The organism is Actinocrispum sp. NPDC049592 (assembly GCF_040675465.1).
Taxonomy (GTDB): domain Bacteria; phylum Actinomycetota; class Actinomycetes; order Mycobacteriales; family Pseudonocardiaceae; genus Kibdelosporangium.
On record NZ_JBFAPA010000006.1, the window covers coordinates 195,996 to 250,993 of the forward strand.

General features: G+C 68.5%; 60 protein-coding genes and 1 pseudogene (1 of these 61 only partly in view). 29 read left to right on the forward strand and 32 right to left on the reverse strand.

Annotated elements, in window-relative coordinates; genetic code table 11:
• The 5 genes from AB0J95_RS17730 to AB0J95_RS17750 form a co-directional block, all read right to left on the reverse strand.
• A partial coding sequence (locus AB0J95_RS17730; protein ID WP_364758270.1) for a DsbA family protein occupies nt 1-593 on the reverse strand: 593 nt, incomplete at its 3' end.
• Nucleotides 594-618: 25 nt separating this feature from the next.
• A complete protein-coding gene (locus AB0J95_RS17735) occupies nt 619-1,422 on the reverse strand; it encodes an alpha/beta hydrolase (RefSeq protein ID WP_364758272.1) in 804 nt (267 codons plus the stop codon).
• Complete coding sequence (locus tag AB0J95_RS17740; protein WP_364758274.1) at nt 1,419-2,129, reverse strand: nitroreductase; 711 nt, start codon at nt 2,127-2,129, stop codon at nt 1,419-1,421. The genes AB0J95_RS17735 and AB0J95_RS17740 overlap by 4 nt, the downstream gene beginning before the upstream one ends.
• Nucleotides 2,107-2,646, reverse strand: a complete 540-nt coding sequence (locus AB0J95_RS17745; RefSeq protein WP_364758276.1) for a DUF4863 family protein — start codon at nt 2,644-2,646, stop codon at nt 2,107-2,109. Before AB0J95_RS17745 ends, AB0J95_RS17740 begins: the two co-directional genes overlap by 23 nt.
• 56 nt (nt 2,647-2,702) lie before the next feature.
• The gene (locus AB0J95_RS17750) at nt 2,703-3,509 is read right to left on the reverse strand and encodes an arylamine N-acetyltransferase (protein ID WP_364758278.1); all 807 of its coding nucleotides are present in this window, start codon (nt 3,507-3,509) and stop codon (nt 2,703-2,705) included.
• An 86-nt stretch (nt 3,510-3,595) separates the two neighbouring features.
• Between AB0J95_RS17750 and AB0J95_RS17755 the strand changes: the two genes are divergently transcribed.
• The 3 genes from AB0J95_RS17755 (at nt 3,596) to AB0J95_RS17765 (ending at nt 5,750) form a co-directional block, all read left to right on the forward strand.
• Entirely contained in the window at nt 3,596-4,294 is a 699-nt protein-coding gene (locus tag AB0J95_RS17755) for a TetR/AcrR family transcriptional regulator (RefSeq protein ID WP_364758280.1), read from the forward strand.
• A 223-nt stretch (nt 4,295-4,517) separates the two neighbouring features.
• Nucleotides 4,518-5,282: an NPP1 family protein gene (locus tag AB0J95_RS17760; protein WP_364758281.1), complete on the forward strand. Its 765-nt coding sequence runs from the start codon at nt 4,518-4,520 to the stop codon at nt 5,280-5,282.
• 75 nt (nt 5,283-5,357) lie between these two features.
• Nucleotides 5,358-5,750, forward strand: coding sequence for a hypothetical protein (locus tag AB0J95_RS17765; RefSeq protein WP_364758283.1), 393 nt, complete (start codon nt 5,358-5,360; stop codon nt 5,748-5,750).
• On the opposite strand, the gene AB0J95_RS17770 is transcribed toward AB0J95_RS17765, so the two are convergent.
• A complete protein-coding gene (locus AB0J95_RS17770) occupies nt 5,719-6,087 on the reverse strand; it encodes a hypothetical protein (protein ID WP_364758285.1) in 369 nt (122 codons plus the stop codon). The two genes, AB0J95_RS17765 and AB0J95_RS17770, sit on opposite strands and share 32 nt — an antisense overlap.
• Before the next feature lie 275 nt (nt 6,088-6,362).
• Between AB0J95_RS17770 and AB0J95_RS17775 the strand changes: the two genes are divergently transcribed.
• The 4 genes from AB0J95_RS17775 to AB0J95_RS17790 all read left to right on the forward strand — a co-directional run bounded on the left by AB0J95_RS17775 (nt 6,363) and on the right by AB0J95_RS17790 (nt 8,683).
• Nucleotides 6,363-7,166, forward strand: a complete 804-nt coding sequence (locus tag AB0J95_RS17775; RefSeq protein WP_364758287.1) for a hypothetical protein — start codon at nt 6,363-6,365, stop codon at nt 7,164-7,166.
• Nucleotides 7,167-7,242: 76 nt separating this feature from the next.
• Entirely contained in the window at nt 7,243-7,647 is a 405-nt protein-coding gene (locus tag AB0J95_RS17780; RefSeq protein ID WP_364758289.1) for a DUF1801 domain-containing protein, read from the forward strand.
• A gap of 41 nt (nt 7,648-7,688) precedes the next feature.
• The gene (msrA, locus tag AB0J95_RS17785) at nt 7,689-8,195 is read left to right on the forward strand and encodes a peptide-methionine (S)-S-oxide reductase MsrA (RefSeq protein ID WP_364758291.1); all 507 of its coding nucleotides are present in this window, start codon (nt 7,689-7,691) and stop codon (nt 8,193-8,195) included.
• Nucleotides 8,192-8,683: a molybdenum cofactor biosysynthesis protein gene (locus AB0J95_RS17790; RefSeq protein WP_364758293.1), complete on the forward strand. Its 492-nt coding sequence runs from the start codon at nt 8,192-8,194 to the stop codon at nt 8,681-8,683. The genes msrA and AB0J95_RS17790 overlap by 4 nt, the downstream gene beginning before the upstream one ends.
• Here AB0J95_RS17790 and AB0J95_RS17795 read toward each other — a convergent pair.
• From AB0J95_RS17795 to AB0J95_RS17805, 3 genes are read right to left on the reverse strand one after another with little or no spacing between them, the layout of a single operon-like run.
• The gene (locus tag AB0J95_RS17795; RefSeq protein WP_364758294.1) at nt 8,652-9,263 is read right to left on the reverse strand and encodes a response regulator transcription factor; all 612 of its coding nucleotides are present in this window, start codon (nt 9,261-9,263) and stop codon (nt 8,652-8,654) included. The genes AB0J95_RS17790 and AB0J95_RS17795 overlap by 32 nt on opposite strands.
• A complete protein-coding gene (locus AB0J95_RS17800; RefSeq protein WP_364758296.1) occupies nt 9,260-10,039 on the reverse strand; it encodes an alpha/beta fold hydrolase in 780 nt (259 codons plus the stop codon). Before AB0J95_RS17800 ends, AB0J95_RS17795 begins: the two co-directional genes overlap by 4 nt.
• 15 nt (nt 10,040-10,054) lie before the next feature.
• Nucleotides 10,055-10,888, reverse strand: coding sequence for a hypothetical protein (locus AB0J95_RS17805; protein ID WP_364758841.1), 834 nt, complete (start codon nt 10,886-10,888; stop codon nt 10,055-10,057).
• Nucleotides 10,889-11,024: 136 nt separating this feature from the next.
• Between AB0J95_RS17805 and AB0J95_RS17810 the strand changes: the two genes are divergently transcribed.
• Complete coding sequence (locus AB0J95_RS17810) at nt 11,025-11,246, forward strand: hypothetical protein (protein ID WP_364758844.1); 222 nt, start codon at nt 11,025-11,027, stop codon at nt 11,244-11,246.
• Nucleotides 11,247-11,762: 516 nt separating this feature from the next.
• On the opposite strand, the pseudogene AB0J95_RS17815 reads toward AB0J95_RS17810, so the two are convergent.
• Together AB0J95_RS17815 and AB0J95_RS17820 are read right to left on the reverse strand one after the other, a co-directional pair.
• A pseudogene (locus AB0J95_RS17815) lies at nt 11,763-11,981 on the reverse strand (BTAD domain-containing putative transcriptional regulator); the annotation flags it as partial.
• A 278-nt stretch (nt 11,982-12,259) separates the two neighbouring features.
• Entirely contained in the window at nt 12,260-12,916 is a 657-nt protein-coding gene (locus AB0J95_RS17820; RefSeq protein ID WP_364758298.1) for a sulfotransferase family protein, read from the reverse strand.
• A 370-nt stretch (nt 12,917-13,286) separates the two neighbouring features.
• On the opposite strand from AB0J95_RS17820, the gene AB0J95_RS17825 reads away from it, so the two are divergent.
• From AB0J95_RS17825 to AB0J95_RS17835, 3 genes are all read left to right on the forward strand, one after another.
• Nucleotides 13,287-13,679 carry a hypothetical protein gene (locus AB0J95_RS17825; RefSeq protein WP_364758300.1) on the forward strand — a complete coding sequence of 131 codons (393 nt, stop codon included), beginning with the start codon at nt 13,287-13,289 and terminating at the stop codon, nt 13,677-13,679.
• A 219-nt stretch (nt 13,680-13,898) separates the two neighbouring features.
• The gene (locus AB0J95_RS17830; protein WP_364758302.1) at nt 13,899-15,074 is read left to right on the forward strand and encodes a glycoside hydrolase family 18 protein; all 1,176 of its coding nucleotides are present in this window, start codon (nt 13,899-13,901) and stop codon (nt 15,072-15,074) included.
• A 176-nt stretch (nt 15,075-15,250) separates the two neighbouring features.
• Nucleotides 15,251-16,756, forward strand: coding sequence for a right-handed parallel beta-helix repeat-containing protein (locus AB0J95_RS17835; protein WP_364758304.1), 1,506 nt, complete (start codon nt 15,251-15,253; stop codon nt 16,754-16,756).
• Between the two features lie 5 nt (nt 16,757-16,761).
• Here the strand turns inward: AB0J95_RS17835 and AB0J95_RS17840 are convergent, their stop codons facing one another.
• Nucleotides 16,762-17,343, reverse strand: coding sequence for a hypothetical protein (locus AB0J95_RS17840; RefSeq protein WP_364758306.1), 582 nt, complete (start codon nt 17,341-17,343; stop codon nt 16,762-16,764).
• A gap of 193 nt (nt 17,344-17,536) precedes the next feature.
• On the opposite strand from AB0J95_RS17840, the gene AB0J95_RS17845 reads away from it, so the two are divergent.
• Both AB0J95_RS17845 and AB0J95_RS17850 read left to right on the forward strand, forming a co-directional pair.
• Nucleotides 17,537-18,271, forward strand: a complete 735-nt coding sequence (locus AB0J95_RS17845; protein WP_364758308.1) for a hypothetical protein — start codon at nt 17,537-17,539, stop codon at nt 18,269-18,271.
• A gap of 28 nt (nt 18,272-18,299) precedes the next feature.
• Nucleotides 18,300-18,575: a DUF2277 domain-containing protein gene (locus tag AB0J95_RS17850; protein ID WP_364758310.1), complete on the forward strand. Its 276-nt coding sequence runs from the start codon at nt 18,300-18,302 to the stop codon at nt 18,573-18,575.
• A gap of 60 nt (nt 18,576-18,635) precedes the next feature.
• Here the strand turns inward: AB0J95_RS17850 and AB0J95_RS17855 are convergent, their stop codons facing one another.
• A complete protein-coding gene (locus AB0J95_RS17855) occupies nt 18,636-19,829 on the reverse strand; it encodes an esterase-like activity of phytase family protein (protein ID WP_364758312.1) in 1,194 nt (397 codons plus the stop codon).
• 57 nt (nt 19,830-19,886) lie between these two features.
• The gene (locus AB0J95_RS17860; RefSeq protein ID WP_364758314.1) at nt 19,887-20,912 is read right to left on the reverse strand and encodes an AI-2E family transporter; all 1,026 of its coding nucleotides are present in this window, start codon (nt 20,910-20,912) and stop codon (nt 19,887-19,889) included.
• Nucleotides 20,913-20,968: 56 nt separating this feature from the next.
• On the opposite strand from AB0J95_RS17860, the gene AB0J95_RS17865 reads away from it, so the two are divergent.
• On the forward strand, nt 20,969-21,292 hold the full coding sequence (locus AB0J95_RS17865) for a hypothetical protein (protein ID WP_364758316.1): 324 nt from the start codon (nt 20,969-20,971) through the stop codon (nt 21,290-21,292).
• Here the strand turns inward: AB0J95_RS17865 and AB0J95_RS17870 are convergent.
• Genes AB0J95_RS17870 through AB0J95_RS17880 form a run of 3 tightly spaced genes read right to left on the reverse strand, consistent with a single transcriptional unit; the run spans nt 21,282 to nt 22,884 of the window.
• Nucleotides 21,282-22,241 carry an NAD(P)-dependent alcohol dehydrogenase gene (locus AB0J95_RS17870; protein WP_364758318.1) on the reverse strand — a complete coding sequence of 320 codons (960 nt, stop codon included), beginning with the start codon at nt 22,239-22,241 and terminating at the stop codon, nt 21,282-21,284. The genes AB0J95_RS17865 and AB0J95_RS17870 overlap by 11 nt on opposite strands.
• Entirely contained in the window at nt 22,241-22,462 is a 222-nt protein-coding gene (locus AB0J95_RS17875; RefSeq protein WP_364758320.1) for a helix-turn-helix transcriptional regulator, read from the reverse strand. Before AB0J95_RS17875 ends, AB0J95_RS17870 begins: the two co-directional genes overlap by 1 nt.
• Nucleotides 22,456-22,884 (reverse strand): hypothetical protein, encoded by a 429-nt coding sequence (locus AB0J95_RS17880; protein ID WP_364758322.1) that lies wholly within the window; start codon nt 22,882-22,884, stop codon nt 22,456-22,458. Before AB0J95_RS17880 ends, AB0J95_RS17875 begins: the two co-directional genes overlap by 7 nt.
• A gap of 212 nt (nt 22,885-23,096) precedes the next feature.
• Between AB0J95_RS17880 and AB0J95_RS17885 the strand changes: the two genes are divergently transcribed.
• Nucleotides 23,097-23,336, forward strand: a complete 240-nt coding sequence (locus tag AB0J95_RS17885; protein ID WP_364758324.1) for a DUF6289 family protein — start codon at nt 23,097-23,099, stop codon at nt 23,334-23,336.
• Between the two features lie 10 nt (nt 23,337-23,346).
• On the opposite strand, the gene AB0J95_RS17890 is transcribed toward AB0J95_RS17885, so the two are convergent.
• A complete protein-coding gene (locus tag AB0J95_RS17890) occupies nt 23,347-23,589 on the reverse strand; it encodes a hypothetical protein (RefSeq protein ID WP_364758326.1) in 243 nt (80 codons plus the stop codon).
• 292 nt (nt 23,590-23,881) lie between these two features.
• On the opposite strand from AB0J95_RS17890, the gene AB0J95_RS17895 reads away from it, so the two are divergent.
• Together AB0J95_RS17895 and AB0J95_RS17900 are read left to right on the forward strand one after the other, a co-directional pair.
• Complete coding sequence (locus AB0J95_RS17895) at nt 23,882-25,009, forward strand: hypothetical protein (protein WP_364758328.1); 1,128 nt, start codon at nt 23,882-23,884, stop codon at nt 25,007-25,009.
• A gap of 181 nt (nt 25,010-25,190) precedes the next feature.
• Nucleotides 25,191-27,512, forward strand: a complete 2,322-nt coding sequence (locus AB0J95_RS17900; RefSeq protein WP_364758329.1) for a M14 family zinc carboxypeptidase — start codon at nt 25,191-25,193, stop codon at nt 27,510-27,512.
• Here the strand turns inward: AB0J95_RS17900 and AB0J95_RS17905 are convergent.
• From AB0J95_RS17905 to AB0J95_RS17925, 5 genes are read right to left on the reverse strand one after another with little or no spacing between them, the layout of a single operon-like run.
• Nucleotides 27,488-27,778, reverse strand: a complete 291-nt coding sequence (locus AB0J95_RS17905) for a DUF6191 domain-containing protein (protein ID WP_364758331.1) — start codon at nt 27,776-27,778, stop codon at nt 27,488-27,490. The genes AB0J95_RS17900 and AB0J95_RS17905 overlap by 25 nt on opposite strands.
• Nucleotides 27,775-28,533, reverse strand: coding sequence for a PIG-L family deacetylase (locus AB0J95_RS17910; RefSeq protein WP_364758333.1), 759 nt, complete (start codon nt 28,531-28,533; stop codon nt 27,775-27,777). Before AB0J95_RS17910 ends, AB0J95_RS17905 begins: the two co-directional genes overlap by 4 nt.
• A gap of 13 nt (nt 28,534-28,546) precedes the next feature.
• Nucleotides 28,547-29,278 carry a hypothetical protein gene (locus AB0J95_RS17915; RefSeq protein WP_364758335.1) on the reverse strand — a complete coding sequence of 244 codons (732 nt, stop codon included), beginning with the start codon at nt 29,276-29,278 and terminating at the stop codon, nt 28,547-28,549.
• On the reverse strand, nt 29,275-30,735 hold the full coding sequence (locus AB0J95_RS17920) for an ATP-binding protein (protein ID WP_364758337.1): 1,461 nt from the start codon (nt 30,733-30,735) through the stop codon (nt 29,275-29,277). Before AB0J95_RS17920 ends, AB0J95_RS17915 begins: the two co-directional genes overlap by 4 nt.
• Nucleotide 30,736: 1 nt before the next feature.
• Nucleotides 30,737-32,425, reverse strand: coding sequence for an FAD-dependent oxidoreductase (locus AB0J95_RS17925; protein WP_364758339.1), 1,689 nt, complete (start codon nt 32,423-32,425; stop codon nt 30,737-30,739).
• Between the two features lie 76 nt (nt 32,426-32,501).
• On the opposite strand from AB0J95_RS17925, the gene AB0J95_RS17930 reads away from it, so the two are divergent.
• Complete coding sequence (locus AB0J95_RS17930) at nt 32,502-32,768, forward strand: UBP-type zinc finger domain-containing protein (RefSeq protein WP_364758341.1); 267 nt, start codon at nt 32,502-32,504, stop codon at nt 32,766-32,768.
• The gene (locus AB0J95_RS17935; RefSeq protein ID WP_364758342.1) at nt 32,769-33,713 is read left to right on the forward strand and encodes a nucleoside hydrolase; all 945 of its coding nucleotides are present in this window, start codon (nt 32,769-32,771) and stop codon (nt 33,711-33,713) included.
• Here AB0J95_RS17935 and AB0J95_RS17940 read toward each other — a convergent pair.
• On the reverse strand, nt 33,706-34,299 hold the full coding sequence (locus AB0J95_RS17940; protein ID WP_364758344.1) for a hypothetical protein: 594 nt from the start codon (nt 34,297-34,299) through the stop codon (nt 33,706-33,708). The two genes, AB0J95_RS17935 and AB0J95_RS17940, sit on opposite strands and share 8 nt — an antisense overlap.
• Nucleotides 34,300-34,391: 92 nt before the next feature.
• Between AB0J95_RS17940 and AB0J95_RS17945 the strand changes: the two genes are divergently transcribed.
• Nucleotides 34,392-36,542, forward strand: coding sequence for an FUSC family protein (locus AB0J95_RS17945; RefSeq protein ID WP_364758346.1), 2,151 nt, complete (start codon nt 34,392-34,394; stop codon nt 36,540-36,542).
• A gap of 155 nt (nt 36,543-36,697) precedes the next feature.
• On the opposite strand, the gene cpt is transcribed toward AB0J95_RS17945, so the two are convergent.
• Nucleotides 36,698-37,219 (reverse strand): chloramphenicol phosphotransferase CPT, encoded by a 522-nt coding sequence (cpt, locus tag AB0J95_RS17950; RefSeq protein ID WP_364758348.1) that lies wholly within the window; start codon nt 37,217-37,219, stop codon nt 36,698-36,700.
• Between the two features lie 162 nt (nt 37,220-37,381).
• On the reverse strand, nt 37,382-37,825 hold the full coding sequence (locus AB0J95_RS17955) for a MarR family transcriptional regulator (RefSeq protein ID WP_364758350.1): 444 nt from the start codon (nt 37,823-37,825) through the stop codon (nt 37,382-37,384).
• Nucleotides 37,826-37,962: 137 nt separating this feature from the next.
• Here AB0J95_RS17955 and AB0J95_RS17960 point away from each other — a divergent pair, with 137 nt between their 5' ends.
• From AB0J95_RS17960 to AB0J95_RS17970, 3 genes are all read left to right on the forward strand, one after another.
• Complete coding sequence (locus AB0J95_RS17960; protein WP_364758352.1) at nt 37,963-38,910, forward strand: alpha/beta hydrolase; 948 nt, start codon at nt 37,963-37,965, stop codon at nt 38,908-38,910.
• A 99-nt stretch (nt 38,911-39,009) separates the two neighbouring features.
• On the forward strand, nt 39,010-40,236 hold the full coding sequence (locus AB0J95_RS17965; protein ID WP_364758354.1) for a DUF1800 domain-containing protein: 1,227 nt from the start codon (nt 39,010-39,012) through the stop codon (nt 40,234-40,236).
• Nucleotides 40,237-40,247: 11 nt separating this feature from the next.
• Nucleotides 40,248-41,501, forward strand: a complete 1,254-nt coding sequence (locus AB0J95_RS17970; RefSeq protein ID WP_364758356.1) for a DUF1501 domain-containing protein — start codon at nt 40,248-40,250, stop codon at nt 41,499-41,501.
• Here AB0J95_RS17970 and AB0J95_RS17975 read toward each other — a convergent pair.
• The 6 genes from AB0J95_RS17975 to AB0J95_RS18000 form a co-directional block, all read right to left on the reverse strand.
• The gene (locus AB0J95_RS17975) at nt 41,491-45,417 is read right to left on the reverse strand and encodes a hypothetical protein (RefSeq protein WP_364758358.1); all 3,927 of its coding nucleotides are present in this window, start codon (nt 45,415-45,417) and stop codon (nt 41,491-41,493) included. The genes AB0J95_RS17970 and AB0J95_RS17975 overlap by 11 nt on opposite strands.
• Nucleotides 45,418-45,468: 51 nt before the next feature.
• Nucleotides 45,469-46,257: an ABC transporter permease gene (locus AB0J95_RS17980; protein ID WP_364758359.1), complete on the reverse strand. Its 789-nt coding sequence runs from the start codon at nt 46,255-46,257 to the stop codon at nt 45,469-45,471.
• A 12-nt stretch (nt 46,258-46,269) separates the two neighbouring features.
• The gene (locus AB0J95_RS17985; RefSeq protein WP_364758361.1) at nt 46,270-47,100 is read right to left on the reverse strand and encodes an ABC transporter permease; all 831 of its coding nucleotides are present in this window, start codon (nt 47,098-47,100) and stop codon (nt 46,270-46,272) included.
• Nucleotides 47,101-47,344: 244 nt separating this feature from the next.
• On the reverse strand, nt 47,345-48,538 hold the full coding sequence (locus AB0J95_RS17990; protein WP_364758363.1) for an ABC transporter substrate-binding protein: 1,194 nt from the start codon (nt 48,536-48,538) through the stop codon (nt 47,345-47,347).
• Nucleotides 48,535-49,620 carry an ABC transporter ATP-binding protein gene (locus tag AB0J95_RS17995; protein ID WP_364758365.1) on the reverse strand — a complete coding sequence of 362 codons (1,086 nt, stop codon included), beginning with the start codon at nt 49,618-49,620 and terminating at the stop codon, nt 48,535-48,537. Before AB0J95_RS17995 ends, AB0J95_RS17990 begins: the two co-directional genes overlap by 4 nt.
• Nucleotides 49,620-51,041 (reverse strand): gamma-aminobutyraldehyde dehydrogenase, encoded by a 1,422-nt coding sequence (locus tag AB0J95_RS18000; RefSeq protein WP_364758367.1) that lies wholly within the window; start codon nt 51,039-51,041, stop codon nt 49,620-49,622. The genes AB0J95_RS17995 and AB0J95_RS18000 overlap by 1 nt, the downstream gene beginning before the upstream one ends.
• Nucleotides 51,042-51,198: 157 nt before the next feature.
• Between AB0J95_RS18000 and AB0J95_RS18005 the strand changes: the two genes are divergently transcribed.
• The 6 genes from AB0J95_RS18005 to AB0J95_RS18030 form a co-directional block, all read left to right on the forward strand.
• Nucleotides 51,199-51,903: an FCD domain-containing protein gene (locus AB0J95_RS18005; protein WP_364758804.1), complete on the forward strand. Its 705-nt coding sequence runs from the start codon at nt 51,199-51,201 to the stop codon at nt 51,901-51,903.
• 5 nt (nt 51,904-51,908) lie between these two features.
• Nucleotides 51,909-52,619: a cache domain-containing protein gene (locus AB0J95_RS18010; RefSeq protein WP_364758369.1), complete on the forward strand. Its 711-nt coding sequence runs from the start codon at nt 51,909-51,911 to the stop codon at nt 52,617-52,619.
• Between the two features lie 61 nt (nt 52,620-52,680).
• A complete protein-coding gene (locus tag AB0J95_RS18015; protein ID WP_364758370.1) occupies nt 52,681-53,133 on the forward strand; it encodes an ACT domain-containing protein in 453 nt (150 codons plus the stop codon).
• A gap of 19 nt (nt 53,134-53,152) precedes the next feature.
• Entirely contained in the window at nt 53,153-53,545 is a 393-nt protein-coding gene (locus AB0J95_RS18020; protein ID WP_364758372.1) for a hypothetical protein, read from the forward strand.
• Nucleotides 53,546-53,585: 40 nt separating this feature from the next.
• Nucleotides 53,586-53,957, forward strand: coding sequence for a hypothetical protein (locus tag AB0J95_RS18025; RefSeq protein WP_364758374.1), 372 nt, complete (start codon nt 53,586-53,588; stop codon nt 53,955-53,957).
• A protein-coding gene (locus AB0J95_RS18030; RefSeq protein ID WP_364758376.1) for a sensor histidine kinase crosses the window boundary here: on the forward strand, nt 53,957-54,998 show its 5' portion. Its footprint extends 35 nt past the window's final position; 1,042 of the gene's 1,077 nt are visible here — the first part of the coding sequence; it begins with the start codon at nt 53,957-53,959; its stop codon lies off the right edge, out of view. The genes AB0J95_RS18025 and AB0J95_RS18030 overlap by 1 nt, the downstream gene beginning before the upstream one ends.

A 54,998-nucleotide genomic window follows, 5' to 3' on the forward strand; every position in this document is an offset into this window, starting at 1 on the left:
GAGATGCGAGCGGCAGGCGCCGACGCGTAAGCGGTGCTGTCAGGGTCGCTGAAGGTAGAGGTGTGAGCGGCGGGGGTGGAGGCGCGAGCGGTGCTGTGAGGGGTAGAGATGGTAGAGGGAGGGGTGGTGAGGGCGGTGTGGAGGGGGTGGGGGTTGGCGCCTGCGCGGGCGGCGAGGTGGAGGAGGAGGTCGAGGGATTCGATGTCTTGGCGGTTGGCGAAGTACGCGGTGAATACGGAGGTCACGAACTTGTGGGCAGTGGTGGGGTTGGTTTTGGCCAGCCATTCGTAGGCGGCGAGGGCTGGGCGGGAGTTAGGGATGCGGTCCGACCAGTTCAGCGGCAGGCCGGCGGCTTCGGCTTGGTGGGCAAGGAAGTCGTAGGTGGGGCCGGTGCGGGGGCCTGCGGGGATACCGCCGGGGCCGATCTCGGGGTGGATCTGCAGGGCGCGTTCGACCACGCGGATGCCGTGTGCACGCAGGATGCGGTTGCGGTCCTGCGCGATGTAGCAGAACGGGCAGATGACGTCGAACCAGTGCTCGATCGTCACGACACGCGGCCGCGACGTCTTCGCGGCCGTGCCGGTGGTGCGCATTTCCGTTCTCCTCAAGCAAAGTCAGTCAGGTCAGGACGGCTCGCAGCCACGCGGCTGTGGTCGCGAGCATGGTGGGGGCGTTGAAGGCGGGGGCCTCGTGACCCGCGCCGCCTAACAGTTCGAAGCGTGTCTGGGCACCGGCGTGGCTGAGGACCTGGTGCAGCGCGAAACCCTCGGATGGAGGAACGATTCGGTCGCGGTCGCCGTGGGCGATGAGGAATGGCGGGGCCTGCGCGGATACGCGTGCGGGGAGACGCAGATCGCGAGCGCGCTCGGCCAGCTCCGCAGGATCGTTGGTGCCCAACAGATCCGCCTCGAAGTGGAACGGCAGAAGCCGCGCCTCCAGCTCGGTGCGCGCCGCGGACACCGCGAGATCGGTCTGGCCGAACCAGTGCACCACGGCCTGTACCGCGCTGGACTGGTCGAGGTTGCCGCCGACCGTGCCCTCCAGTTCAGTGTCGCCTTCGGACAGCGCGAGCAACGATCCCAGGTACGCGCCCGCGGAGGCGCCCCAGATTCCTAGGCGTCCGGTGGCTAGGCCGAGGCTTTCGCCGTTGGCGCGCAACCACCGCACGGCTCCCTTGAGGTCGTGCAGCGGCTGCGGGAACACGGCTTGAGGCGCAAGGCGGTAGTCGACCGAGACCACGGTCACGCCATGGGCCGCGAGCGGGGCCAGCCGAAGTGGACCGTCATCGGCCTTGCCGCCGTGGCTCCAGCCTCCGCCATGTGCGTACACGACCACCGGTGCGCCGGGCTCGGCCGCCCGGTAGATGTCCAGGCCGAGGTCGGTGCCGTCGACGGTCGCGTACACCAGGTCCCGCTCGATCATCCTGACTCCACGTGATGGGTTGCTTCGGAGTAGAACGTGGCGAACGACGACACCGGCTCACGCGAAGTCTGCAGCGTGCTCAGCCGATGGCTGCCGTCCGCGTGTCCTAACGCGACTCCGCAGACGATCACGTGGTCGTCCGGCACCGAAACATGCCGCCGCAGCACCGGATGGAAGTCGATCAGTGACGCCTGGGCGCAGGTGTGCAGCCCACTCCCCCGCGCCGCCAGCATCAGCGCCTGCAGGAACAAGCCGGCGTCCACCAGCGCGCCCTGCAACGGGCCACGGCTGACGGTCAGGATGATCCCGACCGGGGCGCCGAAGAAGTCGTAGTTGCGCCGATGGTGTCCCGCGCGACCGGCCACGTCGTCCGCGGCGATGCCGAGCGTGTCTCCGTACAAACTGTCGCCGAACCTGCGCCGGCGTGACCGGAACGGCTCCGGCCATTCGTCCGCGCACGGCTGGTACTCGAACTCCGCGGCCCGATGCCCTGTTTCGTACGCACACAACAGGTCCTCGGCCAGTGCCCGTTTGGCCGCACCGGTCAGCACATGCACTTGCCACGGCTGCGAGTTCGAGTTGCTGGCCGAACGCGCGGCCAGGGCGAGCAACTGCTCGACCTGCGAGCGAGGAACCGGCGTCGGCAGGAACGCCCGGCAGCTGCGGCGGGTCAGCAGCGCGTCCTCAATCGTCGTCACGGTGGTCATCGGGATCCTGGTCGTTCGGTGGGGTGATGTCGTAGGAGATCCGGCCTGCGGGCAGGTAGAACAACGCGATCAGGGCACCGCCCTTGACCTCCGGGTAGTGGTGGCTGCCCGGCCCCGGCGCCGTCCAGCCCGGACCGCTCCAGCCGTTCGGCCCCATCAGCCGGGCCTCCGGGTCCAGCGGCACGACGAGGTTCAGCTCGCCGTACGGGTGCTGGTGGTACTGGCCGCGGTACGGTTCGACACTGTCCATATAGACCGCCGTGATGCTGAAGTAGTTCAGCACGTCCCGCGGTTCGGCGATCCGGCTACGCCGGTAGCGCGGCCCGTCCACCTCGATGTTCGCCGCCCAGCCGGCCCGCACGCCGTCGGTGATCATCCGGGCGAGGTCGTCGTACAGCTCGGTACCCGGCCCGTACTTCGTGTTCAACCACGTCTCCAGCTCACCGCCGGCAGTCCGGTTCTTCAGCTCGTCGAGGAACGGGATGCTCCGGTCGATCAGGTCCTGCGCGGTGGTCATGGTCGACACTCCCCTTCCATCGGATACAGCTACCGTACGGCGATGTTACGTTACAGTCAATAGCTGTAACGTAACTCGGTCGAAAAACCGCATTTCCGCACGTCAAGCCCCTGTGAGGGCACCCGGTCGAGGTCGATGCCGAAGTACTCGCGATAGGCCGCGAGGATCTCCTCGGCGCCGTCGAGGCGGCGTTCGGTCCGCTCGTCTCCCACTGTCTCGATGAGACGGTCACGGGCGAGCGTGATCCGCCCGGCCGGGGTGGCCCGCGAACACGTCGGCCCGTGCGTGAAGTGCACGTCCGGCGAGTTTGTCTGGAACCACGCCATCGCCTGGAACTCCTCCAGGTCCCTTGGCCGGTTCTCCAGCCGGTAGGCCACAACCCCGTCGTGCAGCACGTCGACATCACCGTGGGCCGCGTCGCGCAGCGAGAACCGGCCGGCCCGGTCCTCCTGGACCACGTCGGTCGCGAACCGCAGCGGCGCCATGCTGAACCGCCCGAACCCCACGTCGACCAGCCACGGCTCGTCCAGCCGCACCCGCAGAGCGAGATGGTCCAGCGGCGGCCCGAAACCACCCTCCCGGCGCGCCACCCGCGCGGCCCGCAGCTCCACCTCGAAGCCCAGCTCACCGAGTAACCCGGCGAACAATCCGTTGAGCTCGTAACAGAATCCGCCCCGCCGATGCCGCACGATCTTGTCGAACAACGCCCCTGGGTGGAGGTCGATCGGCTGTCCCAACGAGACACTCAGGTTCTCGAACGGAACAGTTTCCAGATGGCGCACCTGCAACTCGCGCAGAGTGCCGATGTCCAGCGAGCGCGGCGGACCGGCGCCGATCCGGCTCAGGTACTCGTCGACGTTCATGGTCGAGCCCCCAGTTTCGTTACAAGGAGTAAACGTAACCACAGCGTAACAGCCACTGCATGTAACGGTTCGTTAGGATGCCCTGCATGGGCCGAGCGCGCGAGACCGGGAACGAGCAACCCGAAGGCCCCAGGCCGGGCGGGCGGCCGAGGGACGCCTCCCTCGACGAGGCGATCATCCTGGCGACCCGGGACCGCCTGGTCAAGGACGGCTACTCGCAGATGACCATCGGCGACATCGCGTCGGACGCGAACGTCAGCCGGCCGACGCTGTACCGGCGCTGGCCGGGCAAGCTGGACCTGGTCGTCGACGCGCTGGACTACGGGTTCCGCCGCCAGCAGGCGCTGTACAAGCTCGATCTGAGCCGGATGCAGCCGCGGGAGGCGCTGGTCGAGGCCGTCCGCCGGCTGGATCCCGCGTACTACAACCCGGATGCCATGGTGCTGATGGGCAACTTCGCCGGTGAGGCGATCCGCACGCCCGCGCTGCTGGAGATCCTGCGCCAGCACGCCGTCGAGCCGCGCGTCGCCCTCGTCGAGAGCGTCCTGACCCAGTTGCAGGACCGCGGTGCCGTGCAGGACGACATCGACAAGCGCACCATCGCCACTATGTGCTTCGGCAGCTATTTCGCGCAGTTCTATCGCGGCGACAGCAAGGACGAGATCCCCGAGGCGGTCGTGTCGGTGTTGTGGCCCGCGATCGCACGGAAGCCCGCCGCCACAACGAAGAAGCCGACCACCACCCGTAGCCGGCGCACGACCGGAACCCCCAAGCGCATTCGCTGACGGCGGGTGACATTTGCCGGTAACTGGTGGGCGATGTCCGCCAAAGCCGTTCGCAGGACAAGCTTTGTGGGAAGTTCACCGGGTGTCGGATGTCTGAACTTCTTATTGGCGAGGGCATCGAAGACTATGTGAATTATCTTCACGTGTGGTTTGATCTCGGTCACGCACGGCGGCCGCGCCGGCGGATGAATCTCTTGTCCCTGCACTGATCGAGGAGATTCGAATGAGACTACGGCGTCTCACGTTCGCGCTCACCAGCGCCGTCGCCCTGCTGCTCGCCGTTCCCGGTGCCGCATCGGCGGACCCGCCCCAGGCGATGGACTGGAACGCGCCCTGGTCCGACCGCTCCTACGAGCCCGCTTTCGACTACGACGGCGACGGCTGCTACCCCACCCCGGCCATCGGCCGGGACGGGACCATCGCCCCGGGCCTCAACCCCGGCGGTGCCGTCAACGGCCACTGCCACGACGCCTGGGACCTGGACAACGTCAACATGTACTCCCGTTCGAGGTGCAACAACGGCTGGTGCGCCTACATGTACGCGGCCTACTTCGAGAAGGACCAGGCCGTGGCCGGGTCGGGTCTCGGCGGGCACAAGAACGACTGGGAGCACGTGGTGGTCTGGGTGCCGGACGGCGGCTGGCCCACGTACGTGTCGGCCTCCGCGCACGGCAAGTACAACGTCAAGTCCCGCAACGACATCCCGTGGGACGACAGCGGGACCCACCCGAAGATCATCTACCACAAGGACGGCATCGGCACGCACTGCTTCCGGTTCGCCGGCTTCGGCGAGCAGCCGGAGAACCACAAGAAGACGTGGCAGTACCCGCCGCTGATCGGCTGGGACGGCTACCCCGCGGGCTACCGGGACAAGCTGATGGCCTACGACTTCGGCGCCGCCCAGCTGGGCATCCGCGAGGGTTCGTTCGGCTACGAGCTGTCCAAGGCCAAGCCGGCCGGGATTCCGTTCGACCCCAACCAGGGCTGACCGAAGCGAAGGCGCCTTCCCGGTTGGGGAGGCGCCTTCGGGCAACCCGGGGCGGCACCGCCCGTCCTCAAGAACGTGATCGTGCGTATCGGCCTGGCGCTGGCCGCTATCGGCACCGTGGCGGCGTGCTCGTCCCCGGAAGCGTTGACAGTTCAGCTGACCGGCTACGACTCGGCGCACGACATGGTCGAGTTCCGGACCGTGCACTACGTCCGCGGCGGGGAGAACAACGGGCACTACGAACCCGACGCGCAGACCCGCAAGCTCCCCCTGGCCGACCCGGCCGAGATCGTCAGCATCATCAGCATCTGCTCGGACAGCATGACCGCCGACCGGATGGGCCGAGCGAACAAGTCGTGCACCAAGGACCAGCTGGTCAAGGCGCTCACCGACGCGCGGTCGCCGTACGCGGAGCTTCAGGTCGAGGACGACCACATCACCAAGGTCGCCGAGCTGTACCAGCCATGACCCCGCGGCGGCGCGCGGAGATCACCACCGGGCTCGCGGCCGCCGCCACGACCAGGCAGACGAACATGGTCGGTGTAACGAACCACGGCACGCGGTCGAGCGTGTAGCCGTCCACCCACGTGCACACCGACCGTGGCGGCAGCACGTCCGAGTCGAGCCGCCCGAAGACGGGCAGCCCCCGGTCGTCGGGAACGCCGAACCGCGCCTGGGTGCAGGTGTGGTAGGCGTTCTCCAGGTGCAGCAGCCGCATCAGGCCGAACACGTACAGCACCGGCAACAGCCACACGGCCACCATGAGCGACCAGCGCGCGATGTCGAACAGCCTGCGGTCCACCACGGGCGTTTTCGTCCTCCAGGACAACAAAAAGAGGACCGGACAGTATCACCCGCGAGCCCTGCTGATCGACCACACATCGCCCACATCACGGCGAGTCCCCGGCCGCGTTCCAGTTCGTGGAACACGACCGGGGCGCAGTCCTGGCGGGCGAAATCCACCGGGAGGAACCCGTAGCCGTTCGCGGACGCGAACGGGCCGAGGCGGCTGCCCGGCCCGGCCGCTTCTCCGCGTGTGTCCACAGTAGACACAATGGCCGACCGTCTAAGGTTGGCCGTGTGACGCGTCGTGGGATTGCCGTGGTGCTGACGTTGCTGGCGTGTTTGCTCGCCGCCCCGGCGGTGGCGGCGTTCGCGCTGGACCAGCAGGTGGTCGACCAGAACCGGTATCTGCAGGCGGTCACGCCGATCGCCGACGACGCGGAGGTGCGCAAGGAGATCGCCGACCGGGTCGCCTACACGATCAACACCAAGCTTCCGGACAGCGTGCACGAAATGGTCGATTCGGGCGTGCGCAAGGCAGTCGACAGCGACACCTTCCACACCGCGTGGGCCACGGTGAACAAGGCCGCGCAGCCACAGGTGATCGCGATGCTCCGCGGCGAGCCGAGCAGCCTGCGGATCCAGGACGACATGGTCATGTTCGACCTGGGCACCGCGCTGGACCAGCTGAAGGCCCAGTCCGCGCTGGCCCGGTACCTGCCGGACGTCGACCTGTCGGTGAAGGTGTTCTCCAAACCCGCGATCCGCCGCGCGATTCCGGCGTTCTCCACATTGGAGAGCCTGTCCGTGGTGCTGCCGATCGTCGTGGTCGTGTTGCTGCTGCTCGGGTTGCTGCTCTCCGGTGGCCGGACGTTGCTGCTGGCCGGGGCCGGGCTCGCGCTGGCGATGCTGGCTCTTGTCGCCTACCAGGCGATCGGACGCGGCCAGGTCGGTGCCTCGGCCCAGTCGCCTCACCTGGCCGAGGCGTTCTACAACGCGTTCACCGGGTATCTGGACGTCATGGCGTGGGTCGTGTTCGGCGTGGGTGTCGCGCTGGCGCTGGCCGGTCTGGTCACGCGCGCACGGCTGGCCCGGACTTGATCCGGGGAAAACCTTGGGAGAGTGTCGAGATGCCGGCGTCGGCTACTACGTCCAGGGTGAGCAGAGGAGGACGACCATGACCTACACCGTGGACCCCCGCGTGGACGACTACATCGGCAAGCTGCCGCAGTGGCAGCAGGACATCTGCCAGCGGGTGCGTGACCTGGTGCATTCGGCCGATCCGGAGGTCGAGGAGACCGTCAAGCGCACCGTGCAGCCGTACTTCGTGCTGAAGGGGAACGTCTGCGCGCTGCTGGCGGCCAAGGACCACGTGAACGTGTTCATGTACGACGGCGCCATCGTGCCCGACCCAGAGGGCATCATCACCGCTGGTCACGACAACAAGACCGCCCGCACGGTGTCGTTCAGACAGGGCGAGGAGATCAACGAGCGGGCGCTGAAGGCCATGTTCCAGCAGATCATCGCCAACAACCGGGCCGGTGGCTGGCGCAAGCTCAAGGCAGCCGCCGAGATGGAATAGATTGCCTGGTGGGAACGCTCTACCAACCGGAAAGGAGTGCGATGACCACGACCGAGAAGGCAGTGCTCGCCGGTGGGTGTTTCTGGGGGATGCAGGAGCTGATCCGCAAGCAGCCGGGCGTCATCTCCACCCGGGTGGGTTACACCGGCGGTGACGTACGGAACGCGACGTACCAGAACCACGGGACGCACGCGGAGGCGATCGAGATCATCTTCGACCCGGAGCGGACCAGCTACCGGGACATCCTGGAGTTCTTCTTCCAGGTGCACGACCCGACGACGAAGAACCGCCAGGGCAACGACATCGGGATGAGCTACCGGTCGGCCATCTTCTACACCAGTGAGGCGCAGAAGCAGGTCGCCGAGGACACCATCGCCGACGTGGACGCGTCCGGACTGTGGCCGGGCAAGGTCGTCACGGAGGTCACCCAGGCGAGTGACTTCTGGGAGGCCGAGCCGGAGCACCAGGACTACCTGCAGCGCATCCCGTGGGGTTACACCTGCCACTTCGTCAGGCCCGGCTGGAAGCTGCCGAGCAGGGCGAAGTGACCGTCGAGATCGTCGCGCTGCACGTGGCGAGCCGGCACGCGTTCGAGGGGCGGCCCAGCGATGGGCCGCGGCCCGATCCGGAGCCGGTGGGCCGGGCGCGGGTCGAGGTCCGGGCGGGCCTCGGCCTGGTCGGTGACCGCTACTTCGGTCACCGGGCGCACCGCAACGCGGCGGTGACGGTGTTCGCTTTCGAGTCGCTCGAGGGTCTGAGCGACGATCCGTTGTCCGTCCGGCGCAACATCGTCCTGCGGGGCTACCCGGTGGACGAACTGCGCGGCACGTTCACCCTGGACACCGGCGACGGTCCGATCCGGTTCACCGCGAACCGGCCGGCCAACCCGTGTGCGTGGATGGACGTGGCCGTCAGGCCAGGCGCGTTCAAGGCCCTGCGTGGTCACGGCGGGATGCGGTGCACCCCGCTCGACGACGGCATCCTGCGCGTGGGCCCGGCGATCCTCACGCCAGACCCGCAGCTCGCGCTCGCCTGACCGCCTCACCGCGGCTGGCGACGTGCAGCTTGGCGAAGATCGCCGAGATGTGGTTGCTGATGGTCTTGGGCGAGCGGCCCAGCCGATGCGCGATCCTGGCATTGGACAGGCCATCGGCCACCAGTGAGAGCACCTCCCGTTCCCGGGCGGTCAGTCCGGGAAACGGCTCCACCTGCGGCATTCCGATCCGCGGCACCAGTGCCTGCGCCACGACCGGGCTGAAGATCGCCTCCCCCGCCGCCACCGCCAGGATCGCGCGCACGATGTCCGCGGGTTCGGCGGACTTGTAGATGTAGCCCTTGGCACCGGCCTGGACCGCGGCCAGCACCAACGAGTCCTCCGTGGACGACGCGAACACCAGGACCGTGGTGTCCCGCTGGACCTCCCGGATGATCGCCATCCCGTCCGACATGGTCACGTCGATCACGAGCACGTCCGGCCGGTGCAACGCGACCTCCCGGGTCACGGCCGAGCGTGTCGACGCCTCGGCCACGACCTCGATGCCGGTCCCACCGAGTACCACCTTCAGCCCGCCGCGAGCGACCGGATGGTCATCGGCCAGCAACACCGAGCAGGTCATCGCGCATGCTCCAGCAGCAGCGACGCCACCCGCGCCGGGTCCTCCCACCAGAACAGGTGCCCCACGTCGGGCAGCAGTTCCAGGCGTGCGCCCGGGATCAGCCCGGCGATGTGCTTGCCGTTGGCCACGGGCAGCATCGCGTCCGCCGTGCCGTGGATGACCAGCGTCGGCGCGGTGATCGTGGGCAGCCGTTCGCTGGTGTCGTGGTTGTTGCCCGCTTCCCACTGCAGTTGCACGACCTTCACCGGTACCCGGACCGCCAGCGCGACGGCCGCGTAGCGGTCGAAGTGCCCGGTGAACCCGGCCGAGAAGTTGGCCTCGTAGCCGGTCCGCAGCGAGTGCCCGATGTCCTTGGTGGCCATCGCGGTGACCACCCGCAGCGCGGTCTCCGACATCACCCCGTCCGGCCCACCGGCCCAGCTGCCGCCGATCGTCAACGTCCGCACCAGCTCGGGGAAGCCGAGCGCCAGCTCCTGGGCGACCATGCCGCCCAGCGAGATCCCGAACACGTGCGCGTCCCGCCAGCCGACCGCCTTGATGATCCCGGCGGCGTCCGCGGCTAGGTCGGCGGTGTTGAACGGCTCGGCCGCCCACCCGCTCTCGCCGATCCCGCGGTGGTCGAACGCCACGATGTCGTAGTGCTGTTCCAATGCGGACAGCAGGTCCTCGCCCCAGAACTGGTGGTGCGCGCCCATCCCCTGGATCAGCAGCAGCGGCTCCCCTTGGCCGCGTCTGATGTAGGCGAACCGCCGCCCGTCAACCTCTGCGAACTCCATGACTGTCACTATCGGTCATCTGCCCGTCGGGATCGCGCAGGTAGACCTCGGCGAGGACCGCGTTCGCCCAGCCGCGTGCGATCCCGTGGCCTCCCGGGCGGCTTCGGCGAGCGCGTCGAAGTCGCCGTCGAGCAGGGCCTGCAGGGCGCGGGCGACCGCGTGCACGACCCGCCCGGCCCCGGCCACCCACCGGATCCCGCTCTGTGTGCCCACCTCGATGGCCTTCTGGGCCTGGTCCAGGGCGATGTCGACGTGCCGGGTCTCGACGGCGGAGTAGCCCAGGAAGTAATGCAGTTCGCCGCGGTCGAGGGGATCGTGCTCTTCGGTGAGCTCGGCGAACACCGTGTCCACGGCCTGCGCGACGAGCCGCCGGGCTTCGTCGAAGTTCCCGGCGAAGTCGTTCAACGCCACCAGGTTGATCGCGACGCGGGCGCGGTCGGCCACCGGCGCGTCCGGCGCGGCCCGGCTGACCGCCCGGACCCAGTGCAGGGCCTCGGTGTTGTGCACGACCCGGGTCAGGAACAGGCCGAACCCGGCGAGCATGTGCATCGCCGCGTGCGGGTCGAGGTCGAGGTCGTGCGCCACACCGGCGCGGATGTTCGGCAGTTCCCGCGCGAGACCACGCAGGAACGGACCGGTTTGCCGGGTCCGCATCGCGGCGACGCAGCGGTCGGCCAGGCCACGGACCCAGAGCGCGTGCGCCAGGCGGGTCGCCACCGGGTCCGGGTCGCGTGAACGGCAGTAGGCGCGCACGCTTTCCAGCAACAGGTAGCGGGTCGGGATCTCGTTCGTGTCCGCGGATACCACCGAGCGGCTGACCAATGAGGACAGTGACTCCAGTGTCGCCACCGCACTTGCCTGGCCGACCGCCTGTGCGGCTGCGAGGGTGAACCCGCCCTTCGAACGGCCACAGCCGCAGCAGTAGTTCACGGTCTCCTGTGGACAGCAGGTCGACGCTCCAGCCGATCGCCGCCTCCAGGGTGGCGTGCGCGGTCACCGAGCCCTTGGGAACGGGGCCGAGCAGCGCGAACCGGTCGTCCAGGCGGGCCGCGATCTCGCCGAGCCCGAACATCCGGGCGCGGGCCGCGGCCAGCTCGATCGCCAGTGGGAGGCCGTCGAGAGCCTGGCTGATCCGTTGGGCGTCTTCGAGCTCGTCCTGCTGGGGTGTCCATCCTGGACGGACGGCTTGCACGCGGTCGACCAGTAGCACCACGGCGTGGTTGAGCGGCAACGAGTTCAGCGGGACGGTGACCTCGCCGTCGACGCTGAGGGGTTCGCGGCTGGTGGCCAGGACCGTGAGCCGCGGGCAGCCTTCGAGCAGCGCGACGGCGAGGTCGGCGGCAGCATCGACGACGTGCTCGCAGTTGTCCAGGATGAGGACACCCGGGCGGCCGGTGAGCGCGCGGATCACCGCGTCAACGGGGTCGTCGTGCACCGCGACCAGGCCGATCGCGTCGGCCACCACGCTCGGCAGCGCCGCGGGCTGGCTGACGTCGGCGAGCTTGGCGAACCAGGTGACGCCGTACTCGACCGCCAGCCGGGTCTTGCCCACCCCCGCCGGGCCGATCAAGCTGACCAGCCGGTGCTGGGTGAGCCGTTCGGTGAGCGATTTCAGCTCGTCGTCGCGGCCTCGGAAGCTGGTCAGCGGCCTGCGGACCGGCGGGAGCGGGGCCACGCGGACGAGTTCTTCCAGGTCGGCGACCGCCCCGGTGGCATCTCCGGTGGCCAGCCGGGCGGCCGCCTGCTCCTCCTGGGCGACTTCGTTGAGTTCGCGGAGGCGGGTCCGGGCGGCTTCGGCGTTGTCGAGGTCGGCGTACGGCTCTCCTCGCCACAGCTCGAGGGCCTCGGTCAGCGTGGCGAGGGCTTCCTGTGGCCGGCCTTCGGCGAGCGCGCGGCGGCCTTGGTCCACTGTGGACGCGAACTCGCCGGCGTCGGTGGGCATGTCGATGCGGTAGCCGGTGCTGTGGCGTTTGAGCTGGTCGCGGCCGTCCGGCCCGAACGCCGACCGCAGCCGGGACACGCAGACCTGCAGCGCCCGCGGGTTTCGCCGGTGGGTCGTCGCCCCAGATCGCGTCCACCAGGACGTCGTCGGGCACGGTCTGCCCGTCGGCGGCGACCAGGGCCGTCAGCAGCCGCCGGGGCACCGCGCCGCCGAGATCCACGGGTGTGTCCCCGCGCAGGACCTCGACCGGGCCCAGCACCTTCGCCGTGAGCACGGTGTCACTCGAAGTCGGCCACGCCGGTCTCGACCAGCCGCTGCACGTTCTTCTGGAACGACGCGGACTCGTTCACCCGCGGGAACTCCATCTCGGGCACCTCGGCCCCGAGGAACTCGCACAGCGGTCCCCACCCCTGCGCGACCTCGTACACCAGCAGCCGGCCGGATTCCACAGTGGCCCGCACGGTCTCGTTGTGCTGGTTGAAGAACGCGATCGCCTCATCCTCGGTCAGATCGCGCCGCAACCCCCGCGCGCTCATCGCGTCGCGGAACGCCGGGAAGTCCGCCATCGCCGGGTTCTTGGCGAAGTGCTCGGTCATCTCACCACGGGTGTCCTGGCGCAGGATCGTCGCGGCGGCACTGTCGTACCACTTCTTCGGGTCCCGCACCGTCAGCACCACCTTGGCCTGCGGATACAGCTCCAGCAACTCCCGCCACACCAACGCCCCGGGAAAGTCCACCACCGCCCGGTACCGCGCCAGCACACTCTGCAGCGCCGACAAATCCCCACCCAGTGCCGCGGTCCACCCCGCCGCCGTCCCCGGGTCCTTGATCACCTCGACCATGTGGTGACAGGGAGCGAACCCGATCAGCTCCAGCGCCTTCTTCAGCGACGCCGTCCCCGTCCGCCCGAACCCCGCCCCGATAACGTCGACCATCGCCAACCCCTTGGTCCCGTCCAGAAGATCGCCCACCCCCATTCAAGCACCAGGACCCGTTCCCCGTTCGGCCCAATCCCGCACGGTAGCGGCCGACCTGGGCTTACCTGCTGATGTCGGCGAGGGGCGGCGGGCCCGGGGTCCTGGTGGGCGGGGTTGCGGCACCGCCACCGAATGGAAATGGCTGGGAAAATCCCGGCCGTTGACCGACCGCAATTGAGCGCCTTTTCGGCGACTGTCCCCGCTGACCTCGGACTCCATCCCGCTCCGGGCGGTGGGCTGGGGCCGGGATGGGCGGTAGGCGTGCGGGGAGTCGGGGGATCGTGAGATGCTCGCGGTGGGTGCGATGGCGGCGTGAGAGGCGACCAGGGTGACGACTTGGACCGATGTGATCAACTACGTCCGGTTGCGGTACGAGGTGCTGGAGGAGACGGACGGGTGGCTGCGGTTCCGGCTGGACGCTGAGGACGGCCGCACCCAGCAGGTGTCGGTGCACCACGTGCCGGAGACGGACGGCGCCGACTGGGTGGAGATCTCGTCGCCGGTGGGGTGGGCGGACCGGATCGACCTGCGGCGGCTGCTGGAGCTGGCGGGGACGTGCCTGGTGGGCGGCGCGGCGGTGGTGGACGGCGTCGCGCTGATCAAGCACACGGTGCCGCTGGCCGACCTGAGCGTGCTGGAGGAGTTCGACCGGCCGCTGAAGGTCCTCGTCGCCCGCGCGGACTCGTTCGAGCACGAGCTGACCAAGAGCGACCAGTTCTGAGCAACCCAACGTGAACGACGGCGGCCTGTGGCGGGCCGCCGTTTTCGCACGCGGGCAGGGCAAGGCTTCGACCACTGGTTGATCGTCCTCAGTGGTCAGTCACACGCTGGTTCAGACCACTGCCCTGAAGTGCCCCCGGCCCGTGCCCTGCCGGACATCCCGCGCAATGGTCTAGACCCTCTAGGGTGACCATGTCCCTGCGACCAAAGGACATGTCCGTTGCGAAAACGACTTCCTGTGCTCGGCGCCGTCCTCGCGCTGGTGTTCTCGGTGCTCGCGCCCATTGCGGACGCCGCGCCCCCGCGCAAGGTGATGGCGTACTTCACCGACTGGGGTGTCTACGACCGGAACTACCATGTGAAGGACATCGAGACATCCGGGGCCGCGGCCCGGCTGACCCACATCAACTACGCCTTCGGCAACGTCGTCGACGGCAAGTGCGCGGCCGGCGACCCGCCGGCCGACTACCAGCAGCCCTACGACGCGGCCATGAGCGTCAGCGGTGTCGCCGACACCGGTGACCTGCACGGCAGCTTCAACCAGTTCCTGCAGCTGAAGAAGCTGCACCCGAACCTGAAGCTGTTGTGGAGCTTCGGCGGCTGGACCTTCTCACCCCCGTTCACCGAAGCGGCCAAGGACCCCGCCGCCTTCGCCGAGTCCTGCTACAACCTCGTGTTCGATCCGCGGTGGACAGGTCTGTTCGACGGGATCGACATCGACTGGGAATACCCGAACGCCTGCGGGCTGGCCTGTGACACCAGTGGCCCGCAAGCGTTCACGAACGTGATGTCCGCGCTGCGGGCCAAGTTCGGCCCCGGCAAACTGGTGACCGCGGCCATCACGGCGGACAACACGCCCGGTGGCCGGATCGACGCCACCGACTACGCCGGAGCCAGCAGGTACGTCGACTGGTACAACGTGATGACGTACGACTACTTCGGTACCTGGTCCGCCCAGGGCCCGACCGCGCCGCACTCCCCCCTGCGGTCGTACGCCGGGATTCCGGCGCAGGTGTACGCCGACGCCTCGATCCAGAAGCTCCGGCAGATCGGCGTACCGAACCAGAAGTTGTTGCTGGGTCTCGGTTTCTACGGCCGTGGCTGGGACGGCGTGACCCAGAAGCAGCCCGGTGGCACCGCGACCGGCCCGGCGCCGGGCACGTATGAGCCGGGGTCGGAGGACTACAAGGTCCTGAAGACCAAGTGCCCCGCCAACGGCAAGATCGCCGGCACGGCGTACGCGCACTGCGGAACCCAGTGGTGGAGCTACGACACCCCGGAGACCGCCGCGTCGAAGGCCGGCTACGCGAAATCCCAGGGCTTGGGCGGGGTTTTCGCGTGGGAGCTGTCCGGCGACACCGCCAACGCGGAGATGGTCCACGCCATTTCCCGCTAGTACCAACGGACCTGCCGCCTCAGGGGAGCGGCAGGTCCGGCCATGCCTCGGCGGCGTCCGCGGCCGCCTCCCGGCTCGCGGGCGCCCCCGAGGTCGGTGACAGCGCGATGACAACCCGCTGAAACCGTTTCCCCATACCGTTCCCGTCACAGGCGCACGCGGGAAGGTTGGTGTTGATGAAAAAGCAGGTCAGCGCGCTGCTGGCAACCGCACTGGGCATAGCAGGGCTTGGCGGCGTCCCGGCCGCGGCAGCGGATTCCGGGCTGCCGTCCGCGCCGACGATCGTCTGCGGCAATGCTTCGCTGCTCGACGGTCCCGCACAGGCACCGCAGGGCGCGATCACCGTGCCCGCGGGCGACAACTCCGGCTTCGACTTCCGGCAGGCCGGCAGGACCTACTGGTTCGCGACCGGCAGGCACACGCTCGGCACGGACGTCTTCAGCCAGATCAAACCCAGCGACAACAGCACATACGTGGGCGCGCCGGGTGCCGTGCTCGACGGCCAGAACGTCAACCGGTACGCATTCGTCGGCGAGGCCACCGGCGTGACGGTGAAGTACCTGACCATCACGGACTTCGGTGGCCCGGAGAGCAACCGGGACGAGGGCGTCCTCAACCACGACGGCGCCAGTCACTGGACCGTCACGAACAACACCGTGCAGCACAGCGGCGGCGCCGGTGTGTTCATCGGCAGCGACAACCTCGTGCGGAACAACTGCCTGAAGGAGAACGGGCAGTACGGGTTCAGCATGTACAAGGCGACCAAGGGCGAACTGCACGACATCACGTTGGACGGCAACGAGATCGCCGGGAACAACACCGACGACTGGGAGACCAAGCTCCAGTGCGGCTGCACCGGCGGCGGCAAGTTCTGGGACGCGCACACCGTCCGGGTGACCGGCAACTACGTGCACGACAACAAGAGCGTCGGGCTGTGGGCGGACACGAACAACTACGACTTCCTGTTCGAGGGCAACTGGATCGAGGCCAACGACGCCCAGGCGATCTTCTACGAGATCAGCTACAACGCGGTCATCCGCGGCAACGTGATCAAGGGCAACCTGCGGAAAGCCGGCGCCGAGCGGATCAAGGAGCAGGACAACTTCCCCGACGCGGCGATATACATCTCGGAGTCCGGCGGTGACGCGCGCGTGCCGTCCACGATGATCGGCGCGCCGGTCCTGGACATCAGCGACAACCTCATCCAGGACAACTACAACGGCATCGCCCTGTGGGAGAACGCGGACCGTTTCTGCAACTCACCGGCCAACAGCAGCGAAGGCTACTGCACCCTCGTCAACCCGCAGGCGACGCTGTCGACGTGTGTGGCGGGCACGATCAACACCGCGCCGTACCTCGACGACTGCCGGTGGAAGACGCAGAACGTCCGGGTACACGACAACGATCTGCGCACCGACCCGGCGAACATCCTGCCCGGCTGCTTCCCGGACTACTGTGGCCACAACGCGATCCTGAGCAACTGGGGCACGTACCCGGACTGGTCGCCGTACATGCAGGACCTCGTGCAGCAGAACATCACGTTCAACCAGAACAACGTCTTCACGCACAACCACTACACCGGTTCGTGGCGGTTCATGGCCCGTGACACCGGCCTTGACCTGCTGACTCCGGCACAGTGGCAGGCCGCGCCCTACCACCAGGACGTGGACAGCACGTTCTGACCCGATCAGGCGGGCGGCAGGTCCGGCCACACCTCGACGGCGTTCGCGGCCGCCTCCCGGATCGCGGCGCCGTCGAGGTCCGTCACGGTCTCGGGCAGGTCCTTGTCGAGCCAACGGACCACAATGGACACCGGACCCTCCGGTGGCAACGGCGACATGTAGAACTCGTACCGGAAGTGGAACGGCGAGCCGGAACCACCATAGGCCGACATCCTCAGCCGGTCGGTACCCGGCGGCAACTCGTCCACAGTAGACACTCGCTGGCCGTCGGCGTACCGGATCCCGAGCAGCAGCTCACCGGGTGAGCGGGGCACGCCGTGCGAATGCCCCCACAGGCCGCCCATGCGACGCACGTCGACGATCGCGTGCTTGGCGAACACGTCGATGTCCAGGCTGACCCCGTCCGGCCAGCACCGCACCCGGTCCAGGGCCACCAGGACCTCCGCGCCCTCACCCAGTGTCCGGCTCCAGGGCAGGGTGACCGCCCGGATCCAGTCGGTGGGCACGCCCGGATACCGCTGCGGGCGGGCCCGCAGGATCTCGGCGCGGTCGTCCACCGGTTCGGGCAGATCTCCGAAGAAACTCAACGCTGACCCCCACAGTCGTCGGCAAGAGCCTCACCTGATTGTCCCTCTTGTGGTGATCGGCTGTCGAGACCCGTGAGCTTCCCTGGTCAGCTGGGAGTTTTTCCTGGTTTCTTCCCGGCCGGCTCCCCTGGCCGCTGGGGGCATGCGCTCTGAAGGCTTGATCGCGTACCCCGTCACGCGATTGGAGATCCCCATGGTGGACCGGCGAACCCTGTTGAAACTCTCCCTGGCCGGTGGCGCCGGTCTGGTGCTCGCTCCGGGCGTGGCCTTCGCCGACGACACGTTCCCGCCGGTCCCGGGCATGCAGGGCGACCGCAGAGCCAACGAGCTGTGGTACCACTTCGACCAGGTCGCCTTCTACGACCCCGTACCCGGGGTCGCCGAGACCTACCAGGCGCTGGGCGACTACACCGGCAACCCGAACTTCGTCGAAGGCTTCATGACCAGGTGGCTGGAACTGAGCAAGGCCGCGGACTACCCGGCGAACTACACGGCCTGGGCGGCTCCCGTGCGCGACGAGCTGCAGTTCCTGTCGGACCTCCAGCTCAAGGCGTTCGACCGGTTCTACGCGCCCGGCAGCGCCGGGTTCGTCGACGCGTTCGGCTACTTCGGCCAGGGCGTGCTGTTCGACCCGCGCCGGGCGGAGCTGCAGCAACAGGTGCACACGATGGCGCCGATCACGAACTACCAAGGCTGGCACGCCTACCTGCGGGCGATGATGTTCCTCGAGATCGACCGCGACCGCTGGGCCAGGATCAACCCGGTGCTCGCGTTCGCCTGGGCCACCCAGTCGATCGCGCTGCCGGACACCAACACACCCAACCCCGGCCTGCCCCGGCCCACCATGGCCCAGCTGGCCGCGACCTGGCTTCCGCGCAGCTCAGAGCGCCTGGACAAGGATTTCCAGTCGGTGCCTTACCCGGCCTGATCACTGCGCTGATCACTATGCTGGCCCCATGTGCCGGAACATCACGGTCCTGCGGGGCCTGCAACCAGCCGCGACGGCGGAGGAGATCGAGGCTGCCGCGCGCCAGTACGTCCGCAAGGTCAGTGGCGTCCAGACCGTCACCGACACCACCCGGGAGGCCTTCGAGGAAGCCGTCGCCGAGGTCACCGCGGCCACCACGAAGCTCCTGGCGACGCTCCCCGACCGCAGGCAGCCGCCGGCCACCGTGCCGCCGTTGCGCCGCCCCGAGGTCCAGGCCCGTCTGAAGGCCAAAGCCGCCAAATGACCCTCGTGAGTGGTCTCGGCCGTGAGAACGACCGAGACCACTCACGAGCGGGCCGGTTGACTAGCGGCGCAAGAGCACGCGGGGGTCGGCGTGCAGGTCCTTGCCGAGCCGGACGGTGATGAACTCGTTGTTGTCCGGCTTGCCCGGGGTGCGGCCGGACGAGAACGGGAAGTTGTTGTCATTCAACACAGCCAGCGTGTGGTCATCCAGGATGACGATGTCCTCGATGGTCTGGAACGGGAACCGGAAGGTGTCGCCGAACCCGCCGACGTGCCGCGGGTTGGCCAGGTCGAGCAGGTCGGCCACGAGGGTCTTGTCCAGCTTGCCGTCGTGGTCGCGGTCGCGCTTGTCGGCCAGGTAGACCTTCTTGGTCTTGGCGGTGTCACCCTGGCCGCCGTCGCGCTCGATGACCAGCAGCCGGTCACTGTCCACAACGGTCGCGTCGCCGATCGCGTTGTCCGGGCTGTCCAGCTGGTAGATCCAGCGCTTGCCGGTGTACTGGCCCTTGGTGACGTCGAACTCGTTGAGCCGCAGGCCACCCGCCGGGTCACCGGCGACGACGCCCTCCAGCAGCGCGTTGAGGGTACGGCCGTCCGGCGAGAGGGTCATCCCCTCGAACCCCTTGCTGCTGGGCAGGTCCGGGCTGCCCTCCGGGTTCTCCGGGGCGCGCACGCCGGGCAGCGGGACCGGCGCGGCGAGCAGCTTGCCCGCGCGGCTGAAGTGCAGCAGGTACGGGCCGAACTCGTCGCCCAGCCACAGGGTTCCGTCGGCCGACCGGACCATCGACTCGACGTCGAAGTCGGCGCCGGTCAGCACCCGGTCCGGGCGGGTCAGCGGGAACGGCACGAGCTTGTCCGGGTCGGTCAGGTTGAACCCGCCCAGCACGTCCACCTGGCCGGAGCCGAAGTCCGGGCCGATCCTGTGGATCCGCAGCGCGAAGTCCGCGCTGTTGGCCTTCTGGCCGTAACCGTTGTCCGACAACACGTCGAACGTGCCGTCGAGGTTGCGCAGGACGCCGCTGAAGCCCTGCACCGGCTGGTCGGCGAACGGCAGCGCGATCCCGTTGACCGGGGCGGTACCCAGCGCGGCGCCGGACGGCTCGCTGGCGGGCACGAAGGTCTCCGCCGGCAGCGAGGCGAACTGGGTCAGCGCGGCGCGGCCGAAGCCGTGGCGGTCCTCCGGGGCGGCCGAGCCGGGTGTGGCGACCGCAGCCACGGCGACGAGCGCCAGGCCGACGACCAGTGGTCTTCTCATGATTGTCCGTTCTCCCTGCGTGTTCGGTGCGCGCACGCTAAGCGGCCAACATGAACATCAAGTGGACGAACTGATGAACGCGTCCACCCACCGGGCGCGCGGGTCCGTGTCGATCAGCAGGGCCTTCACCAGCAGGGTGAGCGGGATCGCCAGAATCGCGCCGAGCGGGCCGATCAGCCACGACCAGAACAGCAGCGCCACGAACGTCGTGGTGGCCGACAGGCCGACCGCGTCGCCCACGAAACGGGGCTGTATCACCGATTCGATGATGAAGTTCAGCACCACGTAGGCGACGATCACGACGACCATCAGCTGCCAGCCGCCCTGCAGCAGGGCCAGTAAAGCGGGCGGGACCAGGCCGAGCAGGAACCCGATGTTCGGGATGTAGTTGGTGATGAACGACAACACGCCCCACAGGGCGGGCAGCGGGATGCCGATGATCGCCAGGAAGATCCCGTTGACCGCGCCACCGACCAGCCCGAACACCGTCGTGACGACCATGTACTTGCGGGTGCCGCGGGCGAACCCGGTCAGCGCGGTGGCGATATCCGGCCGATCTTCGGCCAGCCGCGCCATCCGCCGGTCGACGACCTTGGCCTCCAGCGTCATGAACAGCATCAGCACCAACAGGAACACGAGGTTCGACGTGAGGCTGCCCAGCGCGGACAGCACGGTCCCGAGCACGTCGGCCACCCGGCCCAGGTCGAAACTGCCCGCCACCGACCGCAACTGGTCCGCCCCGACACCGAACCGCGCGAGCAGTTCGGTGGCCCGGTCGACGAGCTCACTGGCCCGATCGGCGTACTGCGGCAGCAATGACGTCAACCGGGCCACCGAGATGACCAGGACGACCGCGAGCACCACCAGAACGGCGTAGACCGCCAGGATGGTCAGCACCATCGCCAGCCACGCCGGTACTTTGTGCCGCTCCAGCCAGCCCAGCAACGGGCTGACCACGATGACGATCGTCAGTGCGAGGAACACCGGGCCGACCAGCCAGCCGGTGAACCACAAACCCATCCCCGCGAGGACGGCCGCTCCCATGCCCAGCAGGATCGTCAGCCCGCGCGGCAGCTCGTTCATGGCCGGGAACGTACCGCACAAAGGGTGCATGTGCCTGTGCGCGTTATCCTTTGACGATGCGGCAGGCGTACGCGCACGACGCGGTGGTGCTGATGGAGCCGGACGCGGACATCCGCGAGCCGGGCGGGGCCGTGACGGTGGCCCTCTGCGGGGAGCTGGAGCACGCGCCGCCGTGTCCGCTGGCGGCGCACCACACCGCGGCTCACCGGGACGGTGGTCCGGTGCGGCTGCGGATCCTGTTCGCCACTGAACCTTCGTCGGAATCCGTTGTGCGGCAGCGGATCGACTCGGCGCTACGGGCGCGGTGGGAGGTTGTGAGCAGTTCGGCGGGCGAGGTCTCCGGCGCGGAGTGGGACCACGCGGCCCGGCTCACACGGTGATGACGACCTTGCCCCGGACCCGTCCTTTTTGGACGTGGTCGATCGCCTCGGGGACGGCGTTGAGCGGGTAGGTCCGGTCGATGGCCGGGGTGATCGCGCCCTGCTCGGCGAGGTCCCGGATGAGCTCGAGATCCTCGGGGCTCTCCACGGCGAAGATGCCGCGCAGGTTCTGGCTGATGAACAGGGACAGCAGTGAGGCTCGCACGACCCGGTCCATTCCGCCGAGGATGCCGCCGCCGCGTTCGCCGCCGACGAGGACGAGCGTCCCGTTCGGCTTGAGCACGCGGCGAAGCTTGGTCAGGGACCGGTTTCCGGCGCAGTCGAGGATGATGTCGTGCTCGCCGGTGAGGTCCTCCCTGGTATAGTCGATCACGTCGTCCGCGCCGAGACCGTGCACGAAGTCCACTTTGGACGTACTGCACACACCGATGACGTGCGCCCCATGGTGTTTGGCCAGCTGGACCGCGAACGTGCCGACACCACCGGCCGCGCCGATCACCAGGACCTTGTGTCCACTTCGGACGCCTGCCTTGCGCAACGCCTGCACGGCGGTGAACGCGGAGATGGCGAGCGCGGCGGCCTGTTCGAAGGTCAGGTTCGCCGGTTTGCGCGCCAGGGCGGTCTCCTTGGCGCTGACGTACTCCGCGAAGGTGCCCTCGGCGACTCCGAAGACCTCGTCGCCCGCCTTGAACTTCGTGACCTTCGCGCCGACGGCCTCGACCACACCGGCCAGGTCGCGGCCGCGGATGCGGTCCTTGGGGGCGCGGAAACCGTAGCCCATCAAGCGAACCGCGTACGGCATGCCGGTCATCAGGTGCCACACACCGGGATCCATGCCCGCCGCGGTCACCCGCACCAGCACCTCCCGCTCGCCGACCGTCGGGTGGTCGACGTCCTTGAACCGCAGGACATCCGACAAGCCATACCTGTCCTGGTAAACCGCTTTCATCAGGTCTCCCCTGGGTACTGGAACACTTCTTCGAGTGACACGTCGAACACTCTCGCGATCTGGAAGGCCATCTCGAGCGACGGCGAGTACCGGCCCTGTTCGATGGCGATGACGGTCTGCCGGGTGACGCCGATCCGGTCGGCCAGTTCGGCCTGGGTCATCTGGCCGTGCGCGAACCGCAGCGACCGGATCGAGTTGGTGACCTTCGTGGACCTCACCACTCCTGGAAACCCTTGCGGTAGGCGAAGATCTTGGTCACCGAGCCGAACACCGCGGACAACGTGAAGCCGAGGTAGATGGCGTTGGCGATCCAGAAGTACGCGGCCTCGGTGAGCGTGAGCAGCAGCGCGGTCACCGCGCCGAGCACGAGGAACGACTGCCCCACATAGTCACCGAACCGGCCGATCTCCCGGTCCCGCTGGTCGCGTTTGCCCGCCTCCTTGGGATTCGCCATGGACGCGGCGATGTTGAGCACGATGGAGACCACAATGGACACCACCACGCACCACACCAGCACGGCCCGGTACGAGACCTGAGCGACCCCAGCGTCACCCACCCGGCCGAGCACGATGACGAGGTAGGTCCCATACGACAGGACCGACACCACCACCATGATCCACGCCTGCTTCTCGTCGCTCGTCACCCAACACCCTCCATGTCAAGTTTGTTTGACATGAGTCAATGTAAAGAACATCAGACATCATGTCAAGTATCTTTGACATGGCTGGCCTGAACCCCTTGTACCAAGCCAAGAGCGGCCGATCGGTGGTGTTGAGACGGCGCGGGCGATGGGACCATGATGATGAGCCGATCATCGGCCGCCGCTGGGGTTCGTGGAGGGGAAAGGACGCCGCAGTGATCCGTCGTGTGCTGGTCGTCGCCGCAACCGTGCTGGGCGTCGTGGGCGTGCTGCCCGCCGTTGAGGCGCAAGCAATCCCCGTCTGCCGGAACGGATACGCCTGCCTGTACCAGTGGTACGCCGACCCCGGTCACACCGTTTTCAGCGGGTACCTCTCGGTCGACTGCAACGGCAACGCCGACAGCAGCGGAACCCGCACCCGCTACCTGGACTTCAACCAGGCCCCCTGCAACTGAACCCAGCCGATCACCACGGCAGCACCGGATCCCGGCCTTCGCACCGCACGAAGTACTTCCGCCCGGCGTCAAGCGCTTGCTCGCCAAGCGCATCCCAGTAAGACCTCAGCATGCTCAGCGTCCGGTCCAGCGGAGCCGCACCCGGGAGCGTGTCGGTGAACTGGTTCTCCAGCTCCACACCTTCCGGCGTGAGCACAGCCACCCAGGCGTTCCCGTCGAACTCGACCGGAGCCTCCTCGTGCCCGGACCGCATCCGCTCTCCTTGAGCACGCACCCGAGGCTGCCGGTCAGCCGGTAGACGTGGCTCCACGCGGCCTGCGCGAACAGCGCGGCGAGGCGCCTCGGTTGGCGCTGCGAAGGTCTCCAAATCTCAAGGGTCACCTCCCCGTCGACGCCGGTTTTTGAGGTTTCGTCACATCAGGATTCACGATGATGATAGTCCCGAATGCAGTTGTCAGGTTTCCGACATGCCGGTTTACGACCTCGTTTCCGCTGGTCAGCGGACCGATACTGGCCAGGTTCCGCCGTTGACCCAAGGAGCCCATGTGGCCTGGAAAACCATCACGAAAGCGGCGCTCGCCGTCGCACTCATCGGGGGTGTCGCAGCCGCGCCGGCCCAGGCGCAGACGTCACTGACCACCGACCAGAGCCAGGCGCTGCTGGCCAGGCTCCAGGCGATCCCGGCCGCGGGCCTCGCCCACGCCAAGGCGCTGAAGGACCAGCTGGGCCTGGACGACGATGTCATCAACCCGGCCGACTACCAGTGCACCAGCTCCACGCCGGTGCGCGACTGGCTGGCCGCGTCCGAGCAGAAGTGGACCCCGCTGGACCGCGCCATCGCGACGTCGGTGAACAACCTCCAGCCGGTGCTGCTGGACACGGTGCTGTTCCCGAAGGAGGCGGGCACGCAGTTCGGCCAGCGCGGGGAGTACACCACCCAGATCACGCACACCTTCCGTGACCTGGGGAAGTTCTGGGACATCCAGTCCAGCCAGATCGTGATCGCGCCCATGCACGGCAGCGTGCTGACCGACCGGCCGCGGCTGACCCGCGTGTTCCAGGTCGGCTTCGGGTTCGACCAGGTGTTCGCGGCCTCGCTCGCCGACGCCGTGGCCACCCTGATGGACCAGGACCAGTTCGACCACGGCAACCACCCGTTCTTCACGTTCAACGCGTTCGCGCTGGGCGGGCTGGACATCCCCGGGTTCGGCACCATCCCGCCGGAGATCGTGATGGGCGACGGTGTGCTCGCCGGGTTCACCGCGGTGGGCCTGGACGACGTCGCGGGCAAGGCGATCCTGGCGCACGAGTTCGGTCACCAGGTGCAGTTCCAGAAGGGACTGACGCAGACCACGCTGACCGGGCCGGAGGCCTCCCGGCGGCTGGAGCTGATGGCGGACGCGTTCGGGTCGTACTACCTGACCCACGCGCGGGGCGCGACCCTGCGGTGGAAGCGCGTCCAGGAGTTCCTGCAGATCTTCTACCAGCTGGGCGACTGCCAGTTCGCCGCCGCGTCCCACCACGGCACGCCGCTGCAGCGGCTGCACGCCGCCGAGTGGGGCTCGGCCGTGGCGGCCGACACCCAGAAGCAGGGGCACATCCTGCCGTCGCTGACCTTCGCGGCGATGTTCGAGCAGAAGCTGCCCGAACTGGTGGCACCTGACGCACCGTAAGTGAGGTGAACCGCCACTGAGCGGGGCCCGGACCGCCGTGCCGGGCTCCGCTCATCCATGTCCCGCATGGGATCGACACGCTCGGCCGAGCGCGGCACTAATGTGTCGATCTGTGACTCAACCCGCCCGCCCACACCGGAGTCATGCAGGTGCCTGGGGTGGCGAGAAAGGGTTGGAGTCAGTGCGTTCCCGGGGATGGGCCATCGCCGTCGTCCTGGCGCTCGGTGCGGTCGTGCCGGGCGCGACGTCGGCCGCTGGTACGCCGACCACGGCGCCGTTGCGGGTGTTTCCAGCGGACGCGTCGGACAAATCGATCAAACTGGGCCTGCTGCCCTATCACGCGCTCGCGCCCGAGCTGAACACGTTGCAGCGCAACAGCAGGGTGAAGGTCAAGGTGATCGGCCAGTCGCTGCAGCACCGCGACATCTACCAGGTCACCGTGACAGCGCCGGAAACCGCCGCCGATGAACGCGAACAGGACATCTGGCGGGCCGAGATCGAGAACAACCCGATGGCCGCGGCCAAGGACGAGGGCCTGCAGGCCGGGTACAAGGCCCCGATCTGGATCAACAGCAACATCCACGGCGACGAGTGGGAAGGCACGGACGCGGCCATGCGGACGATCCGCCGGCTGGCCGGGGCGACCGACCCGCACACGCTGGACCTGTTGGCGCGCACCAGGATCGTGTTCAACCTGACCGCGAACCCGGACGGCCGGGTGGCCGGCACCCGGGAGAACGCGGCGGGCTACGACCTCAACCGCGACTACCTGACCTCCTCGCAACCGGAGAACCGGGCCGCCCGCGACTCGGACATCCGCACCCAGCCGGTGTACGCGCTGGACCTGCACGGCTACATCGAGGGCACGCTGATCGAGCCCAGCAATCCCCCGCACGGCCAGAACTACGAGTACGACCTGACCATCAAACCGATGTACGACAACGCGATCGCCATCGAGAAGGCGGTCAGGGCGCTGGGCCACCCAGAGGCGCGCAACACCCAGATCCCGTTCCGCGACTACCCCGACAGCTGGGACGACTGGAGCCCGAACCTCACCACCGCCTACGCCCCGCTGCACGGCGCCGCCGCGATCACGGTCGAACTCCCCGCGCCGGTCGACGACCAGTACTACAACACCGTGCCGGTAGAGGAACTCCGGCACCGGTCCGCGGTCAATGTGGACGTTGCCGCCACGACGATCCAGACCACAACGGACTACGTGCTGGCGCACCGGTCCGACCTGATCGGCGCCCAGATCGAGACGTTCCGCCGGGGCATCGCAGGTGAGCCGCAACGGACGGTGCCGGACGGGTTCGTGCCCGGCTTCGGCCCGGAAGACCGCTCCAGCACGGTGTTCCCGCGCGCGTACGTGATCGCCGGGAAGTCCGGCGCGGCCACCGCACGCCTGGTCAACCACCTGATCGCGCACGACATCCGGGTGACGCGGGCCAACGGGTCCTATGTGGTCGACATGCACCAACCCAAGCGCGGACTGGCCAACACCATGCTCGAAGCCGGGGCGGACCTCACCGGCCGGACCGACGGCCTGACCGACACCGCCGCGTGGAGCCTGAGTTACCTGTGGGGCGCCGACGTTTCCGTGCTCAAGGACGGCCCCGTTCCCGCAGGGCGCCCAGTCACGTCGGTCAAACCCACCGGCGGCATCGAGGGTTACGGGACGGACCTCGCCCTCACCCTCAAGGACGGCAACGACATCGAGGCCGTGAACTCGTTGCTGGCCAAGGGTGTTCCATTGCGACGCCAGGACGATGGCGCGATTGTCGTGCCGCGGCAGGCCGCGCAGGACATCGTGGCCAAGTACGCGGTTCGCCTGACCGCCGCTCACGGCCCAAGCAAACCGCTAAGCCGCCCGGCGATCGCCGCGGACCTGCCCGGCGACCAGATCTCCCTGTTGCGCGAGCTGGGTTTCACCGTGCGGCCGGTGACCACGGCGGACCTCAAGGCCGGGTTCGACCTGTCCACTGTGGACCTCTTCGTGGTCGGCGACAGCCTGCGCTACGACCTGCTCGACCCGCCGGTCCAGGCCAAGGTCAAGGCGTTCAAGGGCGGCCTGATCCTCACCGGATACGCCGGAACCCAGTTCAACGAGGCCGCGAGCCTGCTGCCGGTCACCTCGGACGGCGCCCGGACGGCCGCGAGCGGGATCATCCGCGTCACCAACACCCCGGCGCGGCTCGGCGGCGAGGCCCCGCAGTACACTTTCGTGTCCGGGCCCTACCGGTTCACCGGCCTGGGCCCGGACGTCCAGGTGGAACAGCGGTACGGCACGGGCAACCCGCTGGTCGCCGGGTTCTGGCCGACTCGCAAGGACGGCCACGGCGTGGCCGGGGACTTCGCGAACCAGCCGTCGGTCATCTCCGCGACCAGCGGGAACGGCAACCGCGTGGTGATGTTCGGGACGAACCCGTTGTTCCGCGCCCAGTCCAAGGCGTTGTTCGCCCAGGCGGCCAACGCGATCTACTGGTCGGCGTCCCGGGACTGACGCGGGTTCCAGGTCCCGCGCTCGAGGTCGACACCGGTGTGGGGCGGGGCGCCTTCGGCGTCCTCGTCCCGCATCATCGACATCGAGTCGCGGTGGTCCAGCTCCATCCGCTTGGTGCCGTAGAACATCGCCGTGACCTCGTTGACGTAGGTCGCGGCCAGCGGCGTGCCGATCTTCTTGCGGCGTTTCTGGCGCCACAGCTCGTATCCGCCGACCACGATCAGCAGCAGCACCGCCGCCGGGCCGATCAGTGCCAACGCCGTCATGTCGGCAGGCCCCCCATGATGTCCGTCTCGGTGATGCCCGGGCCCTGGCCGGCGCGCATGAACCACTCGGTGCCGAAGATGTCCCGGAAGATCTCGTCCGGCGCGGCCAGGAACCACGAGTCCTCGGCGATCTGGCTCGCGTGCGCCCGCATCGCCTCCCGCTTGTAGGACACGTACTCCGACACGTCCACACGCGCGGTCAGCAGCTCGTCGGGTTTGCCGAAGTTCGGGTCCTTCACGATGTCCGGGGCGTTCGGGTTGGCCTGCGCCAGGGTCCGGTTCGCGGTCTGCTGGAACACCCGCGGTGTGCCGGCGATCTCCCCCGCGCGCTTGCCGACCCGGTGCACCTGGATGTGGTCGGGGTGGCCGTACGTGCCGTTGTCGTCGTAGATCGTGAGCACGTCGGCGTTCTCCTCACGCAGGATCGCCGCGAGTTTCCCGGCGGCCTCCTCGACGTCCGCCGACCAGAACGAGCCGGGCTCGGTGTTGCTGTCCCAGCCCATCATCCCGGAGTCCTTGTACCCCAGGAACTCCACTCGCGACACACCCAGGACCTTGGCCGCCGCGTGGGTTTCCCGCACCCGCAGCTCCCACAGCTCCTCGCCGGTGAGCCAGTCCGGGACCTCGCCCCGCTCCCCTTTGGTCGCCACGACCAGGACCACGCGATGGCCGTCCTCATAAGCCTTGCGCATCACGCCACCGCACGTGATGCACTCGTCGTCCGGGTGGGCGTGGAACGTCACCAAGGTAGCCATGATCCCCATTCTGTCAGTGCACGGTGAGTGCGGTCTTGCCATCGCACGGACTCCCCGCGGCTTCCGGCCGCTGCAGGTGGACGCCGGTGCCATCCCTGGACCCGAGCAGGCACTGTCCGTCGCTGCCCTTGAACGAGACCCCGACCCCCTTCTCCCCGACGACGATGCCGACCGCCGGATCGGGCGTCGACGTGCGCTTCTCGGGGTCGTCGGAGCGGGTCTCCATCAGGTCCATCCGCTGCAGCGTCCGGACCACCCGGCCGAAGTCGGCGTCGGCAGGCAGGTTGCCGAGCGTGAACCGCAGGGACCGGTCGTAGCTGTCCGGTTGCTTCCAGTCCGGCCGCCCGGGCGGGTTGATGGGCACCGCGTTCTCGGGACAGCCGGTCCGATCCGGCTTGCCGATGATGCCCCAGTAGTTGAAGTCCATGCCGTAGCAGGCGTTCAGCTCGTCGTGGTGGCGAGGACCGGCGTCGTCCGCGTCGCGGTGGATGCGGATCACCAGGTGCGCCAGCGGGTCTTCCTGTTTGCTCGCGTCCAGTTCGGTCATCTCCAGCACGGACAGCGCGGAGTCCGACTTCCACGCGGCCAGCGCGGCGCGCGCGAAGCCCGCGGCCGAGCTCTGCCGCGGGAAGCTGATCGCGTCCGCGAGCGTCGCGGCCTGCCGGTCGGTCTCGTCGTTGCCTTCAGTGCTCGCTGTGCACGACGCCACCAGCAGGCAGGCCGCCATCCCCCAGAGAATTCTCACGCCCCATCAAACGTCGCGGGCGCCTCCGGGGTTGCATGCTCCGGCGGCGGATCCAGCGGCAGCCGCACCCGGAACCGGGTGTTGCCGGGCTCGGACTCCACGGTGATGTCGCCGTGGTGGCGTTTGACCACGATCCGCCAGCTGATGTCCAGGCCGAGACCGGTGCCCTCGCCGACCGCCTTGGTGGTGAAGAACGGCTCGAAGATGCGGCTCTTGATCTCCGGCGGGATGCCCGAACCGGTGTCGCCGATCTCGACCACCGCGTCGCCGCCCTCGCGCAGCGTGCGCACGGTCAGGGTCCCGGAGCCGCCCATGGCGCCGATGGCGTTGTCGATCAGGTTCGTCCAGACCTGGTTGAGCTCGGCGGCGTAGGCGGGGATCGGCGGCAGCGTGCGGTCGTAGTCCTTGACCACCTCGATGTCACCGATCTTGCGGTTGAGCATGATCAGCGTCGAGTCGAGCAGCTCGTGCACGTCGATCACCTGGAACGGCGCCCGGTCCATCTGCGAGTACTGCTTGGCGGCACCGACCAGGGTGGACACCCGGGTGGTGGCGTCCTCGATCTCGGCCATCAGCGTCTCGGTCTCGACCGTGTAGGCCAGCCAGCGCACGGCCGCCTCCTTGGTCTCCGGCGCGCACAGGCCGACGGCCTCCTCGAGCCACTCCACGTCCAGGCCACCGGCCACCAGCACCGGCGCGACCTCCCAGCCGTTGCGCACGCCCTGGTCGTCCAGCCAGTCGCCGACCTCGTCCTCCCGGTCGCTGACCTCCATCGGCGACAGCTTGGGCGCCTTGGCCACCCGCTCGACCGCGTTCTCCTGCAGCTTCACCAGCCCGGTCAGCGTCTTCGGGTCGATCGCCCCGCTGGCCAGCATGGCCAGTTTGTGTCGCATCCCGGCCACCCGCTCGCGCAGCGCGGCGGTCGCGCGCACAGCCGCCGCGGCTGGGTTGTTCAGCTCGTGGGTCAGCCCGGCCGACAGCGAGCCGAGCGCGAGCAGCCGCTCGCGCTGGTTCACCGCGCGCTGGGTGTTCTGCATGCCGAAGAACAGACCCTCGAGCAGGTGCATGGCCATCGGGAACCACTCGCGCACGATCGGGCCGAAGTCCTGCGCGGTCAGCTGGAACATCCGCGTGTCGGTGATCGACTCGACGGTCATCTGGTAGATCGTCTTCGACGGGACGTCCGCCTGCAGGTACACCTGGGTGGCGCCGAAGTAGGAGCCGCGGTAGTCGGTGCGGTTGGTCTCGACGCGCTCGCCGCCGATGTTGCGGGTCAGCGCGACGGTCCCCTCCAGCAGCACGAAGAAGCAGGTCGCCGGCTCGCCCTCGGCCAGCACCAGGGTGCCGGCCTTGCGGGTCTCGATCTGGCCGTGCTCGGCCAGCCAGTTCAGCTTGTCCTCGTCGAGGTGCTCGAACAGGAACAGCCCGCGCAGCTCGTCGGCCGTGAGTCTCTCCACGTCAGGACCTTTCCAAGTACCGGTGTACCAGCGTGACCGCCATCGCGCCCTCGCCGACCGCGGAGGCCACCCGCTTCACCGAATCGGCGCGCACATCACCTGCAACGAAAACGCCGGGCACATTTGTTTCCAGGTGGTACGGCGGCCGGTCGAGCTGCCAGCCCGCCGGCCGCCCGCCCTCGGTCACCAGGTCCGGGCCGGCCAGCACGAAGCCGCGCTCGTCCCGGGTGATCGTGCCGTCCAGCCAGTCGGTGCGCGGGGCGGCGCCGATGAACGCGAACAGCCAGGACGCCTCGCGCACGGTCTCCTCGCCGGTCTTGTTGTGCCGCAGTGTGATCGACTCCAGGTGCTCGCCGCCCTTGCCGCCGACCACCTCGGTGCAGGTGAGCACCTCGATCCTGTCCTGGTTGGCGGCCAGCTGCTCGATCAGGTAGCTGGACATCGACCGTTCGAGTGAGTCGCCGCGGATCACCACGTAGACCTTGCGGGCGTGCCGGGAGAAGTACATCGCCGCCTGACCGGCCGAGTTCGCGCCGCCGATCAGGTACACGTCCTGGCCCGAGCAGGCCGGGCCCTCGGTGGTCGAGGCGCCGTAGTACACACCCCGGCCGGTGAAGTCGGACAGACCGGGCGCGTCCAGGGTCCGGTAGGACACCCCGGTCGCGAGGATCACGGTGTGCGCGGCCAGTTCCGTGCCGTCGCCGAACTTCACCACCCGGGCCGCCCCGCGCGGCTCCAGCGCCACCACGTCGCGGGTGGTGAGCATCTCGACGTTGAACTTCAGCGCCTGGCGGCGGGCCCGTTCGGTGAGCTGCTCGCCGGACACGCCGTCCGGGAAGCCGAGGTAGTTCTCGATCCGGCTGCTCGTGCCCGCCTGGCCGCCGGTGGCCAGCCGCTCGACCAGCACGGTCCGCAGGCCCTCCGACCCGCCGTAGACCGCCGCGCCCAGCCCGGCCGGACCACCGCCGATCACGATCAGGTCGTAGAAGTCGGTGGACGGCGTGGTGCTCAGGCCCACCCGCGCGGCCAGCTCGGTGTCGGTCGGCTCGATCATCGGTTCGCCCTCGGGCGTGAGCACGACCGGCAGGCAGCCGCCGTCGCGGCCGGCCGCGGTGAGCAGGCGCCGGGCCTCGCAGTCGCCCTCCTCCAGCTCGTACCAGCGGAACGGCACCGAGTTGCGGGCGAGGAAGTCGCGGACCTCGTAGGAGCGGGCGTTCCAGCGGTGGCCCACCACACGCACCTGCCGCACCGGCTGGCGGTCGGCGACCAGCCAGGACTGCAGCAGCTCGTCGATCACCGGGTAGAACTTCTCCTCCGGCGGGTCCCACGGCTTGAGCAGGTAGTGGTCCAGGTCGACCACGTTGATCGCCTGGATGGCGGCGTCGGTGTCCGCGTACGCGGTCAGCAGCACCCGCTTGGCCAGCGGGAACAGGTCCATGGCCGACTCGAGGAACTCGATCCCGCTCATCTGCGGCATCCGGTAGTCGGCCAGCAGCGCGGCGACCTCCTCGCCGCGCAGCTTGATCTCCCGCAGCGCCTCCAGGGCCTGCGGGCCGGACTCCGCGCGCACGATCCGGTAGTTCTCGCCGTACTGCCGGCGCAGGTCGCGCGCCACGGCACGGGACACGCTGGGGTCGTCGTCCACCGTGAGGATGGAGGGCCGGGCGACCCTTTCGGCAGATGTTGTCATGGGCATAGTCAAGCAGTTGTTCGCGCGGAGGCGTACGGTCGCGTCTGACGAAACCCCCTTGACTTCAGGAGCGCACGTGACTTCTGCCGTCTGCCCGGACATCTCCGAACTCGGTCCGGAACCGGCCCCCAGCACCACCGAAGGCTGCGAAGACTGCTTGAAGGTCGGCGGTCGCTGGGTCCACCTGCGGCTGTGCCTCGCCTGTGGCCACGTCGGCTGCTGTGACTCCTCGCCAGCCAAGCACGCCTCCGCGCACGCGGCCGAGTCCGGGCACCCGGTGATCCGTTCGTTCGAGCCCGGCGAGACCTGGCGCTGGTGCTACGTCCACGAGGTCATCGGCTAGGTGCGCAAGGTCATTCTCGATGTGGACACCGGCACCGACGACGCCGTGGCGATCATGTTCGCGGCCCTGCATCCGTCGGTGGAGCTGATCGGGGTCACCACCGTCAACGGCAACGTGCCCCTGGCGAACACCACCGACAACACCCTGCGGGTGCTGGACCACATCGGTTCCTCGGTGCCGGTGTACCCGGGTCTGGCCCATCCCATCGCCCGGCGCGGTTTTCCCGGGCAGCTGCATTTCCGGCCGGACACCAAGCACGACATGCACGGCCAGGCGCTGCCGTTGCCGGAGCCGCGATCGTCCGCTCAGGACACCGACGCTGTTTCGTTCATCGTCTCCACTTTGCGCGCGGCCACCGCTCCGGTGACTTTGGTGGCGGTGGGGCCGTTGAGCAATATCGCCACCGCCGTGTCCGTGGATCCGTCTATTGTGGACGCTGTCGACGAGTTGGTCATCATGGGCGGGGCGCACTCGTACGGAAACGTGACGCCGTCGGCGGAGTTCAATATCTGGACGGATCCCGAGGCCGCCTTCATGGTGTTCTCGGCGGGTTTCGCCAAGGTGACCCTGGTGACGCTGGACGCCACTCATCAGGCCTTGGTGACCCGGGCGGACTGCGAGGCGTTCGCCGCGCTGGGCACTCCCGCCGGCGAGGCGGCCTCCGCGTTGATCAGCCGCCGGATCAACGCCTACACCGCGAACCACGGTGCGGCGATCACCGACACCGCACCGGTGCACGACGCGGTGTGCACGGTCTACCTGGTCCGCCCGGACATCATCACGACCCGGGAGCTGCACGTCACCGTCGAGACCACCGGGAGGCTGACCGTGGGGCGGACCGTGATCGACACCCGCCCGAACGCGAACGGGAAACCCAACGCGCACGTCGCGTTCACCGCGGATCCCGGCGTTCTGGTGTCCCAGTTGAAAGAGACCTTCAGCTGACCCCGATCTGCACCGGATAGCCCTTTCGCAGTACGTCGACAATGGATGGCGGCGTGATCACCGCCGCCATTCCTTGTCCACGGGGCTGCCGGGTGCCATATCCGGAGAAAGTCCATTCAACGACCTCATCCCCTCGGACGACCGCCGTTGTGTCTTGTAGTTTCACGAACGTTCCGTCCGGCAGTTCGTCCCAGGGCATCGGATGCAGCCGCCTTCGGTGCGTTCCGCGGACGATCCGTTCGGCGTGCAACCGCCGGTTGATCTCCCCCGCGGTCCGGCCGCCGATCAGGTCCTTGAACAGCGAGTACGCTTCCCGCCGGCATTCCCCACACGGACGATGCCCCGCCGCGAACGACACCGCCTCGTCGTGGAAGTACAGCCAGGTGAACCGCCCCGCACGCCACTGCTGGGACCGCCGCCCCCGGAACTCCAGCGCACACGTGATCCACAGGTCGCTCGCGTGGAACCGGACGATCTCCCGGCCGCGGTGCAGGATGCCGCGGTTGCCCGTCCAGGCTCCGCGCAACGGGATCGCCACGATGTCCCCCATCGGCGTCACCCGGTTGCGTCCCGGCCCCTGGCTCATACCCGCACCTAAGCAGACCACCCCGACATTCGCCGCCGCTCTCCGGGCTGAACCAAGTTGACAGCGGTGCGGCAGGTGCTCATGGTGGGCGCGTGCGTGCGATCTTCCGGTGGGTGCAGGGGCGGGATGCGGGGTTCTCGGCGCTGAGGAGGGCGGGGCGGGCGGCGATCGTGATGCCGCTGATGTTCGGGGTGGCGGTGGGCGGGATCGGGGACGCGGTGCTGGCGATGTTCGCCGCGTTCGGGTCGATGGCGCTGCTGCTGTTCGTGGACTTCGGCGGGGCGATGCGGGAGCGGCTGCTCGCGCAGGGGATGCTGGTCGTCACCGGGGCGGTGTTGATCACGCTCGGGACGTTGGCGGCGCAGTACGTGTGGCTGGCGACGGTGGGGATGCTGGTCGTCGGGTTCGTGGTCCTGTTCGTGGGGGTGGTCAGCTCGGTGCTGGCGGGCGCCACGACGGCCCTGCTGATCAGTTTCATCCTGCCTGTGTCCCTGCCCGGGCCGCTGAGCACGCTGCCGGACCGCCTCGGCGGGTGGGTGCTCGCAGGTGCGGTCACGATGATCGCGATCTCCGTGCTGTGGCCCGCGCCCGCGGTCGATCCCTTGCGCGCGCCGATCGCCAAGGCGTGCAGCCTGATGGCGAGGCGGCTGCGGGCCCACCTCGACGGCGAGGACTCGGCTGAACTCGCGCAGGAGTCCGTGAAAGCCGTGGAGGACCTCAGGAGAGGCTTCTTCACCACGCCCTACAGGCCCACCGGCCTGACCACTCAGGCGCGCATGCTGGTCCGGCTGGTCGACCAGATCGTCTGGCTGGACTCGATCATGGAGGACATGCCGGTCAGACGCCCCAACCCGGTGGCGCGCGAGGTCAAGGTGGCCGGGGCCGAGCTGCTGGAAGGCGCGGCGGCCCTGCTGGAGACCGGCACCGGTGACCTGACGGCGGAGTTCACGAAGCTCAGGAACGCCCGCGCGGCCATGGAGAAGAAGGTCACCGCGACCCTGCCCGTCCACTATGGACCGACGGAGTTCGTGCAGGACCTCTACCCCAGCTTCCGCGCCCAGGAGATGACCTTCGCGATCACCGAGATCGCCGAGACCATCGAACTGTCGGTGGCCGCCCGGAAACGAACCTGGTGGCAGCAGCTGATCGGCCTGCAGCCGCCGGGCGCGGGCTCGACGATCCGGTCGTTCCGCGAACGCATCGGCGCCCACCTGCAACGCAACTCCGTGTGGCTGCACAACAGCATCCGCGGCGCGATCGCGTTGAGCGTGGCCGTGCTGGTCTCGTACGTCAGCGGGGTCGGGCACTCGTTCTGGGTGGTCCTCGGGTCGATGGCGGTGCTGCGGTCGAACGCCCTGAGCACCGGCCAGAACACCCTCCGCGCGCTGGTCGGCACCACGGTCGGCATCGTGCTCGGCGGCCTGCTCGTCTCGGCGATCGGCACCAACGTGACCATCTCGTGGATCCTCCTGCCGTTCGCGATCATCCTGGCCGGCCTGGCCCCGGCCGTGATCTCGTTCGCCGCGGGCCAGGCCGCGTTCACCATCACGCTGCTGGTCCTGTTCACCATCATCGAACCGACCGGCTGGCAGACCGGGCTGGTGCGGATCGAGGACGTGGCCATCGGCGGCGCGGTCAGCCTGGCGGTCGGAATCCTGTTCTGGCCTCGCGGCGCGGCTCCGGCGATGCGACGGGCCGTTGCCGATGCCCTCACCGACAGCGCGCACTACCTGCGCAGTGCCGTCGACTACGGCGTGAGCAGGTGTGACGAGTGCGTGCCCGCGACCCCGCCGCCCACCGGGGAGGCGCAGCGAGCGGCCGCCTCGGCCCGCCGCATGGACGACGCGTTCCGCAGCTACCTGGCCGAACGCGGCTCCAAACACGTCACCCTCGCGGGCGTCTCGGCGCTGGTCACGGCCGTTGCGGTGATCAGGTTGACTGCGGAGGCCATCCTCGACCTGTGGGAACAGGACTCCTCCTCCGGCGACCGCACCGCGGCCCGCCGAAACGTTCTCGCGACCGGCAAGCAACTCGTCGACTGGTACGACGAGACCGCGGCCGCCCTCGCGAACGGCGGGAAAGTCCCGCAGCCCCTGGCCAAAACCGACGACATCCAGCTGATCGACGCGGTCCGCCACGACCTCGACGGCAACGATCCGCACGCCACGGCCACCGCGGTCAAGGTCATCTGGACCGCCGACCACCTCGACGCGGTCCGCAGGTTGCAGGCAGGCCTGGGCTGATCGGCCTCTGTACGGGCCGCTGGGTGTGCGGGGTGAACGCGGTCAGCCCGGGCCCGGCCCGGCCGCGGGACGCCCGGGTTCGCCCGAGGTGGTGGCGTTCCTAGCCACCGACCGGTCGAGCTTCGGTGCAGGGCGCCATCCTGCCGGCTCGCCGCCTAACCGATCCGCGCGGCGATGGATCGCGCGCACACCAACGATTCGGTGTGCGTGGTGTCCACCTCCACGTCGTAGGTCACGCCTTGGTGCACCACCTCGGCTTGAGCCACAGCCATTCCCGAGTCGCGGTCGCCACGGGCGATCTCCCTGCCCGCGGCGACCGCACTGGCACAGCGCACCCCGACCCACAACACTTCCAGCCCAGCCAATGCGTCCAGCCAACGCCGCTGGGATGCCGCGCCACCAAGGAAAACGTCGTCGATGATCACGTGCGCGCCGGCGCGGGCCATCGCGGCGACGCCGGTCATCCATGCCGCTTCGACGGCCCGGAACCGTGGTCCGACAATCACTTCGCCGTCAGGTCCGAAGTCGATGCCGGTCTTGGCAGGGTGCATGAGGTCGATCAACAGGTCCACGCCGATAGCCAGCCACGGCTCGGGCAGGATGGCCTGGAGGCACCGGGCGATCCCGGACTTGCCCGAGCTGGACCCGCCGTTGAGCACGATCACCTGTGTCGCCATAGGCGCCAGTTCAGCACATCGCGGAATGCCGGGCTGAGACGCCCGCGGCTGTGCGCACTGGAGCACAACGCATAGCCGACCTGCCAGGGACGCGGATGATCGTCGTGCTGTCGACTCCTCTGTGGATGGTCCGCGGGTCCGGTCGCTGCTGACGTCGTGGGGTCAGGAGATGGAGTCGCGATAGGCGTTGACAGATGCTGTCAACCGGTCGAGCGACTTGCGCATCCGGGTCAGCTCGGCCTCGTCGAGCGCCATCGCCGCGCCGATCACCGACGGGACCCCCTGCGCCTTCTCCTTCAGCGCGACCCCCTCGGGGGTGAGGCTGATCCGGACCGACCGCTCATCGTCGGTCTGCCGGGTGCGACGGACCAGACCGGCGCCCTCGAGCCGCTTGAGCAGCGGCGACAGCGTGCCGGAGTCGAGGCTGAGCTCGGCGCCCAGCTCCTTGACCTGCCGGTGGTCCTCCTCCCACAGCGCCAGCATCACCAGGTACTGCGGGTAGGTCAGATCGAGGTCCTCGAGCACGACCCGGTACAGCGACGTGACCGCGCGCGAGGCCGCGTACAGCCCGAAACAGAGCTGGTCGTCCAGCCTCAGCGAATCCATCCTCCGATTGTGGGTCAATCCGTCACGGTGGGCAACTCAAGTGCTCTACATCTCATTGGTCCAAATTCAGTTGTACACAATCAAATTGTGGGCTAGCTTCGTTCTCGTCAGCCCGACCCCGTTCCCAGGAGGACGAAATGACCGCCAACCCGCGCAAGCTGGCCCTGGAGCCCGAGGCCCTGGCGTTCGCCGAGGCCACCGACCAGCCGCCGTACCTGTTCCAGCTGCCGCCCGCCGAGGGCCGCCTGGCCGTCGACGGGGTCCAGGACGGTCCGGTCGACATGCCGGCCGCGGACATCGAGACGCTGGACGTCGACGGCGTGGAGACCCGGATCGTCCGGCCCGCCGGCGCCACCGGTGTGCTGCCGGTGATCGTGTACATCCACGGTGCGGGCTGGGTGTTCGGCGACTTCCACACCCACGAGCGGCTCGTGCGTGAGCTGGCCGTCGGCGTGGGCGCGGCCGTGGTGTTCCCCGAGTACAGCCGGTCGCCGGAGGCCCGCTACCCGGTGGCCATCGAGCAGAACTACACGGTCGCCAAGTGGGTCGCGCAGAAGGGCGCCGCGCACGACCTGGACACCAGCCGGATCGCGATCGCCGGGGACTCGGTCGGCGGGAACATGACCGCGGCACTGACCCTGATGGCCAAGCAGCGCGGCGACGTCACCTTCCAGCAGCAGGTGCTGTTCTACCCGGTCACCGACGCCAACTTCGACACCGAGTCCTACCACCTGTTCGCCGAGGGCTACTTCCTCGGCCGCGAGGGCATGCAGTGGTTCTGGGACCAGTACACGACCGATCCCGCACAGCGCAACGAGATCACCGCTTCGCCGCTGCGGGCCACTGTGGACGAGCTGCGGGGTCTGCCGCCCGCGCTGGTGATCACCGGCGAGGCCGACGTGCTGCGTGACGAGGGCGAGGCGTACGCCGCCAAGCTGCGCCAGGCCGGTGTGCCCGTCACCGCCGTGCGCTACCAGGGCATCATCCACGACTTCGTGATGGTCAACGCCCTGCGCCCGACCCACGCCGCCGAAGCCGCCATCACCCAGGCGATCACCGTGCTGCGGAAGGCTCTGCAGGCCTGACTGGCCTGCTGGACCGACCACGTTCGGGCTTTGTAAGAGTTCTGTTCGGGCCCGTGGAACGCCTGGCGCGGGCCCGAATGGCGCGGCGAGACTGGGCGCATGGGTTTCGTCGGGGAACGGGCCGCGGTGCGGCGGCTGCACGAGCGCTTCGGCCTGGGGCCGCGCCCGGGCGAGCTGAACTCCCGGTTCGACCAGGTCAGCGCCGCTTTACTGGGCAATGTCACGCCCAGCGGGCCGCCACCACCGCAGCTGCAGCCCGAGCCGAAGGCGGCCAAGGACCCGGAACAGCAGACCGCGATCACGGTGTGGTGGCTGGACCGCATGGCGGCCACCGACTCGCCGCTGGTCGAGCGGATGACCTGGTTCTGGCACGGGCATTTCGCCACCAGCGCGCAGAAGGTCCGCGGCGCCGGGCTGATGCTCGCGCAGAACGAGACCCTCCGCCGTCTCGGCCTGGGTGATTTCACTTCGCTGGCGCAGGCGATGATCGTCGACCCGGCGATGCTGATCTGGCTGGACGGCCAGAAGAACACCGCCAAGGCGGCCAACGAGAACCTGGGCCGCGAGTACATGGAGCTGTTCACGCTCGGGGTCGGGCAGTACAGCGAGCAGGATGTCCGCGAGGCCGCGCGGGCGTTGACCGGGTGGAAGGTCGACCGCCAGACGATGACCGCCTCAGTGGTGGCTCGTCAGCACGATCCCGGCTCGAAGACCGTGCTCGGCACCACCGGGCCACTGGACGCGCATTCCCTGGTGGACCTGCTGGTCAGTCGGCCGGCGTCGCCGCGGTTCATCGCGCAGCGGATGTGGACGCGGTTCGTCGGGCGGACTCCCCCGGCCGAGGATGTGTTGGTGCGCCTGGTGACCGCGTACGGCCCCAATCGCGACTTACATGCCTTGGTGCGCGCCATCGCGGCCGAACCTGTGTTCCGGGATGAGGCGAGCACGGTCGTCAAGCAGCCGGTCGATTGGGTGGTCGGGGTCATGCGTGCGTTCAAGATCCGCCCGTCGGAACTGTCCACAGCGGACCAGAAGAAGCTGCTGGCCGGGCTACGCGGGATGGGACAGGTGCCGTTCCTGCCGCCGAGCGTGGGTGGCTGGCCTTCCGGTCCGGCGTGGCTCACCACGGCCGCTGGGATGTCACGGCTTCAGGTCGCCCGGTTGCTCACGGCCAAAGTGGACGGTTTCTCGGTCTCATCGCTGGCTGATCTGCTTGGCGTGGACTGGAGTGACCGCACCCGCGCGGCTCTGTCCCCTTTGGAGCGTCAGCCCCGGCAGCTCGCGGCGGTCGCGGTGTGCGCGCCCGAGTACGTGGTCAGCGGATAGGAGTGTCTGTTGTGGATGGTCTGAAGCCGGTCACCCGCCGCAGGTTCCTGACCTGGTCCGGGATCGCCGCCGCTGGCGCACTGGGGGTCGGCGCCACTCAGGTGAACTGGTCGGATTTGCTGGCCCGCGCCTCTTCCGACCCACTGCCGCCCGGCACGGGCATCCTGGTCGTGGTGACGTTGTACGGGGGCAATGACGGGCTGAACACGGTGATCCCCGCGTCGGACTCCGCCTATCAGTCGGCTCGGCCGGATCTGGCGTACAAGCCGTCCGAGGTGCTGGACCTGGGCGAGGGGCTAGGCCTGAACCCGGGCATGAAGGGCTTGAAAGGGCTGTGGGACACCAAGAAGCTGGCGATCGTGCGCGGGGTCGGTTATCCGCAGCCCGATCACAGTCATTTCCGGTCGATGGCCATCTGGCAGACCGCTTCGCCCAAGTCGCCGTCCACCACCGGATGGCTGGGGCGGTGGCTGGACGCGTCCGGCGACGACCCGATCCGCGCGTTGTCCGTCGAACCCGTGTTGCCTCCGTTGCTGGCCGGTGAGAAGACCGCGGGCGCATCGCTGCCCGCCTCGGGCCTGCAGATCCCCCAAGGCGCGCTGGGCAAGGCTTTCCTGGCGTTGGGCAAGCCGCAGGTCGGCGAGAACCCGGATTTCGCGCGGGCCGCCAAGTCGATCACCGACCTCGCCGAGGCCGCGCAGGCCCTGAAAGACGCCAAGTCCCACGACCCGGACCCGCCCACCGACGAGGAACGCAGCAAGGGCGGCTCGGCCGGTGGCCGCGGCGCCCTTGGCGCCCAACTGGATCTCGTCGCCGGCCTGATCGAGACCGGCGTCCCGTCCCGCGCCTACTCGGTGTCCCTGGGCGGGTTTGACACCCACGCGGACGAACGCGGCACGCAGCAACGCCTACTGTCCGAGCTGGACAGCGCTCTCACGGCCTTCACGGAACGGATCAACCGCAGCAACCGCGCCAACGACGTGGTGACAATGGTCTACTCCGAGTTCGGCCGCCGCGTGCGCGCCAACGCCAGCGACGGCACCGACCACGGCACCGCCGGCCCCGCATTCCTGCTCGGCCAACGAGTCCTCGGCGGCTTCCACGGCCAGCAACCCAGCCTCACCGACCTGGACAACGGCGACCTCAAACCCACAACCGACTTCCGCGACATCTACGCCACCCTGCTGGAACGCGTCCTCACCACCGACCCAGCCCAGATCCTGTCCGAACACCCCGGCCGCCTAGACGCCCTCCTCACCGCCTGAAAGGCACCCGCGCCAACAACTCCGGCAACGCAGCCGCCATATCCGGCACCTCCAACCCAAGCCTGGTCAGCCGATCGACAACGTCCTGGATGGTCAGCTCATACATCAGCGCGGTTCGAAGCACATCGCCGACAGACACGGCCCGGTCCAGGTCCAGAAGCCGCAGAAGCTTCTTGTTCGGCGCGTCGGACCACTGCTCCGGCACTGCACTGGGCGCGATCTCGAAGCCGAGGCCGGTGAGGATGCCCAGCGTCTCCCGCACGCTCAGCTTGGCCTGCTCCGCCGCGTCGAGGACGTGAAGGAGCGACACGGTGGCCGGTGTCCACAGCGGATCGCGGTATCCCAGGCCGCGGAGACGGTCGAGGCTCTCCGCCCAGGACTTGCCGAACCGCCACGCCGCTTCGACCACGACCCGCGCCAACCGGAACCTGATGTCTGCTTGTCTGAGGCCTGTCAATTCTCCGGCCAGCCACCGATCGAACGCGTCGAAGTCACGGGTCACGACTTCGTCGGGCGGCACGCTCAAGCCCAGCGAAGCCAGCCGCCGCGCGGCCGTGGCCGGATCGCATCCCGCGTGTTCGGCTGCCGAGAGCAACTGGCTGATCCCGACCGGCACTCTGCCCACGACACCGAGCGAGAACCCGAACGTCTCGAGCAACCGGGCGTCCAACTCCTCGATCCGGTCCGGCAGTTCCTCGGTGCCGGGTGACACGTAGCCAAGATCCGTCAGCCGGCGGGCAGCCTCGCTTGGTGGGATTCCCCAGGAGAAGGCGACCAGCATCACCCATACCGGTGCCACAGTGCCGTCTTGCCGGATCAACGGGTGGATGTTCAGAATGCCCGAAGACTTCGTTCCCGCGATCCAGTCCGGCACGGAGTCGAAGGGATCCACTTGAAATCCCAGGAACGCCAATCGTTCGACGACATCAGGTACTGACAGCCGCAGTTCGCACGCGGCATGGATACTCTGACCACGGTGTACCCGCCAGTCACTGTCGCGCCACCGCGGCTTGCCGTCGCAGTAGGCACTTGTCAAGAACTGGTCCTGATAGGTGAACGACCGGTGATCTCCGGCCAGCTGCCGGGTGTCGAACGCATACTCCTCCAGCCGCCGGATGATGTCCGGGACCGGCATCCGGGTGGCACGATGGGCCGCGATCAGGTGCCCCATGGGAACCGGTACCCCCGGGTCGAGCCACGGCGCCGTGCCGTCGAGATTCCCGCTCAGCAGAACTAGATCCTGCGGTGTGACCGACCCCGCATGGTCGGTCCAGCCGGGTATGACAGCCGCGAAACCGAGGATCTTCATCCGGTCGGCCACCTCAGCCGGGCCGGCTTGCAGGCGGACGGCCATGTCAACGATCCGGCCAGGAGGGATCTGCACGACTTTTCCGTTGCGAACCTCGGCGGGGACCCGGATCGCATCGGTCAGCAGCTCGTCGGCCGGCAATGCGGTGAGTACCTCGTCCTGCGGTACCGCGGGCCGTGCCGCGTGGCCGCCGACGATGGCAAGCAACCGCCAGAGCAGCACATGGTCACTGAGCTCCGCCTGGCTGTGCGGCATCCCGGTCAGATCGAACCGCGCTACCACCTTCAGATCTTCCGGGAAGCATCCGACAGTGCGTACGTCGAGCCGGGAACCGCGAACCGTCACCTCCGCACCAGCGTCCGCGAGGGCTGACGTCAGGGCATTGGCAGCAACAGGAGTCTCCTTCGCGAGGTCGCACAGCCACTCGTAGGTGAGGAACGACGGGCGGGCGGACACGAGATCGGGAACCGCATCGATCATCAGAGCCGAGATACGGCCGGTGATGTCCTCACGCACCGACGATCGATCGACGGTCAGCAAGGGCACCGGCGGTCCGGTGAGGTTCACCAGGGCGCCTTTGATCTTGCTGTCGGTGAGACGATTGCTTCTCGGCAGGCCCACGTGGACGCCGTCCACGAGCAGTCCGCCGCCGCTCGCGCACCAGACCACCTGTCCTTGTGGCGTCACCGGGCCTGGGACAACCTCGCCGGAAACCTCGATGCCGGGTTCTGTTCTGCCCCACGATGGACGGACCTCGAACTTGGACCTGACCCACGTATCCGTGACGCCGTCGTGGTTGGCGTGGGTGTCGAATTCGGCTATGCCGAGGAGGCGTTGGAGGACGTCGACGCATGATGGGGCGGTGCTGCCGTCACGGAGGTAGAGGGTGACTTCGGTGCCGACGCGTTGGTCACCGGTGTACGGCTCTATGCGGAACAGGTGACCGGGGCCGGCGATCTGCACTTCCAGCGCCGGGCCGGTGGGGTCGTCGCCACGGCCCATGCGACGGGTGGTCACGCGGATCTCGTCGGCCAACATGAAGTAACTCAGGACGCCGATGCCGTAGCGGCTGTTCGGGATGAACTGGACGCCGGAGGCCGCCCATTCGGCTACCTCGTCGTGGAACTCGCGGCGGTCGGGGAATCGGACGCCCACTCTGGAGAAGACCTCGCGGAGGTCGGATTCACCCATGCCGATGCCGTTGTCCTTGCACTTCAGGACGTGCCGGCCGTTCTCCATGCCTTGCCAGAACCGGATCTCGCCGGTCCACGCCCGGTCGCCGCTCGCCTCATGCCGGGCTTTGCGCCAGCGGCACGCGTCCAGGGCGTTCTGGTACAGCTCGCGGATGGCGAGGGACTTGTCGCCGTAGAGTTGTTCGCCCATCAGCAGTTCGCGGATCCGGGCCTCGTCGAGGCGGAACCGAGGTACCGGTCGGGAGAAGTTCTGGGCGTCCGCGGCTTTGACAGCGTCGGCCGAGGCTGCTGCGGGGAGGTTGACCAGCAGGTCGACGTTCGTCGTCCGGATGGCCGCGAGCAGGGCCATTGTGCTGTCGACGTGGCTGCTCAGCGACTCCAGGACGGCTTCGTGGTGGCACTCGGCGACCAGGCTGAGATCCGCTCCCGACGGTTCCCAGCGAGCGTCGCGGATCGTCGCCTTGACCTGCTTCATGTCGACCGGCCGGGGGATGCCAAAATGCTCGACCAGCGTCATCGGTAACCGCATGAGGTCGATGGCCAGCTGATGCGCCACCACGAGCAGCAGCGCGACCCGCTCCTCATCGACTTTCTGCACGTCACCGGTGATGCCCGCCGAGTACCGGGCGTGGATGTCCAGGTTGTGCCGGGTCTCGCGGTCGCGCAGCTGATCCGGAGTCAGCCGGAACAGCGCGGTGATCTTGCGGATCGTCCGGGTGAGCACGCTGCGGAGCATCGGATTTTCCGCGGGCAAAGAACGTTCGGTGCGATCGGGCGGAAAGCCCTTGATCCACTGGTGGAACAGCCACCAGCCGATCGCCTTCCCACTCTCGTCCCCGCCGCGGTCATCGAGGTGCACGAATTCGGTGCGGTTCACCAGCCTGCTCTGCTCCGGACCGACGAGGAACCGCTCGTAGCCGAGCCGGTGACTAGCCGAAGCGAGCAGCCGGAGGTCAGTAGGGCCGACATCCAGCGACTCAACGACCCGCTCGGCCGACCAGACCTGATGCACCATCGGCGTCAAGATCAGCAGCGCGGCTTCGAGCAGGGAGAACTCCACCGGGCGGCCGAGATGGCTGATCCGCTGTCTGAGTTCCCGTGTCATGCGGGTGGCGAACTCAGGGTCCAGCCACGGGTCATCGGCGAGCTTGGCCGCGAGCGTTTGCCAGTGGTCGTACAGCTTTCCGGCGATCTCCACGACTGTTGGCCGCAGCTTGCCGCGATCTTCCGTGTGGTCCCAGGCGATGTGGGTCTCGGCGAGCCCACACCAGGGGTTCGCCGAGGTCACCGGCGGTGGTTCAACGGGCTGACCGGTGACCGAGATATAGACGTCACCAGTCTGCCCGAACTGGAAGGAGTTCGCGGTGGTGCCGCTGATCTCGTTGTGAATCGACGTCCGTTCGTCGTCCGCCATGCCCCTCGCCCCGCCTCGTGCTCGGCCGCATCCGGTTGACAGTAGCCGAGGTCAGAGGCGGCCGCCGCTGGCGGTGTCGCCGGAGAGGCGTTGCGCGAGGTAGACGGGGACGGTGGAGACGATGATCAGGACAGCGGCCACGACGTTGACGACGGGGGCTTGGTTGGGGCGGAAAAGGTTGTTGTAGATCCAGATCGGCAGCGTCTCCAGGCCGGTGCCGAGGGTGAAGGTGGTCACGATGATCTCGTCGAAGGACAGGGCGAAGGCGAGCAGGCCGCCGGCGAGCAGGGCCGAACGCAGCATCGGGAAGGTGACCAGGCGGAACGTGGTCGGGCCGGTGGCGCCGAGGTCCATCGACGCCTCCTCGAGGTTGCCGCCCATCCGGCGCAGGCGCGCGACAACGTTGTTGAACACCACGACAATGCAAAACGTGGCGTGCGCGATGATCGCGGTGATCAGGCCGAGGTCGATGCCCAGGATGGTGCGGAACGCGTTGTTCAGGGCGATGCCGGTGACGATGCCGGGCAACGCGATCGGCAGGATGATCAGCAACGAGATCGGGTCGCGGCCGAAGAACTTGTAGCGCTGCAAGGCGAACGAGGCCATCGTGCCGAGCACCAGCGCGATGGCGGTGGCCGCAAGACCCGCGAGTACGGATGTCCACAGTGCACTCAACGCGCCTTCGTTGGTGACCGCGCGGCGCCACCACTCGACGGTGAACCTCGTCGGCGGCCAGCCGAACGTGGTGTCGGCGTTGAAGGAGTTCAGCAGGACCACCAGGAGCGGGAAGTAGATCACCGCGAGGCCCAGTCCCAGCGCGGTCCGCAGCAGGATGCGCACTTCTCCGGCCTCCTAGAGGTTGTCCAGCGCGCCGGTGCGGCGCACCGCGGCCAGGTAGATGAGCATGATCACGACCGGGACCGTGGCCACCGTCGCGGCGAACGGCAGGTTGTTGGCCGCGCCGATGTTGTCGTAGACCACGTTGCCGAGCATCTGGCTGGTGCCGCCGACGATCTTCACCGTGATGTAGTCGCCCAGGGAAAGGGAGAACGTGAAGATCGACCCGGCCACGATCGCCGGGAACGCCAGCGGCAGGATCACCGACCGGAACGTGCGGAACGACCGCGCGCCAAGGTCACCGGAAGCGTCCACCATGGACTGTGGCAGCCGTTCGAGACCCGCGTAGATCGGCAGGATCATGTACGGCAGCCACAGGTACGACAACGTGATGATGGTCGCCGTGACCCCGTAGCCGATGCCGAACACGTGCAGGACTCCGTTGCCGGACAACATACTCCGCCACGCGTAGGCCTTCACCAGGTAGCTCGCCCACAGCGGGGTCATGATCGCGATCACCAGGATCCGCTGGGTTCTCGGCTTCGCGAGCTTGGCCATCGCGTAGGCCATCGGGAACGCGATCACCGCGTCGATCACCGTGACCAGGATGGCGATCCCCAAGGTGCGGAACGTGATCGTGCGGTACACCGCGTCGGAGAACAGCGTCGCGAAGTTGTCCAGCGACCAGTCGGTGACCACCTGCCCGGTGAACACATCCGTGCGCCAGAACGCCGTGATGAACAAGGCGGCGAGCGCCCCGAGATACGCCAGCCCCAGCCACAACATCGGCGCGGACAGCAGGATACCGAGCCGGAGCCTGGGCCTGCGGAAGAAGAACGCGGTCATGCCTCCGGCCCCCGATTTCCAGCGTACGGCAATGGTTCCGGCGTAAGGCAAGCCTGCGCGGGAACCGGCTGTGGACAAGTGCCGCCTGCGGACAGCCCTGGATCGGCGGCGGGAGAACTGTCGTACCCGTCCGGTAGCGTGGAAACCGGGGGCCGGAGGCCAAGGCGCGTGGCCACCCGCCCGGTGCTCGGGCGGGCGACCAGGTCGCAGCTGTGGGGCAGCCGGGGCCGGAAGCGCATGGGTCTCAGCCCTTGATGTCGGTCCAGGCGCGGGTCCATTCGCCGTAGTCCTTGCACTTGACGTCCGTGCGGCCGTCGAGGCACTGCGGAATCGGCGTTGTCCAGTACGCGATCTTGGCGGCGTAGGCGGAGTCGTTGGCGTGGTAGGTGTCGCAGAGGGTTTTGTCGGTCATTTCGGCGCACGCCTTGGAGTTGGCGGGGGCTTCGCCGAAGTACTCGGCGACCTGGGCGTTCACCGAGGGGCTGATGATGTAGTCGAGCCACTTGTAGGCGCAGGTCTTGTGGGCCGACTTCGTCGCGACCATCCAGGTGTCCGACCACCCGGTGACGCCTTCGGAGGGAACCGTTGCCTCCAAAGGAGTTCCCTCGGCCTTGGTCACGTTCACGGTGACCTGCCAGGCGGTGCCGACCACGGAGTCGCCGTTCTTCAACGACTGCGACTCCTTCAGGTAGTCCGACCAGTACTCGCTGACCAACGGCCGCTGCTGCTTGAGCAACGCCACTGCCGCCGCGAACTGCTTGTCGTCCAACGCATACGGGTTCTTGATGCCGAGATCCGGTTGGTGGGACTGGAGGTACAGGGCCGCGTCGGCGATGTAGATCGGCGAGTCGTAGGCGATGACCTTGCCCTTGTACGGCGAGTTCGCGTCGAACATCACCGACCAGGAGGTCGGCGCGGGGCTCACCTTGTCGGTGCGCCAGGTGAGGATGTTCGCGCCCCAGCCGTGGGGGATGCCGTAGGCGACGTTGTTGACGCTGTTCCACGACTTGTCTTTGAGGAACGGGTAAACGTCGTTGTAGTTGGGCACGAGGACGGTGTTCACCGGTTCCACGTCACCGGAGGCGACCAGGCGCAGGGACGCGTCGCCTGAGGCGGAGACCACGTCGTACTGGCCGGTCTTCATCAGCGTCACGGCCTCGTCCGAGGTGCCGAACGGCTTCACGTTGACCTTGCAGCCGGTCTGCTGCTCGAACGGTGTCACCCAGTTGATCTTGGGGTCGTTCGCGCCGTTCTCCGCGTATCCCGGCCACGCCAGCACGTTCAGCGCGCCCTCGGGCTGGCCGAGTGCCTTCAGCGCCTCGAGTTTCGGCGGGGTGAAGCCCTGCGCGCCGGGGGCGGAGGCCGGCGAGTTCGACCCCGAGGTCCCGCACGCCGCCAGCAGCAGGCACACCGCCCCGGAGATCAGCGTTTTCTTCATGACTGGTGCCCTTCCGGTGAGGGGACTCGGTAACAGTGGTCGTGCCGCCAGGTGAGCCGGACCCGGCCGTCGGTGACCTCGAAGCCGTCGCCGATGTTCTGCCGTACAACGGAAAGCTGGCCGCCCGCGTCGAGGGCGACGGCGTAGCGCACGGTCGCGCCAGCGTAGACGACGCTGGTAACCGTGCCAGTCGCGCTGGTGTGCCCGTCCGGGGCGGGCGACGAGAGATCGCCGTCGATGCGGATCTTCTCCGGCCGGATGCTGTACACGCCCGGCTTGCCGATCACCGTCTCCGCGCTGCGCCCACTGAGCAGATTGGACGTTCCGACGAACCCGGCGACGAACTCGGTGGCCGGGCAGTCGTACACTTCGGACGGTGAGCCGACCTGTTCGATCCGGCCGTTGTTGAACACCGCGATCCGGTCGCTCATGGTCAGCGCCTCGTCCTGGTCGTGCGTGACGAACACGAACGTGATGCCGACATCCCGCTGGATCTGCTTGAGCTCGACCTGCATGGCCTGGCGCAGCTTGAGATCCAGCGCACCGAGCGGTTCGTCCAGCAGCAACACCTTGGGACGGTTGACCAACGCGCGCGCCAGTGCGACCCGTTGCCGCTGGCCGCCGGACAGCTGGGACGGTTTGCGTTCGGCGAACCCCTCCAGCCGGACGGTGTGCAGCGCCTCCTCGGCGCGTCTTCGCCGTTCCGCCCGCGGCACCTTCTTCACCCGCAAGCCGTATTCCACGTTCTGCCGCACCGACATGTGCGGGAACAAGGCGTAGTCCTGGAACACGGTGTTGACGTCCCGCTCGAACGGTGCCAGCCGGGACACGTCCTGCCCGGCCAGCTCGACCGTCCCGGCGGTGGGCAGCTCGAACCCGGCGATCATGCGCAGCACGGTCGTCTTGCCCGACCCGGACGGCCCCAGCATGGAGAAGAACTCGCCCGGCTGGATGTCCAGGTCGACCCCGTCGACCGCGACGACCTCACCGAAGTGCTTGCGCAGCCCGGAAAGCCGGACCGCGAGCGACCCGGTGAGCGCGGGCGAGGCCGGCAGCACGGGAGTGGGGGCTTGGTTGGGCATCAGAGGGCGCTCATCACGTGCTTGACCCGGGTGTAGTCCTCGAACCCGTACATCGACAGATCCTTGCCATACCCCGACTTCTTGAACCCGCCGTGCGGCATCTCGGCCACCAGCGGGATGTGCGTGTTGATCCACACGCAGCCGTAGTCGAGCTTGGCCGCCATCCGCATCGCGGTCTGGTGGTCCCGGGTCCACACCGAGGACGCGAGTCCATAAGGGACACCGTTGGCCGAACGCACCGCGTCGGCCTCGTCCTTGAACCGCTGCACGGTGATCACCGGCCCGAACACCTCGTTCTGGGTGATCTCGTCATCCTGCTCGACCCCGGACACCACGGTCGGCGCGTAGAAGTAGCCCTCCTCGCCGACCCGCGATCCTCCTGTTTGGACACTCGCGTGCTCGGGGAGGCGGTTGACGAACCCCGCCACCCGGTCAAGCTGGGCTGCGTTGTTCAACGGCCCGTAGGCCACCGAGGAGTCGTCCGGTCTGCCGGTCTTGGTGGCCGAGGCCTGCTGGCTCAACGCGGCCACGAAGTCGTCGTGCACCTCTTCGGACACCAGAACGCGGGTCGCCGCCGTGCAGTCCTGCCCGGCGTTGAAGTACCCGGCCATCGCGATGCCCGCGGCCGCGGCCTGCAGATCGGCGTCGGAGAACACCACCACCGGCGCCTTGCCACCGAGTTCCAGGTGGACCCGCTTGACATCCCGGGCAGCCGCGGCGGCGACCTCGACCCCGGCACGAACCGACCCGGTGATCGACACCATCGCGGGGATCTCGTGCGCCACAAGGCATCTGCCGGTGTCCCGGTCGCCGCAGACCACGTTGAACACGCCCGCGGGCAGGAATTCCGCGCAGATCTCGGCGAGCAGCAATGTCGACGCCGGAGTGGTGTCCGACGGCTTGAGCACGACCGTGTTCCCGGCGGCGAGAGCGGGCGCGATCTTCCAGATGGCCATCAGCAGCGGGTAGTTCCACGGCGTGACCTGCGCGCACACCCCGACCGGCTCGCGCCGGACGAACGATGTGTGCCCCTCGAGGTACTCCCCCGCCGACCGGCCTTCCAGCACCCGCGCGGCCCCGGCGAAGAACCGCAGCTGGTCGACCGCCGGCGGCAGTTCCTCGGAGGCGGTGAGCCCCAACGGTTTCCCGGTGTCCCGCGATTCGATGTCGACCAGCTCGTCGGCCCGCGCCTCGACCGCGTCAGCGATCTTGAGCAGCGCCAGCTGACGCCGGGCCGGTGTGGTCTCGCGCCAGGTCTCGAACGCGATGGCCGCGGTCTTCAGCGCCCGGTCGACGTCCTCGGCCCCCGCGACCGGCGCGGTGGCGTAGGCGCGGCCGGTGACCGGATCGATGATGTCGGCGACCTTCCCGGACAGTGGCTCGACGTGGTTGCCGCCGATGAAGTGCTTCAGCTCCCGCACCTGGAACTCCCGCTGTATCGACTCCGCTACCCGACGTGATTTAACATATGACCACATATGTCAAAGGACAAGACCGTGCGGCAGGATTGACGCCGTCGCGTTATCCGGACCGGTAAAGGGCAGGTTGATGGGGATTTCGCACAGCGCGCGCTCGGCGATGTTCGCGCCGCTGGAGCAGGTCGGCCGCGCCGAGGCGGTGGCGAGCCGGCTGGTCGACGCCATCAACCTGGGGCTGCTCGCCGACGACGAGCAGCTGCCCAGCGAGTCCGAGCTGGCCGCGCAGTTCGGCGTGGCGACCGTGACGATCCGGGAGGCGCTGGTGGCGTTGCGCCACCAGGGCCTGGTCGAGACCCGCCGCGGCCGGGGCGGCGGCAGCTTCGTCCGCGCCCCCTCCCCCGCCTCGCCGGCCAGCTGGCACGCCCGGCTCAAAGCCGTCTCGCTGAGCGACCTGCGGGACGTCGGCGACCACTACATCGCGATCGCCGGGGCGGCCGCGAAGCTCGCCGCCGAGCGCAGCTCCCCCGAGGACATCGAGCGGCTGCGGCTGGCCACCGAGGACCTGCGCACCGCCACCGCCGCCGAGGCCGCGCGCGCCGAACGGTACTTCCACCTGGAGGTCGCGGCCGCCGCGCAGTCGCCGCGGCTCACCCACCAGGAGGTTCAGCTGCAGAGCGAGGGCGGCGGGCTGCTCTGGCTGCCGCTGGGCGTTCAGGAATCGCACGAACAGGCCTACGCTGAGCACCTGGCGATCACCGCCGCGATCGCCGGGGCGGACGGCGAGGCGGCCCGGCGGCTGACCGAGGAGCACATCCTCGGGGCGCTCGACCGGCTCGCCGAAGCACATCTCGGCCTGGTGAGGTGATGAGGGTGGACACGCTGGCCGGCGACGAGGTCGTCGAGCAGGTCACCGCGCTCGTCGAGGGCATCTTCGAGCGGCTCAAGCCGGTGCTGGCGGCCACCGAGTCGCTGCTGGCCACCCCCGGCCCGCTGCGTGCGGCCGACCTGCACGGCATCCGTCCACAAGTGGTCGACGCGCTCGGCGGGCTCGTCATCGGCGCGGGCTTTGTCAGCGCTCCCAACGTGTTCGCCGACCAGGAGCTCGGCTTCGAGTGGTGGACCGAGGGCCCGGCGCAGCTGTTCATCAGCCTCGACCCGGCCGCGGAGAACTTCCTCGACTACACCCGCCAGTCCTGGTACACGGTCCCGCGCGACACCGGCCGGCGGCACATTAACGGCCCGTACGTCGACTACCTGTGCACCGACGAGTACACGCTCACCTTCACCCTGCCGGTCACCCGCAACGGCGGCTTCGCCGGGGTCGTGGGCGCGGATGTGTACGTGCGCGAGTTCGAGCACGCGGTCCGGCCGATGCTGGGGTCGCTGCGGCAGGCGACGTTGCTGAACGCGCAGGGCCGCGTGATCGTCTCTAACAGTGTTAGGCAAGCGGTCGGGTCGCTGGTCCGCGAGGTGGACGTGCCCGCGTGGTGGACCTCCGGCGCGGAACCCCTTACCGCGGCGGGGAAAACCCTACGCCGCTGCGGCGATTCACCGATAACGCTCCTGGTGGCCGCGGGCTGACCCTACGATGGCCAACGCGTTCCCCTCAGGGACCGCTACGGCGCAATCGGAGGACATGGGAATGGCTCGTGACGGCCACGACGAAGGCACTCACGCGGATTCTGTTGCCGCGTCACCGCGTACGCCGGTCGCCCGGCGGCAGAACCTTCGCGTGCTCGATGGCCGTTTCGTCCTCGATCGGGTGTCCGACGTCCGGGAGGTCGCCCTCGAATCCGGCCTGCTCGCGCTGGTGCTCGGTCCGGATGGAGGCGCGGCGATGCGGCGCGACGACACGGCTGAGGACGGCTGGGCGGCGCTGTGGAACGGTGATGACGCGCACGACCCGGAAGCGACGGGGATGCTCAGCGCCATCGTCGCGCCGCTCGCCGCGGGCGAGCTCCCGGTCTGGACTGCCGCGAGCTACGACGGCGACCTCGTCCTCGTCCCGGCCGGCCGCCTCGAGGAAGCTGCCGGCCTGCTTCGCCAGGCCGGCCACCAGGTGACCCACGAAGGGCGCTCAGGCCGTCCGGACTGATCAACTGCCGCCCGGTGCCGTGACGGTGCTGAACCTGGTGTTCATCCCGCGCGAGTTCCAAATCCGCGGGGTGCCGATGGTGACCGTGGCGCGGATGCCCGAACAGGCGGTGAACTCCCGGCGCATCACCGAACTCGGCCTCGGCGCCGACCTGTCCGGCGTCGAGCTCACCCCGCGACTGCCGCGGGACACCGTCGAGGCCGTCGCCGGCGGCCCGGCGATCCGGGCGAACCTCGCCAAGGCCCGCGCAGACCTGCACACTGCCGGTGGTTCGGCGCAGCCGCGGACGCCCTCGAAAAACTCGCAGCTCAACCCTCGTGAGTGGGTCCGGTCGTGCCAACGACTGAAACCACTCACAAGGGGACCAGCCGATTGGTGGGGTGGCGTCAGCCGGTTGGTTCCAGCCGGGTGATCGATGCAGGTCAGGGCCGGTTTTTGGCACGCTCGACGGCATGCGAACGGTCAAGCTTCTCGCCCTGGGCTACCTGGGGCTCAGCGTCCTCACCCTGGTCGCCATCGTGCTCATGCGCGACGACCCGGCCGAGGTGAACGACGTCGTCTGGACGCGCGGCACGATCGTCGTGCTGGCCGCGCTGCTGACGTTGTGGTTCACCAGCGGGGCCGCCAAGGGGCAACGGCGCGCGTATCTGCGGTTGCGGATCACCTCGGCGATCATGGTCGTGGCGATCGCGGTGCTCGTGTCGCTGCCGGGGCTGCTCCCGCTGTGGATGCGGATCGAACAGGGCGTCTGCGGGTTGCTGCTGCTCGGGGTCGTGCTGATCATCAACGCCCGGCGGGTGCGGCAGCTGTACATTCGGACCTGATGTCGTTGCGCACCCATCCGGTCCTGACGGTCGGGCCATACCTGCTGCTGGCGGCGTTGACCGTCATCACCGCGGCGGTCGACGGCCCCCGCGGCCTCTGGCTGTGCGCGCTGCTCGCCGCTTGGATCCTGGGCGCGTTCACGCTGTACGAGGCACCGCCCGAGGTGTTCGTGACCGGTGTGGTCGTGCTCAACATGGCGCTGGTCATCAAGTATCCGTGGTTCGGCTGCTTCACCCCCGCCGGGTACCTCTACGCCTTCCACCTGTTGCCTTGGCCCCGCGAACTGGCTGGGGTGGCGGCCGTCGCGGTCGTCGCCGGGACCGCGCAGGCGACCGGCGTCGACAAGTCCACCCTGCTCGGGATCCTGGCGTACGGCGGGGTGCTGGCCGCCAACGTGCTGCCGATGTGCGCGTTCGGCTGGTCCGCCAAGCGCAGTGCCGACACCACCCGGCGGTTGCAGGAAAGCCTTGCGGCGAACGCGGTTCTGGACGAACGCCAGCGGATGGCCCGGGAGATCCACGACACCCTGGCGCAGGGCCTGACCGGGATCATCACCCAGCTGGAAGCCGCGTCGCACACGACATCCAAGGACGAATGGCAGCGACACGTCGACCTGGCAACCGGTCTGGCCCGCGAGAGCCTGACCGAGGCGCGCCGGTCGGTGGATGCCTTGCGGCCCGAGCCGTTGGAGACCGCCCAGCTGTCCGCGGCGTTGGACACGGTGGCGTCGCGGTGGTCGGCTGTGCACGGCATCCCGGTTCAGGTCACCACAACGGGTTCGGTGCGGCCGCTCTCGTCGTCCGCCGAGACCGCGTTGCTGCGGACCGCGCAGGAGGCGTTGGCGAACGTCGCCAAACACGCGAAAGCGACCCGGGTCGGGGTGACGTTGTCCTTTATGGATCGTTCGGTCGTTTTGGATGTCCGGGACGACGGTTCCGGGTTCGATCCGGGCGTCCGGTCCGTCGGGTTCGGCCTGGAGTCGATGCGCCAGCGGGTCGAGGAGCTGGCCGGGACGCTGCAGGTGGAGTCCTCGCCGGGCA

Bases quoted from the DNA above. Each gene is read 5' to 3' on its own strand.
- AB0J95_RS17735 (WP_364758272.1), bottom strand. From the start codon at position 1,422: ATGATCGAGCGGGACCTGGTGTACGCGACCGTCGACGGCACCGACCTC.
- AB0J95_RS17740 (WP_364758274.1), bottom strand. From the start codon at position 2,129: ATGACCACCGTGACGACGATTGAGGACGCGCTGCTGACCCGCCGCAGC.
- AB0J95_RS17745 (WP_364758276.1), bottom strand. From the start codon at position 2,646: ATGACCACCGCGCAGGACCTGATCGACCGGAGCATCCCGTTCCTCGAC.
- AB0J95_RS17750 (WP_364758278.1), bottom strand. From the start codon at position 3,509: ATGAACGTCGACGAGTACCTGAGCCGGATCGGCGCCGGTCCGCCGCGC.
- AB0J95_RS17755 (WP_364758280.1), top strand. From the start codon at position 3,596: ATGGGCCGAGCGCGCGAGACCGGGAACGAGCAACCCGAAGGCCCCAGG.
- AB0J95_RS17760 (WP_364758281.1), top strand. From the start codon at position 4,518: ATGAGACTACGGCGTCTCACGTTCGCGCTCACCAGCGCCGTCGCCCTG.
- AB0J95_RS17780 (WP_364758289.1), top strand. From the start codon at position 7,243: ATGACCTACACCGTGGACCCCCGCGTGGACGACTACATCGGCAAGCTG.
- msrA (WP_364758291.1), top strand. From the start codon at position 7,689: ATGACCACGACCGAGAAGGCAGTGCTCGCCGGTGGGTGTTTCTGGGGG.
- AB0J95_RS17795 (WP_364758294.1), bottom strand. From the start codon at position 9,263: ATGACCTGCTCGGTGTTGCTGGCCGATGACCATCCGGTCGCTCGCGGC.
- AB0J95_RS17800 (WP_364758296.1), bottom strand. From the start codon at position 10,039: ATGGAGTTCGCAGAGGTTGACGGGCGGCGGTTCGCCTACATCAGACGC.
- AB0J95_RS17820 (WP_364758298.1), bottom strand. From the start codon at position 12,916: ATGGTCGACGTTATCGGGGCGGGGTTCGGGCGGACGGGGACGGCGTCG.
- AB0J95_RS17835 (WP_364758304.1), top strand. From the start codon at position 15,251: ATGAAAAAGCAGGTCAGCGCGCTGCTGGCAACCGCACTGGGCATAGCA.
- AB0J95_RS17845 (WP_364758308.1), top strand. From the start codon at position 17,537: ATGGTGGACCGGCGAACCCTGTTGAAACTCTCCCTGGCCGGTGGCGCC.
- AB0J95_RS17850 (WP_364758310.1), top strand. From the start codon at position 18,300: ATGTGCCGGAACATCACGGTCCTGCGGGGCCTGCAACCAGCCGCGACG.
- AB0J95_RS17855 (WP_364758312.1), bottom strand. From the start codon at position 19,829: ATGAGAAGACCACTGGTCGTCGGCCTGGCGCTCGTCGCCGTGGCTGCG.
- AB0J95_RS17860 (WP_364758314.1), bottom strand. From the start codon at position 20,912: ATGAACGAGCTGCCGCGCGGGCTGACGATCCTGCTGGGCATGGGAGCG.
- AB0J95_RS17865 (WP_364758316.1), top strand. From the start codon at position 20,969: ATGCGGCAGGCGTACGCGCACGACGCGGTGGTGCTGATGGAGCCGGAC.
- AB0J95_RS17870 (WP_364758318.1), bottom strand. From the start codon at position 22,241: ATGAAAGCGGTTTACCAGGACAGGTATGGCTTGTCGGATGTCCTGCGG.
- AB0J95_RS17890 (WP_364758326.1), bottom strand. From the start codon at position 23,589: ATGCGGTCCGGGCACGAGGAGGCTCCGGTCGAGTTCGACGGGAACGCC.
- AB0J95_RS17905 (WP_364758331.1), bottom strand. From the start codon at position 27,778: ATGACGGCGTTGGCACTGATCGGCCCGGCGGCGGTGCTGCTGCTGATC.
- AB0J95_RS17910 (WP_364758333.1), bottom strand. From the start codon at position 28,533: ATGGCTACCTTGGTGACGTTCCACGCCCACCCGGACGACGAGTGCATC.
- AB0J95_RS17925 (WP_364758339.1), bottom strand. From the start codon at position 32,425: ATGACAACATCTGCCGAAAGGGTCGCCCGGCCCTCCATCCTCACGGTG.
- AB0J95_RS17940 (WP_364758344.1), bottom strand. From the start codon at position 34,299: ATGAGCCAGGGGCCGGGACGCAACCGGGTGACGCCGATGGGGGACATC.
- cpt (WP_364758348.1), bottom strand. From the start codon at position 37,219: ATGGCGACACAGGTGATCGTGCTCAACGGCGGGTCCAGCTCGGGCAAG.
- AB0J95_RS17955 (WP_364758350.1), bottom strand. From the start codon at position 37,825: ATGGATTCGCTGAGGCTGGACGACCAGCTCTGTTTCGGGCTGTACGCG.
- AB0J95_RS17960 (WP_364758352.1), top strand. From the start codon at position 37,963: ATGACCGCCAACCCGCGCAAGCTGGCCCTGGAGCCCGAGGCCCTGGCG.
- AB0J95_RS17965 (WP_364758354.1), top strand. From the start codon at position 39,010: ATGGGTTTCGTCGGGGAACGGGCCGCGGTGCGGCGGCTGCACGAGCGC.
- AB0J95_RS17975 (WP_364758358.1), bottom strand. From the start codon at position 45,417: ATGGCGGACGACGAACGGACGTCGATTCACAACGAGATCAGCGGCACC.
- AB0J95_RS17985 (WP_364758361.1), bottom strand. From the start codon at position 47,100: ATGACCGCGTTCTTCTTCCGCAGGCCCAGGCTCCGGCTCGGTATCCTG.
- AB0J95_RS17990 (WP_364758363.1), bottom strand. From the start codon at position 48,538: ATGAAGAAAACGCTGATCTCCGGGGCGGTGTGCCTGCTGCTGGCGGCG.
- AB0J95_RS17995 (WP_364758365.1), bottom strand. From the start codon at position 49,620: ATGCCCAACCAAGCCCCCACTCCCGTGCTGCCGGCCTCGCCCGCGCTC.
- AB0J95_RS18005 (WP_364758804.1), top strand. From the start codon at position 51,199: ATGTTCGCGCCGCTGGAGCAGGTCGGCCGCGCCGAGGCGGTGGCGAGC.
- AB0J95_RS18015 (WP_364758370.1), top strand. From the start codon at position 52,681: ATGGCTCGTGACGGCCACGACGAAGGCACTCACGCGGATTCTGTTGCC.
- AB0J95_RS18025 (WP_364758374.1), top strand. From the start codon at position 53,586: ATGCGAACGGTCAAGCTTCTCGCCCTGGGCTACCTGGGGCTCAGCGTC.